The sequence below is a fragment of the Stenotrophomonas sp. YJH_SMC_64 genome (assembly GCF_059371375.1).
Map to the genome: position 1 here is coordinate 1 of NZ_JCAFUN010000010.1, position 57,671 is coordinate 57,671.

At 66.8% G+C, this 57,671-nt stretch carries 47 protein-coding genes (1 of these 47 running past the window's edge); 24 read left to right on the top strand and 23 right to left on the bottom strand.

Going from position 1 to position 57,671, the window contains the following annotated elements; all coding sequences use genetic code 11:
* The 6 genes from AC5P9L_RS11945 to AC5P9L_RS11970 form a co-directional block, all read left to right on the top strand.
* On the top strand, nucleotides 1-472 hold a 472-nt coding region (locus AC5P9L_RS11945), incomplete at its 5' end, for a methyl-accepting chemotaxis protein (RefSeq protein WP_495201458.1).
* Between the two features lie 37 nt (nucleotides 473-509).
* Nucleotides 510-1,379 (top strand): CheR family methyltransferase, encoded by an 870-nt coding sequence (locus AC5P9L_RS11950; protein WP_005409512.1) that lies wholly within the window; start codon nucleotides 510-512, stop codon nucleotides 1,377-1,379.
* Complete coding sequence (gene cheD / locus AC5P9L_RS11955) at nucleotides 1,376-1,972, top strand: chemoreceptor glutamine deamidase CheD (RefSeq protein ID WP_005409511.1); 597 nt, start codon at nucleotides 1,376-1,378, stop codon at nucleotides 1,970-1,972. Before AC5P9L_RS11950 ends, cheD begins: the two co-directional genes overlap by 4 nt.
* Nucleotides 1,969-3,042, top strand: coding sequence for a protein-glutamate methylesterase/protein-glutamine glutaminase (locus tag AC5P9L_RS11960; RefSeq protein ID WP_005409510.1), 1,074 nt, complete (start codon nucleotides 1,969-1,971; stop codon nucleotides 3,040-3,042). The genes cheD and AC5P9L_RS11960 overlap by 4 nt, the downstream gene beginning before the upstream one ends.
* A 92-nt stretch (nucleotides 3,043-3,134) precedes the next feature.
* Entirely contained in the window at nucleotides 3,135-4,721 is a 1,587-nt protein-coding gene (locus AC5P9L_RS11965; RefSeq protein WP_495230626.1) for a hypothetical protein, read from the top strand.
* 90 nt (nucleotides 4,722-4,811) lie between these two features.
* Nucleotides 4,812-5,756: a hypothetical protein gene (locus AC5P9L_RS11970; RefSeq protein WP_323162952.1), complete on the top strand. Its 945-nt coding sequence runs from the start codon at nucleotides 4,812-4,814 to the stop codon at nucleotides 5,754-5,756.
* Nucleotides 5,757-5,847: 91 nt separating this feature from the next.
* Here AC5P9L_RS11970 and acnB read toward each other — a convergent pair whose 3' ends face one another.
* From acnB to AC5P9L_RS11985, 3 genes are read right to left on the bottom strand one after another with little or no spacing between them, the layout of a single operon-like run.
* Nucleotides 5,848-8,439, bottom strand: coding sequence for a bifunctional aconitate hydratase 2/2-methylisocitrate dehydratase (acnB, locus tag AC5P9L_RS11975; protein WP_005409507.1), 2,592 nt, complete (start codon nucleotides 8,437-8,439; stop codon nucleotides 5,848-5,850).
* A 43-nt stretch (nucleotides 8,440-8,482) separates the two neighbouring features.
* Nucleotides 8,483-8,881: a type II toxin-antitoxin system VapC family toxin gene (locus tag AC5P9L_RS11980; RefSeq protein ID WP_005409506.1), complete on the bottom strand. Its 399-nt coding sequence runs from the start codon at nucleotides 8,879-8,881 to the stop codon at nucleotides 8,483-8,485.
* Between the two features lie 6 nt (nucleotides 8,882-8,887).
* Nucleotides 8,888-9,112 carry an AbrB/MazE/SpoVT family DNA-binding domain-containing protein gene (locus tag AC5P9L_RS11985; protein ID WP_005409505.1) on the bottom strand — a complete coding sequence of 75 codons (225 nt, stop codon included), beginning with the start codon at nucleotides 9,110-9,112 and terminating at the stop codon, nucleotides 8,888-8,890.
* Between the two features lie 192 nt (nucleotides 9,113-9,304).
* On the opposite strand from AC5P9L_RS11985, the gene bamE reads away from it, so the two are divergent.
* Nucleotides 9,305-9,676, top strand: coding sequence for an outer membrane protein assembly factor BamE domain-containing protein (gene bamE / locus AC5P9L_RS11990; RefSeq protein WP_005409504.1), 372 nt, complete (start codon nucleotides 9,305-9,307; stop codon nucleotides 9,674-9,676).
* A 260-nt stretch (nucleotides 9,677-9,936) separates the two neighbouring features.
* Entirely contained in the window at nucleotides 9,937-12,690 is a 2,754-nt protein-coding gene (acnA, locus tag AC5P9L_RS11995) for an aconitate hydratase AcnA (RefSeq protein ID WP_099490397.1), read from the top strand.
* A gap of 151 nt (nucleotides 12,691-12,841) precedes the next feature.
* Here the strand turns inward: acnA and AC5P9L_RS12000 are convergent, their stop codons facing one another.
* Nucleotides 12,842-14,392 carry a BCCT family transporter gene (locus tag AC5P9L_RS12000; RefSeq protein WP_099473078.1) on the bottom strand — a complete coding sequence of 517 codons (1,551 nt, stop codon included), beginning with the start codon at nucleotides 14,390-14,392 and terminating at the stop codon, nucleotides 12,842-12,844.
* Between the two features lie 170 nt (nucleotides 14,393-14,562).
* Between AC5P9L_RS12000 and betI the strand changes: the two genes are divergently transcribed.
* The 5 genes from betI to rpfF all read left to right on the top strand — a co-directional run bounded on the left by betI (nucleotide 14,563) and on the right by rpfF (nucleotide 21,414).
* The gene (gene betI / locus AC5P9L_RS12005; protein ID WP_005409501.1) at nucleotides 14,563-15,153 is read left to right on the top strand and encodes a transcriptional regulator BetI; all 591 of its coding nucleotides are present in this window, start codon (nucleotides 14,563-14,565) and stop codon (nucleotides 15,151-15,153) included.
* 38 nt (nucleotides 15,154-15,191) lie between these two features.
* Nucleotides 15,192-16,664, top strand: coding sequence for a betaine-aldehyde dehydrogenase (betB, locus tag AC5P9L_RS12010; protein WP_005409500.1), 1,473 nt, complete (start codon nucleotides 15,192-15,194; stop codon nucleotides 16,662-16,664).
* Nucleotides 16,665-16,765: 101 nt separating this feature from the next.
* On the top strand, nucleotides 16,766-18,448 hold the full coding sequence (gene betA, locus AC5P9L_RS12015; RefSeq protein WP_005409499.1) for a choline dehydrogenase: 1,683 nt from the start codon (nucleotides 16,766-16,768) through the stop codon (nucleotides 18,446-18,448).
* A gap of 219 nt (nucleotides 18,449-18,667) precedes the next feature.
* Nucleotides 18,668-20,344 carry a long-chain fatty acid--CoA ligase gene (locus AC5P9L_RS12020; RefSeq protein ID WP_012480081.1) on the top strand — a complete coding sequence of 559 codons (1,677 nt, stop codon included), beginning with the start codon at nucleotides 18,668-18,670 and terminating at the stop codon, nucleotides 20,342-20,344.
* 200 nt (nucleotides 20,345-20,544) lie between these two features.
* Nucleotides 20,545-21,414, top strand: a complete 870-nt coding sequence (gene rpfF / locus AC5P9L_RS12025) for a diffusible signal factor synthase RpfF (protein WP_032966706.1) — start codon at nucleotides 20,545-20,547, stop codon at nucleotides 21,412-21,414.
* A 12-nt stretch (nucleotides 21,415-21,426) separates the two neighbouring features.
* Here rpfF and AC5P9L_RS12030 read toward each other — a convergent pair whose 3' ends face one another.
* From AC5P9L_RS12030 to AC5P9L_RS12065, 8 genes are all read right to left on the bottom strand, one after another.
* Entirely contained in the window at nucleotides 21,427-24,150 is a 2,724-nt protein-coding gene (locus AC5P9L_RS12030) for a response regulator (RefSeq protein ID WP_227415201.1), read from the bottom strand.
* A 1-nt stretch (nucleotide 24,151) separates the two neighbouring features.
* Nucleotides 24,152-25,291 carry a cyclic di-GMP phosphodiesterase response regulator RpfG gene (gene rpfG, locus AC5P9L_RS12035; protein ID WP_005409495.1) on the bottom strand — a complete coding sequence of 380 codons (1,140 nt, stop codon included), beginning with the start codon at nucleotides 25,289-25,291 and terminating at the stop codon, nucleotides 24,152-24,154.
* A gap of 205 nt (nucleotides 25,292-25,496) precedes the next feature.
* A complete protein-coding gene (lysS, locus tag AC5P9L_RS12040) occupies nucleotides 25,497-27,008 on the bottom strand; it encodes a lysine--tRNA ligase (RefSeq protein WP_062605872.1) in 1,512 nt (503 codons plus the stop codon).
* A 230-nt stretch (nucleotides 27,009-27,238) separates the two neighbouring features.
* Nucleotides 27,239-28,879 (bottom strand): acetolactate synthase large subunit, encoded by a 1,641-nt coding sequence (locus tag AC5P9L_RS12045; RefSeq protein WP_138970258.1) that lies wholly within the window; start codon nucleotides 28,877-28,879, stop codon nucleotides 27,239-27,241.
* A gap of 63 nt (nucleotides 28,880-28,942) precedes the next feature.
* On the bottom strand, nucleotides 28,943-30,328 hold the full coding sequence (locus AC5P9L_RS12050; RefSeq protein ID WP_279915597.1) for an NAD-dependent succinate-semialdehyde dehydrogenase: 1,386 nt from the start codon (nucleotides 30,326-30,328) through the stop codon (nucleotides 28,943-28,945).
* A gap of 707 nt (nucleotides 30,329-31,035) precedes the next feature.
* A complete protein-coding gene (locus tag AC5P9L_RS12055; protein WP_032966703.1) occupies nucleotides 31,036-31,818 on the bottom strand; it encodes a helix-turn-helix transcriptional regulator in 783 nt (260 codons plus the stop codon).
* A 154-nt stretch (nucleotides 31,819-31,972) separates the two neighbouring features.
* Nucleotides 31,973-33,098, bottom strand: a protein-coding gene (gene prfB / locus AC5P9L_RS12060) for a peptide chain release factor 2 (RefSeq protein ID WP_014037064.1) whose coding sequence is annotated in 2 segments (ribosomal slippage) — nucleotides 31,973-33,022 and nucleotides 33,024-33,098 — 1,125 coding nt in all. Because the reading frame shifts where the segments join, the coding sequence is not laid out codon by codon here.
* A 144-nt stretch (nucleotides 33,099-33,242) separates the two neighbouring features.
* The gene (locus tag AC5P9L_RS12065; RefSeq protein ID WP_279915598.1) at nucleotides 33,243-34,163 is read right to left on the bottom strand and encodes a LytTR family DNA-binding domain-containing protein; all 921 of its coding nucleotides are present in this window, start codon (nucleotides 34,161-34,163) and stop codon (nucleotides 33,243-33,245) included.
* 175 nt (nucleotides 34,164-34,338) lie between these two features.
* Between AC5P9L_RS12065 and AC5P9L_RS12070 the strand changes: the two genes are divergently transcribed.
* The gene (locus tag AC5P9L_RS12070; protein ID WP_279915600.1) at nucleotides 34,339-35,538 is read left to right on the top strand and encodes an acyltransferase family protein; all 1,200 of its coding nucleotides are present in this window, start codon (nucleotides 34,339-34,341) and stop codon (nucleotides 35,536-35,538) included.
* Nucleotides 35,539-35,640: 102 nt separating this feature from the next.
* Here AC5P9L_RS12070 and AC5P9L_RS12075 read toward each other — a convergent pair whose 3' ends face one another.
* Nucleotides 35,641-38,553: a DUF2135 domain-containing protein gene (locus tag AC5P9L_RS12075; RefSeq protein WP_279915601.1), complete on the bottom strand. Its 2,913-nt coding sequence runs from the start codon at nucleotides 38,551-38,553 to the stop codon at nucleotides 35,641-35,643.
* Nucleotides 38,554-38,697: 144 nt separating this feature from the next.
* Nucleotides 38,698-40,455, bottom strand: coding sequence for a single-stranded-DNA-specific exonuclease RecJ (recJ, locus tag AC5P9L_RS12080; protein WP_279915602.1), 1,758 nt, complete (start codon nucleotides 40,453-40,455; stop codon nucleotides 38,698-38,700).
* A gap of 145 nt (nucleotides 40,456-40,600) precedes the next feature.
* Between recJ and AC5P9L_RS12085 the strand changes: the two genes are divergently transcribed.
* On the top strand, nucleotides 40,601-41,641 hold the full coding sequence (locus AC5P9L_RS12085; RefSeq protein ID WP_043035391.1) for a DUF1176 domain-containing protein: 1,041 nt from the start codon (nucleotides 40,601-40,603) through the stop codon (nucleotides 41,639-41,641).
* A gap of 310 nt (nucleotides 41,642-41,951) precedes the next feature.
* Here AC5P9L_RS12085 and AC5P9L_RS12090 read toward each other — a convergent pair whose 3' ends face one another.
* The 5 genes from AC5P9L_RS12090 to dapB form a co-directional block, all read right to left on the bottom strand.
* Entirely contained in the window at nucleotides 41,952-42,869 is a 918-nt protein-coding gene (locus AC5P9L_RS12090; protein ID WP_012480070.1) for a hypothetical protein, read from the bottom strand.
* A gap of 4 nt (nucleotides 42,870-42,873) precedes the next feature.
* Entirely contained in the window at nucleotides 42,874-43,338 is a 465-nt protein-coding gene (gene greA, locus AC5P9L_RS12095) for a transcription elongation factor GreA (RefSeq protein WP_181453298.1), read from the bottom strand.
* Nucleotides 43,339-43,346: 8 nt separating this feature from the next.
* Nucleotides 43,347-46,589: a carbamoyl-phosphate synthase large subunit gene (gene carB, locus AC5P9L_RS12100; RefSeq protein ID WP_279915852.1), complete on the bottom strand. Its 3,243-nt coding sequence runs from the start codon at nucleotides 46,587-46,589 to the stop codon at nucleotides 43,347-43,349.
* A 148-nt stretch (nucleotides 46,590-46,737) separates the two neighbouring features.
* Nucleotides 46,738-47,865 carry a glutamine-hydrolyzing carbamoyl-phosphate synthase small subunit gene (gene carA, locus AC5P9L_RS12105; RefSeq protein WP_005413213.1) on the bottom strand — a complete coding sequence of 376 codons (1,128 nt, stop codon included), beginning with the start codon at nucleotides 47,863-47,865 and terminating at the stop codon, nucleotides 46,738-46,740.
* Between the two features lie 309 nt (nucleotides 47,866-48,174).
* Nucleotides 48,175-48,894, bottom strand: a complete 720-nt coding sequence (gene dapB, locus AC5P9L_RS12110) for a 4-hydroxy-tetrahydrodipicolinate reductase (RefSeq protein ID WP_099523820.1) — start codon at nucleotides 48,892-48,894, stop codon at nucleotides 48,175-48,177.
* Nucleotides 48,895-48,984: 90 nt separating this feature from the next.
* Between dapB and AC5P9L_RS12115 the strand changes: the two genes are divergently transcribed.
* The 4 genes from AC5P9L_RS12115 to AC5P9L_RS12130 all read left to right on the top strand — a co-directional run bounded on the left by AC5P9L_RS12115 (nucleotide 48,985) and on the right by AC5P9L_RS12130 (nucleotide 51,392).
* Nucleotides 48,985-49,746, top strand: a complete 762-nt coding sequence (locus AC5P9L_RS12115) for a 3-oxoacyl-ACP reductase (protein ID WP_423160106.1) — start codon at nucleotides 48,985-48,987, stop codon at nucleotides 49,744-49,746.
* A gap of 4 nt (nucleotides 49,747-49,750) precedes the next feature.
* A complete protein-coding gene (locus AC5P9L_RS12120) occupies nucleotides 49,751-50,146 on the top strand; it encodes a MerR family transcriptional regulator (protein WP_227415205.1) in 396 nt (131 codons plus the stop codon).
* A 55-nt stretch (nucleotides 50,147-50,201) separates the two neighbouring features.
* Nucleotides 50,202-50,783 (top strand): NAD(P)H-dependent oxidoreductase, encoded by a 582-nt coding sequence (locus AC5P9L_RS12125; protein ID WP_109337580.1) that lies wholly within the window; start codon nucleotides 50,202-50,204, stop codon nucleotides 50,781-50,783.
* A gap of 147 nt (nucleotides 50,784-50,930) precedes the next feature.
* A complete protein-coding gene (locus tag AC5P9L_RS12130; protein ID WP_012480065.1) occupies nucleotides 50,931-51,392 on the top strand; it encodes a DUF4304 domain-containing protein in 462 nt (153 codons plus the stop codon).
* Nucleotides 51,393-51,446: 54 nt separating this feature from the next.
* Here AC5P9L_RS12130 and AC5P9L_RS12135 read toward each other — a convergent pair whose 3' ends face one another.
* The 3 genes from AC5P9L_RS12135 to AC5P9L_RS12145 are packed head-to-tail and all read right to left on the bottom strand — an operon-like array spanning nucleotide 51,447 to nucleotide 53,817.
* A complete protein-coding gene (locus AC5P9L_RS12135; protein WP_005409475.1) occupies nucleotides 51,447-51,701 on the bottom strand; it encodes a DUF6587 family protein in 255 nt (84 codons plus the stop codon).
* Entirely contained in the window at nucleotides 51,701-53,566 is a 1,866-nt protein-coding gene (gene feoB / locus AC5P9L_RS12140) for a ferrous iron transport protein B (RefSeq protein ID WP_088430887.1), read from the bottom strand. The genes AC5P9L_RS12135 and feoB overlap by 1 nt, the downstream gene beginning before the upstream one ends.
* Nucleotides 53,563-53,817, bottom strand: a complete 255-nt coding sequence (locus tag AC5P9L_RS12145) for a FeoA family protein (RefSeq protein WP_005409473.1) — start codon at nucleotides 53,815-53,817, stop codon at nucleotides 53,563-53,565. The genes feoB and AC5P9L_RS12145 overlap by 4 nt, the downstream gene beginning before the upstream one ends.
* 119 nt (nucleotides 53,818-53,936) lie before the next feature.
* Here AC5P9L_RS12145 and AC5P9L_RS12150 point away from each other — a divergent pair, with 119 nt between their 5' ends.
* From AC5P9L_RS12150 to yeiP, 5 genes are all read left to right on the top strand, one after another.
* Nucleotides 53,937-54,725 carry an enoyl-CoA hydratase/isomerase family protein gene (locus AC5P9L_RS12150; RefSeq protein ID WP_087803362.1) on the top strand — a complete coding sequence of 263 codons (789 nt, stop codon included), beginning with the start codon at nucleotides 53,937-53,939 and terminating at the stop codon, nucleotides 54,723-54,725.
* 2 nt (nucleotides 54,726-54,727) lie between these two features.
* Nucleotides 54,728-55,129, top strand: a complete 402-nt coding sequence (locus AC5P9L_RS12155; protein ID WP_005409471.1) for a VOC family protein — start codon at nucleotides 54,728-54,730, stop codon at nucleotides 55,127-55,129.
* Nucleotides 55,126-56,022: a hydroxymethylglutaryl-CoA lyase gene (locus tag AC5P9L_RS12160; RefSeq protein ID WP_088430885.1), complete on the top strand. Its 897-nt coding sequence runs from the start codon at nucleotides 55,126-55,128 to the stop codon at nucleotides 56,020-56,022. The genes AC5P9L_RS12155 and AC5P9L_RS12160 overlap by 4 nt, the downstream gene beginning before the upstream one ends.
* A gap of 100 nt (nucleotides 56,023-56,122) precedes the next feature.
* Entirely contained in the window at nucleotides 56,123-56,893 is a 771-nt protein-coding gene (locus tag AC5P9L_RS12165) for an SDR family oxidoreductase (RefSeq protein WP_005409469.1), read from the top strand.
* Nucleotides 56,894-56,942: 49 nt separating this feature from the next.
* Nucleotides 56,943-57,509: an elongation factor P-like protein YeiP gene (gene yeiP / locus AC5P9L_RS12170; protein ID WP_005409468.1), complete on the top strand. Its 567-nt coding sequence runs from the start codon at nucleotides 56,943-56,945 to the stop codon at nucleotides 57,507-57,509.
* A 154-nt stretch (nucleotides 57,510-57,663) separates the two neighbouring features.
* On the opposite strand, the gene AC5P9L_RS12175 is transcribed toward yeiP, so the two are convergent.
* A protein-coding gene (locus tag AC5P9L_RS12175) for a COG3650 family protein (RefSeq protein ID WP_227415206.1) crosses the window boundary here: on the bottom strand, nucleotides 57,664-57,671 show its 3' end. The gene runs 685 nt beyond the window's last position; the window shows 8 of its 693 coding nt (coding positions 686-693); its start codon lies off the right edge, out of view — the gene reads right to left on this strand; it ends in the stop codon at nucleotides 57,664-57,666.

A 57,671-nucleotide genomic window follows, 5' to 3' on the forward strand; every position in this document is an offset into this window, starting at 1 on the left:
GGAGATCAAGGGCCTGATCGATGATTCGGTCGGCAAGGTCGCCGAAGGCTCCAGCCTGGTGCACCAGGCCGGCAGCACCATGGGCGAGATCGTCGCCTCGGTGCAGCGCGTGACCGACATCATGGCCGAGATCTCCGCCGCCTCGCAGGAACAGTCGGCCGGCATCGAGCAGGTCAACCAGACCGTGGTGCAGATGGACGAGACCACCCAGCAGAATGCTGCACTGGTGGAAGAAGCCACCGCCGCCGCACGTGCGATGGAAGACCAGGCCGCGCAGCTGGCCGACGCCGTGGCGATCTTCCGCCTCGACAACCAGGTCTCGGCCGCGGTGAAGGCTGTCGCCGAACGCGTGGAACCGGCGCGCATCACCACCGTGGCACGTCCGCAGCCGACCAGCACGCCCACGCCGGTACGTCGCAGCAGCAACGCCAGCACCTTCGCCGCCAGCGACAGCGACTGGCAGGAATTCTGAGACCCACCCGTGGCGGCTTCGGCCGCCGCCTCTGCCGATGGACACGTCCCCCGTGCAAAGTCCTACTCCCATCGTCACCGGCCCGCGCGAGTTCGAGTTCGCCGACCGTGATTTCCGCCGCGTCTGCGACCTGATCTACCAGCGCGTGGGCATCGCCCTCGCACCGGCCAAGCGCGACATGGTCTATGGCCGCCTGTCGCGCCGCCTGCGCACGCTGGGCATGCGCAGCTTCCAGCAGTACCTGGACCATCTTGAGCAGGAAGACGGTGACGAGTGGCAGGCCTTCACCAACGCACTGACCACCAACCTGACCTCGTTCTTCCGCGAGCCGCACCACTTCGACAAGCTGCGCGAAGAGCTGCAGCAGCGTTCCAGCCGTTCGCCGCTGCTGCTGTGGTCGTGCGCGGCGTCCACCGGTGAGGAACCCTATTCGATGGCGATCACCGCCTGCGAAGCCTTCGGTACGCTGAAGCCGCCGGTGCGCATCGTCGCTACCGACGTCGATACCCAGGTACTGGCCACCGCCGGCCGCGGCGTCTACAACATTGACCGTGTCGCCAATCTCGACCCGGACCTGCGCCGCCGCTACTTCCAGCGTGGCAGCGGTCCCAACGAGGGCCAGTGCCGCGTGCTGCCGGCGCTGCGCGAGCTGATCGAGTTCCGTCCACTGAACCTGCTCGCCCCGCGCTACGACGTCGGCGGCCCGTTCGACGCGCTGTTCTGCCGCAATGTGATGATCTACTTCGACAAGCCGACCCAGCGCGCCATCCTCGGCCGCCTGGTGCAGCACCTGGCCGACGATGGCCTGCTCTACACCGGACACTCGGAGAACTACCTGCACGCCGCCGACCTGATCCAGCCCTGCGGGCGCACCCTGTACCGCCGCGCGGCAAAGGCCGGCGCATGAACGCCTCACTGCGTACCGACGACGTGATGCGCTACCAGGATGCACGCTTCCAGACCCTTGCCGCCAAGCTGCTGCCCACCCAGTACCTGGTGGTCGATGACACCACCGCGCTGACCACCACCCTGGGTTCGTGCGTGGCCGCCTGCCTGCGCGACCCGGTGCTGAAGATCGGCGGCATGAACCACTTTCTGCTGCCCGAGGGCAACGCCGGCGACGGCGCGCCCGCGCGTTACGGCAGCTATGCGATGGAACTGCTGATCAACGACATGCTCAAGCGCGGCGCGCACCGCAAGCGCATCGAGGCCAAGGTGTTCGGCGGCGCCAACGTACTGAAGGGCTTCACCAGCAATCCGGTCGGTACCCGTAACGCCGAGTTCGTGCGCCAGTACCTGCAGGCCGAGCATATTCCGATCATCGCCGAGGACCTGTGCGGCATCCATCCGCGCAAGATCTGGTTCTTCGCCGACACCGGCCGGGTGGTGGTGCAGCGCCTGCCGCATGCCCACGAAGCCGAAGTGGCTGCCACCGAATCGGCAGTGCGTGCACGCCTGTCCAAGGCCCCGGTCACCGGTGGCGTGGAGTTGTTCGAATGACCCTGACCGGCAACGCCCCCTGCCGGGTCCTGATCGTCGACGACTCCGCCGTCGTGCGCCAGATGCTCACGGAAATCCTGTCCAGCGATCCGGCCATCGACGTGGTCGGCACCGCTGCCGACCCGCTGCTGGCGCGCGAGAAGATCAAGCGTCTGGCCCCGGACGTGATCACGCTGGACGTGGAAATGCCACGCATGGACGGCCTCGCCTTCCTGGAAAACCTGATGCGGCTGCACCCACTGCCTGTGGTGATGATTTCCTCGTTGACCGAGCGCGGCGCCGATACCACGCTGCAGGCACTGGCACTGGGCGCCGTGGACTTCGTCTCCAAGCCCAAGCTGGACGTCGCACGCGGCCTGCAGGGCTACGCCGACGAGATCATCGCCAAGGTGAAGATGGCGGCGCGCTCGCGGGTGCGCCCGCTGGTGCGTGCTGCCGCTCCGAAACTCCTGCTGGAAGCAGCTCCTGCAATGCGCCCGGCTGCACCGCAGTTCCGCACCACCGACCGCCTGATAGCGATTGGTTCTTCGGCCGGCGGCACCGAGGCGCTGCGCGTGGTGCTGGAAGGCATGCCGGCCGATGCGCCTGCCGTGGTGATGACCCAGCACCTGCCTGCCAGCTTCAGCAGCGCCTTCGCCGAACGCCTGGACCGGCATTCCGCGATGGCCGTGCGTGAGGCCAGCGACGGCGAGGCAGTGCTGCCTGGCCATGCCTACCTGCCACCGGGCGGCAAGCACCTGCGGATCATCCGCGACGGTGCGCGCTGGCGCTGCCGCGTCGACGATGGCCCTGCGGTGAACCGTCACAAGCCCGCGGTAGACGTGCTGTTCCGTTCGGTCGCGCAGAGCGCGGGCGGCAACGCCATCGGCGCCATCCTCACCGGCATGGGTGACGATGGCGCGCGCGGCCTGCTGGAAATGCGCCAGGCCGGCGCGCCGACGCTGGTCCAGGATGAAGCCACCAGCGTGGTCTGGGGCATGCCCGGCGCTGCCTTCAAACTGGGAGCGGCCGAAGAACAGGTGCCATTGGAACGGATCGCCGAACGACTCTTGGCGCTCGCCCGCGGCTGATCGTCCGCGGCATCGCACCGCCTGATTTCCTCTTTCAGATGCCGGCCCCGGAAGGGCCGGCACGGCTGTCGTGTTTTCCAAGGAGTTTGACCATGGCCCTGCGTCTCTTCCGTTACCAACCGTCACTGCTGGCGGCCGCTCTGCTGGCTCCGCTGGCAGCCACCGCTGCCGGCGTGCCAGCACCGCCGCAGGCCACCCCGGGCCTTCCCCCCGCCCCCGTCGCGAAGGGCACCGCCTGGACCGATCGCGTCCACATCCAGAGTGGTCCGGATACCGCATCGAAGCGCCTCCACGCACCAGACGTGGCGTTGCGCATCGTCACCCCCGATGACAGCGAGTCGCTCACGCCAAAGGGCCTCGCACTGCTCTTCAGCGGCAATGAGCCGGACTACTTCCGGCGCAACACCCTGCCCGGCAGCATCGTTGAGAGCCAGGCCAGCCCCGCCACCACGCTGATGCCCAACGTAGCCAGGGCGCTGGTGGGTGGCTACTTCAGCTATGCGCCCGACGCGCTGCCCAACCAGAGCAGCACCCTGCGTTTCAGTGCAGACACCTGGGCGCTGGTGCACCAGGGCAACACGCGGAAGGATCCCCTTTACCGCCTCAACCACGTCAGCACCATCGAGCAACGCCGTGCCGATGGCACCCTGGCTGAAATCATCAGATGCAGTGACAGCGACGACCGGGCGACCCTGGGCGAGTGGCAGGCCAATGACTACGCCAGGCTCAAGATTGCCGCCCAGGTGATCACGATGAAGTGCACCGAGCAGCTCATCAAGCGAATACCGGCGATGTACCCTCGCCCGCTTGCTGCTGAAGATCTCACGGCCTACGCAGGCGGTGCCGTGCCGCCGGCACGGGTGCGCATCTATGCCAGCCTGGGGCGGACCACCACCCTGTACACCGACGCCGCCTGCCGCGAGGACTACCGCGACAGGATCGACGTCAAGTACAACAACGCCGGTGACAAGGGCGTGCTCGGCATCCCCGCCACGGAAACCCTGCGCAGCAAGGAGAACGAGCGGTTCTCCATGCTCAGCTACCAGGAGTACGAAGTCGCCGGCGGCAAGCCGCTGATCGTCGAAGCGCGCTTCGACGCATCAAGCCGCATGTACTGCGACGGGCAGTTGTCGGGTCAGTTCGTGGCCAGGCCCGGACAGGACTACGAAGTGGAAATGGAAGTGGCCGACAAGATGTGCCGCCTGCATCTGGGCCAGGTACACGCCGATGGCAGCACGACGCCACAGGTCGCACGCAAGACCCCCAGCACCTGTGAGGGCACGCGTGCGCCAGTCCGCATTGAACCGCGGCAGGACATGCAGGTCCTGCTGTTCAGCCCAGGCCAGCTGCAGATCCAGGATGCCCGCCAGGGCAGCGCACTGGAACGGTTGACCGACGACGCGGGCAGCACCGAGGCACTGCGGAAGATGCTGCAGCAGGCCAGCAGCAATCCCGGCACACGCCTGTGCGTGGTGGTACCGGCTACCGATTACAGCAGCGCCCTTCACGATGCCGTGCGCGAACGCGTACTGGACGCACCGCAGGTATTGCCCAGCCTGTGGGAAGAGGCGGCCACGGTGAACAGGCGCCGCAGTGCCGCCGCCGATGCTCCGGTCGACATCGCCGCTGCGATCGCCCATTGCAATGCGTTCCCGATCAGGGAGTTCGCGCCGCGCTGAGCAATCGCTCCCCTGCCTTCGGCCTTCGCCGGGCATCAGCCACCGGAGCGCACACAGCGCCTCATTTTCGTTTCCCCAAGGAGTACTACCGTGGCATTACGCCCAACCTGCCTCACCGCCGCGATCGCGGCCGCCCTGCTGCTGGCGCCGTCGGCCTACGCCGACGACGAAGCACCCACCCCCACGCCTGCCGTGGATTCCGCAGTCACCAGCGGGTCAACGCTCGATCCAGCAGCGGGTGCGGCGACCGCGCCAGACGCGGCGCACGCCCACACCGCGGCCGATCCGGCCATCGGGAATGTCACAGCCGCCGTGGCACCTCCTGTCGACTACAGCAGCCTGCAGCACATCAAGGTCACCTCCGGACTGGGTGCAGGCCCCAACGGCAATCGCGTGGGCGATCACGTGCTGCGCCTGGTGATGCGTGCCGACACCGCTGCCGTCACCGCGGCCAAGGTCGGCCTGTCTGCTCTGGCGTTCGTCACTGGCGTGGGTGACATCGGCACCAGCAACAGCTTCAGCAAGAACAACGTCCGTGGCGAGGACATCAACTCTGTGCCCAGCCCGGCCTTCGGCGCATTGCCCGGCATGATCCGCGAGCAGCTGGCACTCTATTTCGCGGCCCATCCCGGCGCCATTCCCAGCGACGAGCGCACCGTGGAAGCCAGCGCCGGCCAGTGGTCGCTGGTGTACCAGAAGCTCAGCGATGCAGAGACCCCCTACGAGCTGCGCCACGATGTAACCATCGGCTTCCCGGTGGTGCGCAAGCTGTTCCGCAGCGCCAGTGGCGGCCAGGGCGTGCACTGCCGGGACGAAGCACGGGTTGCCCCGCTGCAGGAATGGCAGGCAGACGACTATGCGAAGGCCAAGGCGGCGTCGCGTGAGTTCGCCGAGGCCTGCATCGCGCGTTTCGTGGCTGAGCTGCCCCGCCTGTTCCCCGACCATGGCGCTCTGCCGCAGCCTGCGGTGGAAGCCGAGCTTCCGGCGGAAACGCCGGCCGTGACCGAGGAAGCGGCGGCCGTTACCCAGGCCTGAACCTGGGTACGCCCCCAAACGAAGAACCCCCGGCTCTCACCGGGGGTTCTTCGTTTCAACGGCGTGCCGGCCAGCGGCCGGCACTACCGCATCAGGCAGCGACCGTGTTGGCCACGTCCTGGTATTCCTCGATCTGGTCGAAGTTCATGTAGCGGTAGATCTCCGCACCATTGGCGTTGATTACGCCGATGTCCGCCATGTACTCCTCCTTGGTCGGGATGCGGCCCAGACGCGAGCAGATCGCGGCCAGTTCGGCCGAACCCAGGTACACGTTGGTGTTGCGGCCCAGGCGGTTCGGGAAGTTGCGGGTCGAGGTCGACATCGCGGTGGAGCCTTCGCGGATCTGCGCCTGGTTGCCCATGCACAGCGAGCAGCCCGGCATTTCCATGCGGGCGCCGGTGGCGCCGAAGGTGCCGTACACGCCTTCCTTGGTCAGCTCCGAAGCATCCATCTTGGTCGGCGGGGCCACCCACAGGCGGGTCGGCAGGTCACGCTTGCCTTCCAGCAGCTTGGCAGCGGCACGGAAGTGACCGATGTTGGTCATGCACGAACCGATGAACACTTCGTCGATCTTGGCGCCAGCGACTTCGGACAGGGTCTTCACGTCGTCCGGATCGTTCGGGCAGGCCACGATCGGCTCGTGGATGTCGGCCAGGTCGATCTCGATGACGGCGGCGTACTCGGCGTCGGCATCCGGCTCCAGCAGCTGCGGGTTGGCCAGCCACGCCTCCATCTTCTCGATGCGACGCTGCAGCGAACGCGGATCCTGGTAGCCCTCGGCAATCATCCACTTCAGCAGCGTGATGTTGCTGGTCAGGTACTCGATGATCGGTTCCTTGTTCAGGCGCACCGAGCAACCGGCCGCCGAACGCTCGGCCGAGGCGTCGGACAGTTCGAACGCCTGTTCGACCTTCAGCTCCGGCAGGCCTTCGATTTCCAGGATGCGGCCGGAGAAGATGTTCTTCTTGCCAGCCTTGGCCACGGTCAGCAGGCCCGACTTGATCGCGTACAGCGGGATCGCGTTGACCAGGTCACGCAGGGTCACGCCCGGCTGCATCTTGCCCTTGAAGCGCACCAGCACCGACTCCGGCATGTCCAGCGGCATCACGCCGGTGGCCGCAGCGAAGGCGACCAGGCCCGAACCGGCCGGGAACGAAATGCCCACCGGGAAGCGGGTGTGCGAGTCACCACCGGTACCCACGGTGTCCGGCAGCAGCATGCGGTTGAGCCAGCTGTGGATCACGCCGTCGCCCGGGCGCAGCGAAACGCCGCCACGGGTGGAGATGAACTCCGGCAGGGTGTGGTGGGTCTTCACGTCCACCGGCTTCGGGTAGGCGGCGGTGTGGCAGAACGACTGCATCACCAGATCGGCCGAGAAGCCCAGGCAGGCCAGGTCCTTCAGCTCGTCACGGGTCATCGGGCCGGTGGTGTCCTGCGAGCCGACCGAGGTCATCTTCGGTTCGCAGTAGGTGCCCGGGCGCATGCCCTGGCCTTCCGGCAGGCCACAGGCGCGGCCGACCATCTTCTGTGCCAGCGAGAAGCCCTTGCCGGTGTCGGCCGGCTGCACCGGCAGGCGGAACAGGTTGGTCGGGGCCAGGCCCAGCGCTTCGCGCGCCTTGCCGGTCAGGCCACGGCCGATGATCAGCGGAATGCGGCCACCGGCACGCACTTCGTCGAACAGCACTTCGGACTTGACCTGGAACTCGGCGATCACTTCACCGTTCTTCAGCGCCTTGCCTTCGTACGGACGCAGCTCGACCACATCGCCGTGCTCCATCTTCGACACGTCCAGCTCGATCGGCAGTGCGCCGGCATCTTCCATGGTGTTGTAGAAGATCGGGGCGATCTTCGAACCCAGGCAGACGCCACCGGCGCGCTTGTTCGGGATGAACGGAATGTCATCACCGGTCCACCACAGCACGCTGTTGGTGGCCGACTTGCGCGAGGAGCCGGTACCGACCACGTCGCCGACATAGGCAACCAGGTGGCCCTTGTCCTTCAGGTCGAGGATCTGCTGGATCGGGCCGCGCTTGCCGTCTTCTTCCGGGGTGAACGGCGCGTCGTCGCGCTTGTTCTTCAGCATCGCCAGGGCGTGCATCGGGATGTCCGGGCGGGTGGTCGCATCCGGTGCCGGCGACAGGTCGTCGGTGTTGGTCTCGCCAGGCACCTTGAACACGGTGACGGTCAGGCTCTGCGGCACTTCCGGGTTGCTGGTGAACCACTCGGCATCGGCCCAGCTCTGCAGCACGGCCTGGGCGTTGGCGTTGCCGGCCTTGGCCTTTTCCTGCACGTCGTGGAACGCGTCGAACACCAGCAGGGTCTTCTTCAGGCCGTTGGCGGCAATGGTGCCGACGCTGGTGTCGTCAAGCAGCTGCACCAGCGGCGCAACGTTGTAACCGCCGAGCATGGTGCCCAGCAGTTCGGTGGCGCGCTCGCGGCTGATCAGCGGGTTCTGCTCGCTGCCCAGCGCGATCGCGGCCAGGTACGAGGCCTTGACCTTGGCTGCGTCATCGACGCCGGCCGGCACGCGGTGGGTCAGCAGGTCGAGCAGGAACTCGGCCTCGCCCTGCGGCGGGTTCTTCAGCAGTTCGATGACATCGGCCGTCTGCTGCGCGCTCAGCGGCAGCGGCGGGATGCCAAGCGCAGCGCGCTCGGCGACGTGGTGGCGGTAGGCTTCCAACATGACAACTCCCGGGTAATGCGTAGGTTGAAATAACAAAGTGGGCTCAGGCTTGCGGCACGATCAGCTTCAGGCCCTTGAAGTAGTCGCGGTAAAACGTGTCGTTCCAGGTGATCAGGCCGTCGCACTGCAGCAGTGCGTGGGCGCCGACCATGAATTCGTCCAGGCTGCGGCGGCTGCCGCCGCGCTGGCGATGACGGCGGTGCATCTCGCCGGCGCGCAGTGCCGACTTGGCTTCCATCGGGTTGAAATGCACGCCCATCTCTTCCAGCGCTTCGAGCACTTCGGCACCGCCGCGCAGCGATGCGCAGACTTCGGCCAACGTTGCGCCACAGACCACCACGCGGCCGCCGACCAGGCTCTGCCGCAGGATGGCTTCCACCGCATCGGCCTGCGGACCATTGCTGAGCAGCTCGACCAGAACTGGTGAATCGACGGCGATCATCACCGCTTACTCCTCGTCACGCACCGCGCGCACCGCCGCGTCGGACGATTCGAAGCCGTCCAGCGCGAACTTGCCGCGCGCCCGTGAGATGGCATCGTCAACACTCTTGCGCAGGATGATGCGGCTGCCGTCCAGCTCGACCTTCAGCAGCGTGCCCTTGGTCAGGCCGAGGGCATCACGCACCGCCTTGGGCAGGGTGATCTGTCCGCGTTCAGCGACGGTGGCTTCCATGGGGGGTACGCCTCAAAAAGTATGCATGAATTATACATACTCGCGGCATCTGGAACAAACCCGCCCAATCCGTGACCGCGATCCTGCGCTGGTCGCATCCGGGGGTTAGACTGGCTCCGCAGCGACCTGCTGCGGCCCCGGGCTGGACGCACCGCGTGCCGCCCGCACCTACCCGCCATAAAAGGATGTTCCATGCGCGCCTTGACCCTTGCCCTGATGCTGGCTGCCCCGCTGGCCCTTTCGACGACGGCAGCCCACGCCAATCCGTTCGGCGCCTACACCACCGGCGTCGAGATCACCCAACAGCAGATGGACACCCTGGAAGTCGGCAAGACCAGCCAGGACCAGGTCCGTGAGAAGTTCGGCGCACCCGGCCGCCGCGAACAGCTGGGCGACACGCAGGTCTGGTACTACGACTACGTGAAGATCAAGACCTTCGGCAAGAACATCCAGGAAGCGACCGTCCTGGAATTCAACAAGCAGGGTGTGCTGACGGCCAAGTCCAAGAGCAACGCTGTTGGCAAGACCGGCAATCCGCTGCTGGATGCCGCCAACGGCAAGTAAGTCCTGCTCGACACGCACTTCCGGACGGGGCGCCCATGGGCGTCCCGTCTGCGTTCGGGCCAGCGGGCGACGACCGCACGCGCTGACACGAAGGCTACACACACCGCTGTAACCTTGCGTTCCAAGCCAGCCGGGTCATTGCCGGGCGCTGGATCGCCGATACTGGGCAGGATCCGGGGCCGGAATGCCACCGGCGACCGCAAGCAGGCCCCTGCACGCATGGGCCAGAGCAAGCCATCCGCAAGAAGGAGTTACCCCGCATGAGCGATTCGTTCTCCACCCGCAGCCAGCTGAACGTCGGCGGCAAGACCTACGACTACTTCAGCCTGCCCACGCTGGGCCAGCGCTTCGATATCTCCCACCTGCCCTACTCGATGAAGATCCTGCTGGAGAACCTGCTCCGGCACGAGGACGGCGGCATCACCGTCGGCAAGGACCACATCGAAGCCGTGGCCCGCTGGAATCCGGCGGCCGAACCGGATACCGAGATCGCCTTCATGCCGGCGCGCGTGGTCCTGCAGGACTTCACCGGCGTGCCCTGCGTGGTCGACCTGGCCGCGATGCGCGATGCGGTGGTCAAGCTCGGCGGCTCGCCGGAGCAGATCAACCCGCAGATTCCTTCCGAGCTGGTCATCGACCACTCGGTGCAGGTCGATGTGTTCGGCAAGCCGGACGCACTGGACCTCAACGGCAAGATCGAATTCCAGCGCAACCAGGAACGCTACGGCTTCCTGCGCTGGGGCCAGAAGGCCTTCGACAACTTCAAGGTGGTGCCGCCGAACACCGGCATCGTCCACCAGGTGAACCTGGAGAACCTCGCCCGCGTGGTGATGACCGCGGACAAGGATGGCAAGGCCGTGGCCTACCCCGATACCGTGTTCGGTACCGACAGCCACACCACGATGATCAACGGCATCGGCGTGCTGGGCTGGGGCGTTGGCGGCATCGAAGCGGAGGCCGCCATGCTCGGCCAGCCATCGTCGATGCTGATCCCGCAGGTGGTCGGCTTCAAGCTGACCGGCAAGCTGCCCGAGGGTGCCACCGCCACCGACCTGGTGCTGACCGTCACCCAGATGCTGCGCAAGCTGGGCGTCGTCGGCAAGTTCGTCGAGTTCTACGGTGACGGCCTGCAGCACCTGCCGCTGGCCGACCGCGCCACCATCGGCAACATGGCCCCGGAATACGGCGCCACCTGTGGCATCTTCCCGATCGACGCCGAGTCGCTGAACTACCTGCGCCTGTCCGGCCGCAGCGAAGAGCAGATCAACCTGGTCGAGGCCTACGCCAAGGCGCAGGGCCTGTGGCACGAGCCGGGCAGCCCGCACGCCCAGTACAGCACCACGCTGGAACTGGACATGGGCACGGTGAAGCCGTCGCTGGCCGGCCCGAAGCGCCCGCAGGACCGCGTGCTTCTGGAAGACGTGCAGAAGAACTACCGTGAAGCCCTGGTCGGCATGACCGCCAACCGTGACAAGCGCAGCGACGACGTCTCCTCGTTCGTCAACGAAGGCGGCGGCGCCGCGGTCGGCAACGAGCAGCTGGCCAAGGGCTTCGCCGACATCGAGATCGAAGGCCGCAAGGTCCGCCTGAAGGACGGCGCGGTGGTCATCGCTGCCATCACTTCGTGTACCAATACCTCCAACCCGGCGGTGATGATCGGCGCCGGCCTGCTGGCCCGCAATGCGGCCGCCAAGGGCCTGAACCGCCAGCCGTGGGTGAAGACCTCGCTCGGGCCGGGCTCGCGTGTCGTCACCGACTACCTGGAAAAGGCCGGTGTGCTGAAGGAGCTGGAAAAGATCGGCTTCTACGTGGTCGGCTACGGCTGCACCACCTGCATCGGCAACTCCGGCCCGCTGCCGACCGAAGTCAGCGCCGGCATCGCCACCGGCGACCTGGTGGTCACCTCGGTGCTGTCGGGCAATCGCAACTTCGAGGGCCGCGTGCACCCCGAAGTGAAGATGAACTACCTGGCCAGCCCGCCGCTGGTGGTGGCCTACGCCATCGCCGGCACCACCGACATCGACCTGACCACCCAGCCGCTGGGTACCGGCAGCGATGGCCAGCCGGTGTTCCTGCGCGACATCTGGCCGAGCAACAAGGAAATCGGCGACGTCATCGCCGCCACCATCGGGCCGGAGATGTTCAAGCAGAACTACGCCGACGTGTTCAAGGGTGATACCCGCTGGAACACCATCGCCTCGCCGGACGGCAACCTGTACGCGTGGAGCGATGCCTCCACCTACATCAAGAACCCGCCCTACTTCGATGGCATGACCATGCAGACCGGCAGCATCAACGACGTGCACGGCGCGCGCGTGATGGGCCTGTTCGGCGATTCGATCACCACCGACCACATCTCCCCGGCCGGCAACATCAAGAAGGACTCGCCGGCAGGCCGCTTCCTGCAGGAGCGCGGCGTGCAGCCGGCCGACTTCAACAGCTACGGCAGCCGCCGCGGCAACGATGACGTGATGGTCCGCGGCACCTTCGCCAACATCCGCATCAAGAACCTGATGTTCGGTGGCGAGGAAGGCGGCAACACCCTGTACTACCCGGCCGGGGGCGGCCAGCCGGAAAAGCTGGCGATCTACGATGCGGCCATGAAGTACAAGGCCGACAAGGTGCCGCTGGTGGTGCTGGCCGGCAAGGAATACGGTACCGGTTCGTCGCGTGACTGGGCTGCCAAGGGCACCCTGCTGCTGGGGGTGAAGGCAGTCATCGCCGAAAGCTTCGAGCGCATCCACCGCTCCAACCTGGTCGGCATGGGCGTGCTGCCGCTGCAGTTCCGCAACGGCGAGAACGCGCAGAGCCTGGGCCTGGACGGCTCGGAAGTGATCGACATCACCGGCCTGCAGGACGGTGCCAGCAAGCGCGCCACGGTCACCGCGACCAAGGCCGATGGCACGAAGAAGACCTTCGAGGTGTCGGTGATGCTGCTGACCCCGAAGGAAGTCGAGTACTTCCGTCATGGTGGCCTGCTGCAGTACGTGCTGCGCCAGTTGGCCAGCAAGTAACGTTCCGCTCTCGGTAGAGTCGACTGCTGGTCGACTACCCAACAAAAGGGCCGGATCCTCGCGGATCCGGCCCTTCCTGTTTCTCTGCAGCCAGGCATGGCCTGGCTCTACCGCATCTCCGGCGGCACCGGGATGGGCGCCAGATGCGCGGTCACCGGCGCGGCGCGTCCGGGTCGGCGCGCAGCGCCTTCAGCAGGCCCCACATGTAGAACGCCAGGGTGAACGAGAACGGCAGGCCGCACAGCACCACCGCCGTCTGCATTGCGCTGAAATTGCCGGCCAGCAGCAGCCCGACGCTGGCTACGGTGATGCCGACGGCCCAGAACACGCGCAGCCAGATCGGCGCGTCATGGCCATCTTCCACCCCATCGTCAACGCGACGGGTACACAGGTTGGCGATCATCAGCGTGCCCGAATCGACCGGGGTCAGGAACAGCACGAAGCCGATCACCACTGCGGCACCGGCCACGTACGGCGCGGCGGGCAGGTATTCCAGCAGCTTGAACAGCGTCATCGCCGCATCGTGCTGGGCCACGTCACCCAGGATCGCCTGGCCATGGTTGAGCACCAGGTCGATGGCGGTGTTGCCGAAGATCGACAGCCACGCCAGGGTGAAGCCGAGCGGGATCAGCAGCACGCCCATGATCACTTCGCGGATGGTGCGGCCCCGCGAGATGCGCGCCACGAAAAGGCCGACGAACGGCGCCCAGGCGATCCACCAGGCCCAGTAGAACAGCGTCCACGAGCCCATCCACTCACGACCCTTCGGGTCGTTGAGGTACATGTCGAAACTCTTGCGCACGAACGCACCGAGGTAATCGCCGGTGTTCTGGATCAGGCCATCGAACAGGTGCAGGGTCGGGCCGGTGACCAGCACGAACAGCAGCAGGCCGCACAGCAGGCGCACGTTGAGGTTGGACAACCAGGCAATGCCCTTCTCCACACCGGCGACCACGCCGATGGTGGCCACCACCATCATCACCAGCACGATCGCCACCAGCACCTGCGGCGTATCCGGGATGTGGAACAGGTAGACCAGGCCGGACTGCACCACCAGCGCGCCGATGCCGAGGTTGGTGACCATCGAGATCAGCGTGGCGAGGATGCCGAAGCCATCGACCATGTCGCCGATGCGGCCATGGATGCGCTCACCGAAGATCGGGTACAGCGCCGAGCGCAGCGCCAGCGGCAGGTCACGGCGGTAGGCGAAATAGCCCAGTGCCACGCCGACCAGCGCATACAGCGCCCAGCCGTGCAGGCCCCAGTGCAGGAAGGTCAGCACCATCGCCTCGCGGCCGGCGGCCACGGTGCCGCCGGGTTGCCCGGGCGGATGCAGGAAGTGGTCCAGCGGCTCGTAGGCGCCGTAGTACAGCAGCGCGATGCCGATGCCGGCCGAGAACAGCATCGAGACCCAGGCGACGTAGCCGAAGGCCGGCGATTCCTCGTTGTGACCCAGGCGGATGCGGCCATACGGCGAGAACGCCAGCCACAGCACGAAGCCCAGGCACAGCACGATCAGCAGCATGTACCACCAGCCGAACGCGGCCGACACCTCGGCCTGCGCCCATTGCAGCCAGTGCTCGCTGCCTTCGGGATAGAGAACGGTGAGCAGCCCGAGGATGCCGATCGACACCGAGGAGCTGAAGAAGACAAAACGGTTCAAGCGCAGGGGCGAACGCTTGGGATGAGCCAGGGAAGACATGGGGTCGTCTCATCAAGTCCGAGGGAGCACATGGGCGGGGCCGGACCGGTAAACCGGGCCCATGGCGTGGGGCGCGAGCGCATCCTAGGGTTTATTGATTGAACGTTCAATCAATAAAAAGCATAATGGCGGGCAGCCCGATCCTTCGGGTCGCAATCCGTGGAGAGACAATGCCGAAGAAAGGCGTGGAACCGGTACGACGCGAGCAGCTGATCCGGGCCACTTTCCAGACCATCGACGAGATCGGCATGGCCGATGCGACCGTCGCCACCATCGCGAAGAAGGCAGGGCTGTCCAGCGGCATCGTCGCCCACTACTTCGGCGACAAGGACGGCCTGCTCAATGCCGCAATGCGGCAGATCCTGCGCGAGCTGAAGGACGCGGTCGCCCGCTACCGCGCCGACGCCAGCGACGACCCGCGCGAGCAGCTGCGCGCCATCGTCGACGGCAACTTCGACGACAGCCAGATCAACGGCACCGCGATGCGCGTCTGGCTCACCTTCTGGGCCGCGAGCATGCACCAGCCGGAACTGGCCCGGCTGCAGCGCGCCAACGACCAGCGCCTGTTCTCCAACCTGTGCCACCAGTTCAACCGCCTGCTGCCCCACCCGCAGGCCCGCCTGGCCGCTCGCGGGCTGGCCGCGATGATCGATGGCCTGTGGCTGCGCGGCAGCCTGGTCGGCGGCCAGTTCAACGCCGAGAAGTCCCGGCGCATCGCTTACGGCTACATCGACTTCCAGTTGCAGGCTGTCGCGCTATAAGCGCTTCAGCACCCGCCCCCTTCCAAGGAGTACGCCCCATGACCACCCTGCCCGTCCAACAGCTCTACATCCACGGCCAGCGCGTCGATGCCACCAGCGGCAAGACCTTCAAGACCGTCAACCCGGCCACCGGTGAGGTGATCGCCGAAGTGCAGGTTGCCAGCCAGGCCGACGTCGAGCGTGCCGTGCAGAGCGCGTCCGAAGGCCAGAAGGTGTGGGCCGCGATGACCGCCATGGAGCGCTCGCGCATCCTGCGCCGCGCCGTCGAGATCCTGCGTGAGCGCAACGACGAGCTGGCCCACCTGGAAACCCTGGACACCGGCAAGGCGCTGGCCGAAACCACCACCGTGGACATCGTCACCGGCGCCGACGTGGTCGAGTACTACGCCGGCCTGGCCACCGCCATCGAAGGCATCCAGCTGCCGCTGCGCGAATCGAGCTTCTTCTACACCCGCCGCGAGCCGCTGGGCGTGGTCGCCGGCATCGGCGCCTGGAACTACCCGATCCAGATCGCCATGTGGAAGTCGGCCCCGGCGCTGGCCGCCGGCAACGCGATGGTGTTCAAGCCTTCGGAAGTGACCCCGCTGACCGCGATCCGGCTGGCCGAGATCTACACCGAAGCCGGCGTGCCGGCCGGCGTGTTCAACGTCGTGCAGGGCCCGGGCCGCGAGATCGGCCAGTGGCTGACCGAGCACCCGGTTATCGAGAAGATTTCCTTCACCGGCGGCGTCGCCACCGGCAAGAAGGTCATGGCCAGCGCCGCGTCCTCCTCGCTGAAGGAAGTGACCATGGAGCTGGGCGGCAAGTCGCCGCTGGTGATCTGCGATGACGCCGACCTGGACCGCGCCGCCGACATCGCGGTGATGGCCAACTTCTTCAGCTCCGGCCAGGTCTGCACCAACGGCACCCGCGTGTTCGTGCCGCGCAGCATGCTCGCCGCGTTCGAGGCCGCCGTTGTCGAGCGCGTCAAGCGCATCCGCATCGGCGACCCGATGGCCGCCGAAACCAACTTCGGCCCGCTGACCAGCTTCCCGCACATGGAAAACGTGCTGCGCTACATCGAAAGCGGCAAGGCCGAAGGCGCCCGCCTGCTGACCGGCGGTGGCCGTGCCACCGAAGGCGCGCTGGCCAATGGCGCCTACGTTCTGCCGACCGTGTTCTCCGACTGCCGCGATGACATGACCATCGTCAAGGAAGAGATCTTCGGGCCGGTCATGAGCATCCTCGCCTACGACGACGAAGACGAAGTGGTGCGTCGCGCCAACGACACCACCTTCGGTCTGGCCGCCGGCGTGGTCAGCAAGGACATCAGCCGCGCCCACCGCATCATCCACCGCCTGGAAGCCGGCATCTGCTGGATCAATACGTGGGGTGAGTCTCCGGCCGAAATGCCGGTCGGTGGCTACAAGGAATCCGGCGTCGGCCGCGAGAACGGCATCTCCACCCTCGGCCACTACACCCGCATCAAGTCGGTGCAGGTGGAACTGGGCGACTACGCCAGCGTGTTCTGACCGGCGCGCCCCGAGCGCGCACCCTCGTCCGGCCACCGCGCCGATCCGACATTCCGCCGGGACGCCTGCATGCAGCGCGCCCCGGCCTGCAGGAGACACCCATGAGCACCCACAACGAGTACGACTACATCATCATCGGCGCTGGTTCGGCCGGCAACGTGTTGGCTACCCGCCTCACCGAAGATGCCGATGTCAGCGTGCTGCTGCTGGAAGCCGGTGGCCCGGACTACCGGCTCGACTTCCGTACCCAGATGCCGGCGGCACTGGCCTTCCCGCTGCAGGGCAAGCGCTACAACTGGGCGTACAAGACCGATCCCGAGCCCTTCATGAACAACCGCCGCATGGACTGCGGCCGCGGCAAGGGGCTGGGCGGCTCGTCGCTGATCAACGGCATGTGCTACATCCGCGGCAACGCGATGGATTACGACAACTGGGCCAGCATGCCGGGCCTGGAAGACTGGACCTACCTGGACTGCCTGCCGTACTTCCGCAAGGCGGAAACCCGCGACATCGGCCCCAATGACTACCACGGTGGCGACGGCCCGCTGCGCGTGACCACGCCGAAGGCCGGTAACAACGAGCTGTTCGCTGCGATGGTCGAAGCCGGCGTGCAGGCCGGCTACCCCCGCACCGACGACCTCAACGGCTACCAGCAGGAAGGCTTCGGCCCGATGGACCGCACGGTGACCCCGAAGGGCCGTCGCTCCAGCACCGCCCGTGGTTACCTGGACCTGGCCAAGCCGCGCCCGAACCTGACCATCGTCACCCACGCGCTTACCGACCGCATCCTGTTCTCGGGCAAGCGTGCGGTGGGCGTGCAGTGGCTGCACAACGACCAGCCGCAGCGTGCCACCGCGCGCCGCGAAGTACTGCTGTGTGGCGGCGCCATCGCCTCGCCGCAGATCCTGCAGCGTTCGGGCGTCGGCCCGGCCGACCTGCTGCGCAGCCTGGACATCGACCTGGTGCACCACCTGCCGGGCGTCGGCGCCAACCTGCAGGACCACCTGGAGATGTACCTGCAGTACGAGTGCAAGAAGCCGGTCTCGCTGGCACCGGCACTGAAGCTGTACAACCAGCCGGCCATCGGCGCCGAGTGGCTGTTCCTGGGCACCGGCATCGGCGCCAGCAACCAGTTCGAGGCCGGCGGCTTCATCCGCAGCGACGCCGAATTCGACTGGCCGAACCTGCAGTACCACTTCCTGCCGGTGGCGATCAATTACAACGGCTCCAACCCGATCAAGGCGCACAGCTTCCAGATGCACGTCGGTTCGATGCGCTCGCCCAGCCGCGGCCGCATCCACGTGCGTTCGAAGGATCCGCGCGAACATCCGAGCATCCTCTTCAACTACATGTCGCATGAGCAGGACTGGCGCGAGTTCCGCGCGGCGATCCGCATCACCCGCGAGATCTTCGCGCAGCCGGCGCTGGCACCGTACAGCGGCCGCGAGATTTCCCCGGGCAGCGCGCTGCAGACCGATGCGCAGATCGATGCGTTCGTCCGCGAACATGCCGAGACCGCCTACCACCCGTCGTGCTCGAACAAGATGGGCCACGCCGATGACCCGATGGCGGTGGTCGACGGCCAGGGCCGCGTGCACGGGCTGGAAGGCCTGCGCATCGTCGATGCCTCGATCATGCCGCAGGTGGTGACCGGCAACCTCAACGCGCCGACCATCATGATGGCCGAGAAGCTGGCCGACGTGATCCGCGGCCGCACCCCGCTGGCCCGCAGCACCGCGCCGTACTACAAGGCCAACGGTGCACCGGTGCGCAAGCAGGACTGACGCAAGCGCCCCGCTTGGCGACACGGTCGTGCCGGCCGCTGGCCGGCATCCACCGGAATCCCGATCGAGCGCAGATGCCGGCCAGCCGGCAGTACCAAGCAAAGAGGCCCTTCGGGGCCTCTTCGCGTTTTCCCTACGGCGGGGTATGCTGCATTGAACGGCCATTGTCGCTACGCTCAGGGCCGGAACCTAATACATCACGATTCCTGGAGGGGGAATATGAGTCTGGATCGTCCCTGGCTGCAGAGCTATCCGAAAGGCGTTCCCGCCGAAATCGACGTCAACGAGTTCCATTCGGTAGCTTCGGTCTTCGACGCTTCCGTCGCGAAATTCCGCGACCGTCCAGCCTACTCCAGCTTCGGCAAAGTGCTCACCTACGGTGAGACCGATGCGCTGGTCACCCAGTTCGCCGCCTACCTGCTGGGTGAGCTCAAGCTCAAGAAGGGTGACCGCGTCGCCCTGATGATGCCCAACTGCCTGCAGTACCCGGTGGCCACCTTCGGCGTGCTGCGCGCCGGACTGACCGTGGTCAACGTCAACCCGCTGTACACCGCGCGCGAACTCAAGCACCAGCTGGTCGATGCAGGCGTCAGTGCGCTGGTGGTGGTCGACAACTTCGGCGACACCGTCGAACAGGTCATCGCCGATACGCCGGTCAAGCACGTGGTCACCACCGGCCTGGGCGACCTGCTCGGCGCCAAGGGCGCGATCGTCAACTTCGTGCTGAAGTACGTCAAGAAGATGGTGCCCAACTACCACATCAAGGGCGCCGTCCGCTTCAGGCAGGCGCTCAAGCTGGGCAGCCGCCACGCGCTTCCGAAGGTCGAGATCGACCACGACGACATCGCTTTCCTGCAGTACACCGGCGGTACCACCGGCGTGGCCAAGGGCGCGATGCTGACCAACCGCAACCTGATCGCCAACATGCAGCAGGCGTCGGCGTGGCTGTCCACCTCGGGCATCGAGCCGGGCAAGGAAGTGATCATCACTGCCCTGCCGCTGTACCACATCTTCGCGTTGACCGCGAACGGCCTGGTCTTCATGAAGTTCGGTGGCTGCAACCACCTGATCACCAACCCGCGCGACATGAAGGGTTTCGTCAAGGAGCTCAAGGGCACCCGCTTCACCGCCATCACCGGCGTCAACACGCTGTTCAACGGCCTGCTCAACACGCCCGGCTTCGACGAGATCGACTTTTCTTCGGTCAAGTTCACCCTCGGCGGCGGCATGGCGGTACAACGTGCCGTGGCCGAACGCTGGAAGAAGGTCACCGGGGTGACCCTGGTCGAAGCCTATGGCCTGACCGAGACCTCGCCGGCAGCCTGCATCAACCCGCTCACCCTGCCCGAGTACAACGGCGCCATCGGCCTGCCGATCCCGTCCACCGATGCGTGCATCAAGGACGACAACGGCAACATCCTGGCGCTGGGCGAAGTGGGCGAGCTGTGCATCAAGGGCCCGCAGGTGATGAAGGGCTACTGGCAGCGCCCGGAGGAAACCGCCACCGCCATCGACGCCGACGGCTGGCTGCACACCGGCGACATGGCGAAGATGGACGAACAGGGCTTCTTCTACATCGTCGACCGCAAGAAGGACATGATCCTGGTGTCCGGCTTCAACGTGTACCCGAACGAAGTCGAGGACGTCATCGCGATGATGCCCGGCGTGTTGGAGGTGGCTGCGGTCGGTGTCCCGGACGAGAAGTCCGGCGAGGTCGTGAAGGTCGTGATCGTGAAGAAGGACCCGAACCTGACCGCGGAAATGGTCAAGGAACATGCCCGGGCCAACCTGACCGGTTACAAGCACCCCAGAATCGTAGAATTCCGAAAGGAGCTGCCGAAGACCAACGTCGGCAAGATTCTCCGTCGCGAGCTGCGTGATACGCCCGCCCAGTAAGGGTTTCCGGGCAACACGACAGTACAGGGGACCCCGCCGGAGACGGCGGGGTCTTTTTATTGCCGGAACATGGCCGGCCCGGCGCTTGCGGGCGGTTCACGACGGGTGCATAGAATCAGTCGCCGCCGCATGTTCAGCTCGCCCCCTCACTCCTCTCCGTCCGCTCTGCGGTTGGCCGGACGGTCACACGGAGAACTCCCATGTCTGCAGTACGCCCCATCATTACCCGTCCCGAGCAGCACCCTACCCTGCGTATCACCGAAGAACCCGAGCGGGATGTTTACTGGATCCATATGCACGCCAACCTGGTCAACCAGCCAGGCCGGCCGTGCTTCGCCTCGCGCCTGGTCGATGACATCGTCGACTACCAGCGCGAACTGGGCGATCGCCTCAGCGCCTCGCACGCTCTGTCACCCCATGTCGTACTTGCCTCGGACAGCGACGTGTTCAACCTGGGCGGCGATCTCGAACTGTTCTGCCGCCTGATCCGCGAGGGCGACCGCGCCCGCCTGCTCGACTATGCCCAGCGCTGCGTGCGCGGCGTGCATGCCTTCCATGCTGGCCTGGGCACCCGTGCCCACAGCATCGCCCTGGTCCAGGGCAATGCACTGGGGGGCGGCTTCGAGGCCGCACTGAGCTGCCACACCATCGTCGCCGAGGAAGGCGTGTTGATGGGCCTGCCGGAGGTGCTGTTCGACCTGTTCCCCGGCATGGGCGCCTACTCCTTCCTGTGCCAGCGGATCAGTCCGCGGCTGGCGGAGAAGATCATGCTGGAAGGCAACCTCTACACCGCCAGCCAGCTGAAGGAAATGGGCCTGGTCGACATCGTGGTGCCGGTGGGCGAAGGTGTTGCCGCAGTCGAACAGGTGATCAAGGAAAGCCGACGCATCCCACACGCCTGGGCGGCGATGCGTGAGGTCAACGAGATCGCCACCATGGTGCCGCTGCATGAAATGATGCGGATCACCGAGATCTGGGTAGACACTGCGATGCAGCTCGGCGAGAAGTCCCTGCGCACCATGGATCGGCTGGTACGGGCGCAGGCCCGACGCAATGGCGACCCGGCCTGATCGTCTGGCGGGTCAGGACGGGCTGCGCTCGCTGTCGTCGCGGTGCGGTGCCCCCGCACTACGGGCAGCCAACGCATTCCTGCCGTTGCGCAGAGCGGTCGCCAGGTTGCTGAGGCGGGAGCTCCATTCACCCTTCAGCTGCCAGTCCGCCATGCGCATGATTTCGCCACTGGAGGCGGCAACCTGGACAAGCCCCAGGTTGCTTGCCACGCCGCGCAGCGCGTGGGCGTGCTCGCGGAAATCCTCCCAGGCCTGGCGCTCGCCGCAGCCCTGCAGCTGGCCCATGCTCGCGTCGACGTCCGCCAGGCACTGGTCGATGAACTTGCGTTCGAAGCCATCGCCCATGCCCAGCGACGCCAGCTCGTCCAGCACCGCGGTATCGAGCACGCCATCGCCGACCGGCAATGCAGGCACCGACTGGATGCCGGGCTCGGCGCGGGTGTTGGCGGCGACATCGGCCAGCACTTCCAGCAGGCGGGTGGCCACCACGGGCTTGGCAAGGAAGGCGCGGGCGCCGGCCTGCTCGCAACGCAGGATGGACTCGGGGGTGACGTCTGCGCTCAGCACCATGACCGGAACGTAAGGCATGCCGCTGGCCTGCATCACCCGCAACTGCTTGAGCAGATCCAGTCCGCTCATGCCGGGCATGTGCAGGTCGACGATCGCTGCGTCGTAACTGGCCTGCTCCAGCGCATCGAGCACTTCAGCGCCGCCGTTGACGCAGGTGACCTTGTGGCCGGCCTTCTCCAGCAGCCGCTGCAGCACCATGCGGTTGGCCTCGTGGTCGTCGGCGACCAGAACCCGCAGGCTCCGCACCCGTGCACGATGGCGCAGGAAGGGGTTGGAAAACGCGATGACATTGCCGGCTTCAGCCACCTCGGACGGAACCGCCGGGGCTGATGAGGTGTCTGCGACGTCCAGCGTGATCTCGACCCAGAACACGCTGCCGCGCGGGCTGTTCGGAGCATAGCCGACCTGCCCGCCCATCGACTCGACCAGGCCCTTGGCAATGGCGGTGCCCAGACCGGTGCCTTCATGGCGACGGGCCAGGCCGACATCGCCCTGCTCGAACGCATTGAACAGGCGTCCGCGCAACGCCACCGGCACGCCGATGCCGGTATCGACGATCTCGAATCGCAGGCGCATCCGCTCGCTGCCCAGCGCATCGGGGCTGGACACGCGCAGATGCACGTAGCCACTGTCGGTGAACTTGACCGCGTTGCCCATCAGGTTCAGCAGGATCTGCTGCAGATGCCCGGCATCCCCGAGCAGGCGCGGCGGCACGTTGTCGTCCACCTGCACGCGATAATCCAGCGATTTTGAGCGGGTCTGCGGGGTCAGGATCAGGTTGATCGCCTGCAGCACGTCGGCCAGCGCGAACTCGTGCCACTCCACGCGCACCTTGCCGGCTTCGATCGCGGAGATGTCCAGCACCTCTTCCACCAGCGCCAGCAGGCTGCGGGTCGAGGCCTGGATGGTGTTCAGGCACTCGCGCTGTTCGTCGTCCAGGCGGGTGGTGGCCAGCACTTCGGTCATGCCGGCCAGCCCGTTCAACGGCGTGCGGAACTCATGGCTCATGTTGGCCAGGAAGCGGCTCTTGGCTTCGTTGGCCTGCCGCGCCTCGGCCACCGCCCGGGTCAAGGCATGCAGCAGCGAATCGAAGTACAGCGGAATCGCGCCCAGGCCCAGCAGCAGGCCCCAGCCCAGATAATCGTGGCCGCGCCAGTACGGCGACAGCATCACCGTGCACAGGAAGGCCAGGCAGCCCATGGCCGTGGCCACGCGCAGGTAGGTGCTGCCGTAGCGCATGCCGTTGCCGATCGTCACCCACAGCATCACCGCATACAGCGGTGCGGCCGGCTCGCCCTGGATGGTCATGATCCAGGCCATGCAGGTGTAATCGGTCAGCATGCCGATCACGCGGCGCACATGCGACACGCCCGGATTGACCAGGATCGCGGTCAGCAGGCCGGCGGAAATGGTCAGCTCGAAGGCGAGGATCAGCCACGTCGCCGTCAGCGCCTCACCGCCGCCGCTCAGCGAGCGCCAGCCGAGATAGCTGATGAACAGTGCCGTGATGATGATGCGGATCAGGTTCTGCGCGTGCTCGCTGTCCTCGCGCCCGGACAGGCGCTGCTTGAAGCGGGCCAACAGCGAGCGCTTGTCGGATCCAGCGGCGGGCGTCGTATCCATGGTCGGATGTCGCATCCTTCGGCGCAGCAGGGAGGAGCAGCACAACGGTACTGCCAGCAACCCCAACCACAGGGAAATGGCCAGCCCCAGGTTGGCCTGCCAATAGGGAGTCAACAGCACGGTAGTGCCGAAACTGACCATCGCCAGCACAATGGCAGCGGTCAGGTAACGCGGCCCGAAGCGCAGGCCGTTGCCCACCGTGACCCACATCACCACCGCATACACCCACGCCAGCGGCTCACCCATCTGGATCATGCCGATCGCGATCAGGCCGTAATCGGCCAGCATCCCGGCCACCCGCCGCAGGTCCGAGCGCTGCGGCTTCCACAGCAGCCAGCCGAACAACAGCAGCGACAGGCCCAGCCCGGTCAACGCCGTTGCCAGCGCGCCCTGGTACTGATCCAGCCGGTGCAGGCGGGCGCCGGACAACAGAACATAGACCAGGATCAGCGAGATCAGCACCACCCGCACGATCGCCTGGCCATGTTCCGAATCCGGACGCTGCGCCAGCCGACGCCTCACGCGTGCGAACAGGTCCTGCATGTCACCCACCCGGTCGCGTCGATGCCGTCGAGTGCTGGGCGCAGATATCCATCAACTGCTGGTGGCCGCGCATCAGCGCATCCACGCAACGCGGATCGAACAGTCGCCCACGCTGGGCGTACAGATAAGCCAGAGTGGCTTCCATGGTCCATGCTTCCTTGTACGGACGGGGCGAGATCAGCGCATCGAAGACGTCGGCGACAGCAACGATCCGCGCTTCCAGCGGAATCGCTTCGCCGACCAGGCCGTCGGGATAGCCGCTGCCGTCATAGCGCTCGTGATGGCGCAGCGCGATGAGCGCGCCCACCTGGATGAAACGGTTCTGGCTGCCACTGAGCAGCTCGTGGCCGATGCGTGGGTGCCGGCGCATGATCGCCAGCTCCTCGTCATTGAGCTTGCCCTGCTTGAGCAGCACCGCGTCGGGAATGGCGATCTTGCCCATGTCATGCAGCGGTGCCGCCATCTCGATCAGGCGCACGTCGTCTTCGGGCAGGCCAAGCTGCTCGGCGATCAGCCCCGCAACGCGCGCCATGCGTTCGAGATAGGCACTGGTGCCGGCATCACGGAACTCGATCGCCCGGGCCAATCGCGACAGGGTCTCGCGTTCGCGTTCCTCGACCTCGTGCATGCTGGCCAGCAGGCGCTGCTCCAGCGACAACGCACGTTGCTTCACGTTCTCGGTCTGCTGGCGCAGTTGCAGCAGGTTGTAGCAGCGCGCGCGCAGTTCGCGCGGGCGGATCGGCTTGACCAGGAAGTCGATGACCCCCGCTTCCAGCGCCGCCTGGCGGATCGGCTCGTCGCCGACCACGGTGATCAGGATCACCGGGATATCGCGGTGCTTGGGCAGGCGACGGAATCGACGGGCGAACTCCAGCCCATCCATCTCCGGCATGCGGTAATCGAGCAGCAGCAGGTCGACCGGGTGCGCCTCGCACCAGGCCAATGCGGTCAGCGGATCACCGAAGTCATACACGCTCAGTTCCGGCGCGATGTCTTCGATGACGTGACGCAGCATCGTCCGCGCGGACGTCTGGTCGTCAACAATGACGATGTTCAACGCGTACTCCGCCTGGTTTCTCGACCATGCTGGATCATCAGCAGGCGAGGATACCCTGCTGCTGCGAACGCTCGCACCCTGCATCGGCCCGACTCCCGTGTCATGCGTCCCGGTTCATGATCGTCATCACATTGTGAAGCGGACTCTCCACAATGCGCACTCCCCCTGGCGCCGATCAAGCCATAACAGACGTCAAGGTAGTGCATTAACGATACGCCGAGCGCGGGAGGCGTCAATCGCGCCGTCTCATTTCGCGACGGCGCGCACAAACGGGAGTCAAAAAGACGACTTACTGCTCCGGACGCATGTACGGGAACAGCAGCACGTCACGGATCGAGCTGCTGCCGGTCAGCAGCATCACCAGGCGATCAACGCCGATGCCGAGGCCGCCGGTCGGGGCCATGCCGTACTCCAGCGCACGGATGTAGTCGGCGTCGTAATGCATCGCCTCGTCGTCGCCGCCTTCCTTCGCGGCCACCTGGGCCTGGAAACGCTGGGCCTGGTCTTCCGGGTCGTTCAGTTCGGAGAAGCCGTTGGCCAGCTCCTTGCCGTTGACGAACAGCTCGAAGCGATCCGTGTAGCCCGGGTCGTTGTCATTGGCACGGGCCAGCGGCGAGACCTCGACCGGATGGTCGGTGATGAAGGTCGGCTGGATCAGGGTGTGCTCGACCGTGGCCTCGAAGATTTCCAGCAACAGCTTGCCCCAGCCGTAGGACGGCTTGACGCGGATGTTCAAGCGCTCGCAATGGCGCAGCAGCGCATCGCGGTCAGTGCAATCAGCGGCCGAGATTTCCGGGTTGTGGTGGCGCACTGCCTCATCCATGCGCCAGCGACGGAACGCCGGGCCCAGGTCGATCTTCGCGCCGTCCCACTCGACCTCGGTGCCACCGTTCACGGCCTTGGCCACATCACGGATCACACCCTCGGTCAGGTCCATGATTTCGTTGTACGTGGCATAGGCCTCGTACAGTTCCATCATGGTGAATTCCGGATTGTGGCGGGTGCTGACGCCTTCATTGCGGAAGTTGCGGTTGATCTCATACACACGCTCCAGGCCACCCACGGTCAGGCGCTTGAGGTACAGCTCCGGCGCCACGCGCAGGTACAGGTCCAGGTCCAGCGCGTTGTGATGAGTGGTGAACGGCTTGGCCGCCGCGCCGCCGGGGATGTAATGCATCATCGGCGTCTCGACTTCCAGGAAGTCGCGGTTGTCCAGCCACGCGCGCATGGCGCGGATGATCTTCGAGCGCTTGATGAACACCGCGCGCGACTCCGGGGTCACGATCAGATCGACGTAACGCTGGCGGTAGCGCTGCTCGACGTCGGCCAGGCCGTGCCACTTGTCCGGCAGCGGGCGCAGCGACTTGGTCAGCAGGCGGATCGACTCTGCCTTGACCGACAGTTCGCCGGTCTTGGTACGGGTCAGGCCGCCTTCGACGGCGATGATGTCGCCCACGTCCCAGCCCTTGAAGGCCGTGTAGGCATCGCCCAGCACCGCGCCCTGCAGGAACAGCTGGATGCGGCCGGACTCGTCCTGGATCTGCGCGAAGCTGGCCTTGCCCATGATGCGCTTGGCCATCAGGCGGCCGGCCATCTTCACCTGGCGGCCGCTGCCTTCCAGCGCCTCGGCGGTCCAGGTCTCGGCATCGGCGAATTCTTCCTGCAGGCGGCCGGCGAAGTCCTCGCGACGGAAGTCGTTCGGGTACGCGATGCCCTGCCCACGCAGCGTTTTGAGTTTCTCGCGGCGCTCGGCGATCAACTTGTTTTCGTCAACGGGGGGGGTATCGGTAGCTTCGCTCATGGATCTGCGGGAATCGTGTAGTGAGGGGGGATGTTGCACCCGGCACAGCCGGTTGCCCAGCATACCAAAACCGCCCTGCCCCGGCCGGGAGAGGGGTCAGATCCCTTTGCGCAGCAAAGGGATCTGACCCCGTTTGGCGATGCCCCCGGTAGCCGACAACCTGGGTTGGCGTCCTGCGTGCCGACCAAGGTCGACACCTACCGGGCGGATCGGCCGACCCTGCTTCGCCGTTACCTGTTCCCGGGGAACGCCTGCCGCAGCTCGTCCACCAGCACCCGCTGGTTCTCCGAATAGTCCACCGGCACCGACACCAGGTGCACCCCGCCCTCGTTGAAGGCCGCCTCCAGCGTCGGGATGAACTGCTCGATGGCGGTCACCTCGTGGCCCTTGCAGCCGTAGGCTTCAGCGTACTTCACGAAATCCGGGTTGCTGAAGGTCATGCCGTAGTCGGTGAAGCCATCTACCGCCTGCTTCCAGCGGATCATGCCGTAGGCGCCGTCGTTGAGGATCAGCACCACCAGGTTCAGGCCCAGCCGACGCGCGGTCTCCAGCTCCTGGCTGTTCATCATGAACCCGCCATCGCCACACACCGCCAGCACCCGCCGCTGCGGGTACAGGATCGAAGCCATGATCGCCGACGGCAGGCCCGCGCCCATGGTCGCCAGCGCATTGTCCAGCAGCAGCGTATTGGCCACCTGGGTGCGGTAATTGCGCGCGAACCAGATCTTGTACATGCCGTTGTCCAGCGCCACGATGCCGTCCGGCGGCATCACCTGGCGCACGTCGTGCACCAGCCGCTGAGGCGTGAATCCAGCCTCCTCGGCTCGGTCAGCCAGGTGTTCCAGAATGGTCGCGCGCAGCGGCAGCAGCGCGTCAGCATCCGGCACCGCGCCTTCGATACGATCGGCCAACTGGGTCAGCGAACGACCGATGTCACCGATCACTTCCACCTGCGGGAAGTACACCTGCTCCACCGCCGCCTGCGAGTAGCCGATATGGATCACGGTCGGCCCACCCGGGCGCATCACGAACGGCGGCTTCTCGGTGACCTCGTGGCCGATGGTGACGATCACGTCGGCCTGGTCGATCGCCATGTGCACGTAATCGCGCTCGGTCAGCGCCGCGGTGCCCATGTACAGGCCCGAACCACCGGCCACCGCGCCCTTGCCCATCTGCGTGGTGAAGAACGGAATGCCGGCGCGCAACACGAACGCCGACAGCGCTTCGCTGGACTGCGGCCGCGACGCCGCCGAGGCGATCATCAGCAGGGGGCGCTTGGCGTTGCGGATGATCTCCGCCGCCCGATCCAGCGCCTCCGGACTGGCAATGGGACGATCCACCGCGTGCGGCGGAATCAGCGCCACGCCCTCGACCTCATCGGCCGCGATATCTTCGGGCAGCTCCAGCAGCACCGGGCCCGGGCGCTCTTCCTGGGCGACACGGAACGCCTCGCGGACGATGGTCGGGATGGTGCGCGCCGAGACGATCTGACGCGCCAGCTTGGTCAGCGGCTTCATCGTGCTGACGATGTCGACGATCTGGAAGCGCGCCTGCTTGCTGGCGACGATGCCCTTCTGCCCGGTGATCATGATGACCGGCCATGCGCCAAGCAGCGCATACGCGGCGCCAGTGGTGAAATTCAGCGCGCCGGGGCCGAGCGTGGCCAGGCACACGCCCGGCTTGCCGGTCAGGCGGCCATAGGTGGCCGCCATGAACACGGCCGCCTGCTCGTGGCGGGTGATGACCAGCTCGATGCTGGAATGGCGCAGCGACTCGACCACGTCGAGATTTTCTTCGCCGGGAATGCCGAAAATGCGCTCGACGCCTTCGTTCTCAAGTGCGGCGACAAGCAGATCTGAACCCTTGGACATTGGAATGCCGTCCTTTTCGCTGGACTGATGGTGGATCGTTGCAGGAAGGATGGAAGCTGCGCGTCAACGCTTGTCGAACCACACGGTCTGCGCGTTGACGAATTCGCGGATGCCGAAGTGCGAGAGCTCACGGCCGAAGCCGCTCTTCTTCACGCCGCCGATCGGCACGCGCGGATCGGACGCAGAGAAGCCGTTGACGAATACACCGCCGGTCTGCAGCCGGCGCGCCAGCTGCATCGCACGGGCGCGGTCGCCGCTCCACAGGTTGCCGCTGAGGCCGAACTCGCTCTGGTTGGCCAGTTCCACCGCATGGTCGGCGTCGCGGGCGCGGCTGATCGAGGCCACCGGCCCGAACGTTTCGGTGTCGAAGGCCTGCATGCCCGGCTCAACCCCGGCCAGCACAGTGGGTGCATAGAACGCACCCGGACGATCCAGCTGGTGACCGCCGACCAGCAGCTGCGCACCGGCGTCGACCGAAGCACGTACCTGCGCGTCGAGCTGCTCCAGCAGATCCTGGCGCGCCATCGGGCCGATGCGGTTCGCCGGGTCGCGGCCGTCGCCAATGGTCAGTGCCTGCACCTTCTGGCAGAACTGCGCCACGAAACGATCGTAGACCGCGTCTTCGACGATGATGCGCTTGCCGGCGATGCAGACCTGCCCGGTGTTCTGGAAGCGCGAGGCCACCGCCGCATCGACGGCCGCATCAAGATCGGCATCGGCCAGGACGATGAACGGATCGGAACCGCCCAGTTCCAGCACCACCTTCTTCAGCGCCTGCCCGGCCTGGGCAGCAATGCTGCGACCGGCGGCCACACTGCCGGTCAGGGTCACCGCCGCGATGCGGTCATCGGCGATCGCGCGGCTGGTGCCCTCGCGGCTGATGTTGGCAGCGATGAAGGTGCCCTCCGGCAAGCCGGCATCGCGCCATGCGGCGTCGAGCAGCTGCGCGGTACCGACGATGTTCTCGGCCGGCTTCAGCAGGAAGCCGTTGCCGCCCATCAGGATAGGCACCGCCGCGCGCATCACCTGCCAGTACGGGAAGTTCCACGGCATGATGCCCAGCACCACGCCCAGCGGCAGGTAGGACACGTAAGCCTTGTCGTCGGGCACCTGGGTCGGTTCGTCGCGCAGGAACTGCGCACCGTTGTCGGCGTACCAGTCGCACAGCACAGCACACTTCTCGATTTCGGCCAGCGCTTCGGCCTGGACCTTGCCCATTTCGGCGGTAGCCAGCGCGGCCAGCTTTTCACGGTCACGGCGTAGCACCGCGGCCATCGCACGCAGTACGTCTGCGCGCTGTTCGAGGCTCTTGACGCTCCAGGCCGCAAAGCCGAGCTGGCCGCGATCCAGGATTGTTTCCAGCTCGGCGTCGGTGGCGAAGGGATGGCTGGCGATCTGCTGGCCAGTGGCCGGATCGCGGGAAATGGCGGTGGTGGGGGCAGCGGACATGCAGGGCTCCTGTTGTCTCGACAACGGGCGGTGGCCCGTCTCCTGCACAGGAATGTGGACCCGAATGGCGGAGGCAACAAGGCGTCTGCTTATCCTGTGACCTGCACTTACCTGCCTGAATGGGGTTTTCGGCAGGGCTGCGCCCTGCACCCGCTACGATCCAGAGCAACAGCAACAGCAACAGCAGAAGCTGGTTTCCTGAGGGATGGCGGGGTGGGTCCGGTTGCGGGAGACGCTATAAACCCTTCCATGGGGGCTTGGCCGCGGCATCCATGCCGCGGACACTCCCGCAACCGGACCCATCCCGCCTTCGACAGAGTTCTGCGATCTGTCGGGACGGCGCTCTGCGTTGCTGTTGGTGGGTGTCGACCTTGGTCGACACAGTAGACCCACGCCATGCGTGGATGACTCATTCGATATCTGAGAGAAAAATCGTGTCGACCAAGGTCGACACCTACCAACAGCCGCGCGGAACAAAGCCGCAGTTGCCAACAACCGCGCGAAATCTGTCTGAGGTGGGGTGGTGTGGGTTGGCAGGACCGTTGGCGCCATGGATGGCGCCATCGAGCCCCCATGGACGGGTTTACGGCGTGTCCTGTCAACCCACACCACCCCGCCATCCCTCGGATAGTCCGCTGTTGCTGTTGCTGTTGCCGTTGCTGTCGCTTCGGCCTCTGCGGGTGCAGGGCGCAGCCCTGCCGAACAACCTACTTCCGCGGCAGGTAGGTCACCAGGGAAAGGTCATGCCGGCTCTCCGGCACCAGCGCCACGTACTGCAGGTCCAGCAACCCGCGCGTGGGATGGTTCAACTTCTTCGCCCCTTCATCGAACCGGCGCACATCGTGCTCCGGCCACCACTGGCGGAACTCCTCGCTGTGCGCCGAGATGTCCTCGACCAGCGCCAGGAACGGAGCCTTGTCCGGCGCCTGCGCCATCGCCGCGCGGAAGCCTGCCAGCAGGCCGCGGGTCATTTCTTCCCAGTTGAGGATCAGCGTGCGGTACGGCGGGTACAGGAACATCAGCCGCAGCGTATTGCGCTCGTGCGGCGCCAGCTGGCTGTAGTCCACGAACAGCTCGGCGATGGCCGGATTCCAGGCCAGGATGTCGAAGCGGGTGTTGCGCACGTACGCCGGGATCGGCTGCATCGCCTCCACCAGCTGGCGCAGGCCGTCGGTCACACTCTCGTCCGGTGATTCCAGCGGCACGCCGTAGCCGGACAGTGCGAAGGCATAGGCGCGTTCGTCGTCGCTCATGCGCAGCACCTGTGCCAGGCGCTCGAGCACCTCGGGCGAGGCACGCACTTCGCGGCCCTGCTCGATCCAGGTGTACCAGCTCACGCTGACCCCGATCGCCAGCGCCACTTCCTCGCGCTTCAGGCCCGGGGTGCGCCGCCGCCCGGCCGGCAGGCCGAGCGTGGCGGGGTCGACACGGGCGCGGCAGGCCTTGAGAAAGCCGCCGAGTTCCTTGCGTTCACTTTCGCTGCGCATCATCGCTACCGCCGTACCCGTTGTAGCGTCGAGCCATGCTCGACGCATCTGCTACTGCGCCAACAGCAGCCGAGCATGGGCTCGGCTCTACCGGAAGCGTGATCAGCCACCCTCGGCGTTGCGCACGAGGGTGACGACATCCGCGCAGGCGCGCCGATCAGGCATCGACGCGCTTGGAGCCCACGGCCAGACCGGCCTTCAGGCTGGCCTCGACGAACTCGTCCAGATCGCCGTCCAGCACCTTCTGCGTATCCGAACGTTCGATGCCGGTGCGCAGGTCCTTGATGCGGCTCTGGTCGAGCACGTAATTGCGGATCTGGCTGCCCCAGCCGATGTCGGACTTGGTCGCTTCCACGGCATCCTTTTCGGCGTTGCGCTTCTGGATCTCCAGCTCGTACAGCTTGGCGGCCAGCATCTTCATCGCGTTGTCGCGGTTCTGGTGCTGGCTGCGGCCGGTCTGGCAGGCCACCACGATGTTGGTCGGGATGTGGGTGATGCGCACCGCCGACTCGGTCTTGTTGACGTGCTGGCCACCGGCACCCGACGAACGGTACACGTCGGTACGCAGGTCGGCCGGATTGATGGTGATGTCGATGTTGTCATCGATTTCCGGCGACACGAACACCGAGGTGAAGCTGGTGTGGCGGCGGTTGTCCGAGTCGAACGGCGACTTGCGCACCAGGCGGTGCACACCGGTCTCGGTCTTCAGCCAGCCATAGGCATAGTCGCCTTCCACGCGCAGCGTGGCCGACTTGATGCCGGCGACGTCGCCGCCGGAGACTTCCATCAGCTCGGTCTTCCAGCCGCGCGATTCACACCAGCGCAAGTACATGCGCAGCAGGATCTCGGCCCAGTCCTGGGCTTCGGTGCCACCGGCACCGGCCTGGATGTCGACGAACGCAGCGGCATTGTCCATCTCGCCGGAGAACATGCGCTGGAACTCCAGCTTCTCCACGTGCGCCTGGTGCTTGTCCAGGTCGGCCACCACCGCCAGTGCGGTGTCCTCGTCCTGCTCGGACTCGGCCAGCTCGAGCAGTTCGGTGGCGTCGTTCAGGCCATCCAGCACCGAGGCGATGCCGCCCACGGTCTTTTCCAGGCTGGAACGTTCGCGGCCCAGGTTCTGGGCGTACTCGGCGTTGTTCCAGACGTCGGGGCTTTCCAGCTCCCGCGTTACTTCTTCAAGACGCTCCTTCTTGGCGTCGTAGTCAAAGATACCCCCGAAGCGACAGCACGCGATCGGTCAGATCGGTGATGCGCTGGCGGACAGGATTCAGTTCGATCATGTCGGCGGTTATGCATTCAAAAGATGACTGCCAATGATACCGCAGGCCGGGGGCGCCCGGAATGAGGGACCAGGCCTGCCGCTGGGAGCCAACCACTGGTAGACCCGCCTCTGTAGAGTCGACTGTCAGTCGACTGCTTTTCATTCAGGTTGCGGTGGAGCCCGCGCTGCGCGCGATAGTCGACGAACAGTCGACTCTACCCGCGCCCGCGCCGCCCAGCGCCTGCCGCAGGACCGGCAGCTGGCGCCGGCTGCAGGGCACTTTGGCTCCATCGGCCATGTGCAGCAGGGCCTCGCCTCCGTCCAGCGGCTCGATCGAGCGCAACTGGCCGCGATTGATCAGCCAGCTGCGATGCGGGCGCAGGAACTCGCCCGGGTCCAGCCGCTGCTCCAGCACCGCCATGGTGATCCGCAGCGGGTAGTCGTGCCCGCGCACCCGCAGGTTCACGTAGTTGCCCGCCGACTGCGCGTACTCCACATCTGCGGTGGCAACCAGGAATTCCTTGCCCAGCTTGCGCACGAGGAAGTGCTGGGGGCGCTCGACCGGCTCCACCGGCGGGCCGACGTCGGGCTCGGCCAGCAGGCTCGCTTCGCCCTGCCTGCGCCTGCCGAACCAGCTGGCAAAGTGCTCGAGGGCCACGAACATCGCGAACGTGCGCACATCCTTCAGGTATTCGTAGGCAAAACGCTCCAGCCAGCCGGCATCGTCCTGGTAGCGGTAGCCCAGCGACGCGTAGGCCAGATGCCGCAGCAGCATCATCCCCACCACGTGCAGCAGCGACCAGCCGACGCTGGCCAGCAGATACAGCGGCAACCGCCGCCTCCAGGTATCAGCATGCAGCGGCCAGCGCTCGCAGCCCCACCACAGCAACGGCAGGGTCAACAGGATCAGACCGAGGCTGCTGAACTCCCAGATCATCGGCTCCCACAGCCCGAGATCGGCGCCGCGGCGACTGGCGTCCATCACTTCCACCAGCGCATTGGTCACTGCCGAGGCCGACAGGATCGCCGCCCACACCAGCAGGCGGGTTGAAGTACGCCAGCGCGATGGTCGGCCCTGGGTCATTGCTGCATCCATGTCGTTGCGGTGCTCCAGCCTGCCTCAAGGGACCAAGGGTAGCGGCTCCATTGGTCCCACCACCCCCGCCATTGGTCACTGCGTCGGTTCCAGCGGCCCCTTGCCGGTCGCCGCACGGACCGGACGGCGTCACCTTGGCTCGACTCTCCGGCACACCACCACCATGACCCGACGCCATGACATCGACGCCCTGCGCGTGTTCGCCTTCGCTCTGCTGATCCTCTACCACACCGCCATGGCCTACGTGGACGACTGGGGCTTTCACCTCAAGAGCGTGCATACCGCCGAATGGCTGCAGTGGCCGATGCTGTTCGTCAACCGCTGGCGGATGTCGCTGCTGTTCCTGATCTCGGGTATCGCCATCGCGCTGATGCGGCCGGAAGGCAGGTTGCTGCGCTTCGCCGGCCTGCGCACCTGGCGGCTGCTGCTGCCGCTGCTGTTCGGCATGTTCGTGATCGTGCCGATCCAGCCCTACTGCGAAGGCGTAGCCAACGGCCACGTGGCACCCGGCTTCGGCCACTTCCTGCTGCGCTATTGGCAGGTGCGGCCATGGCCGGAAGGGAGTTTCGCCGGTTGGCAGTACGGCATCACCTGGAACCATCTGTGGTACCTGGCGTATCTCTGGGACTACACGCTGGCACTGGCCCTGTTGATGCCGTTGCTGGGAACGGCGGTGGTGCGCCGCGCGGTGGCGTTCTGCGCAGCATCGCCGATGCTGCTGATCGGCCTTCCGTCCGCCCTGCTGCTGGCCTGGGTGATCTGGCTGGAGCCGATCTACCCGTCCACCAATGCCCTGCTCAGCGACTGGTACCAGCACGCGAAGTACGCAACGGTCTTCCTGGCCGGCTACCTGCTGGGTCGTGAGCCGGTGTTCTGGCAGCGCGTGGTCGCCCTGCGCCGCACCACGCTGTGGCTGGCGCTTGCTGCCGTTGGCTGGTATCTGGGGTTGCGCATCCTCGGCCAGGTGCTGCCCGCCGACTCACCGCTGCGGCAATGGCCCGAACCGTTCTGGGACCTGCAGGGCCGGGCCAGCCAGTCGCTTTACGTATGGACCGCGCTGCTGGCCATCCTCGGCTGGGGAAAGGTCTTCCTCGATCGCCCGTTCCGCTGGCTGCCGTACTGCACCGAGGCGATCTATCCGTGGTACATGCTGCACCAGAGCCTGATCATCGCCCTGCTGTTCTGGCTCAGGCCGCTTCGGTTGGGACCGTGGATGGAACCGGCCCTGCTGCTGGGCGGCACTGTCGGCGGCTGCCTGCTGATCCATGAGTTGCTGATCCGTCGCGTGCGTTGGCTGCGGCCCCTGTTCGGCCTGCGTGCCGAACCGCCAGCGGCGTCAAAGGCGCGCACCGTGGCGTTGTAGAGCCGCGCCGAGGCTCGGCTGCCTGTGCCGTGAGCCGGGCATGGCCCCGGCTCTACAGCAAAGCAGTCGAGCAAGCTCGACGCTACGCGGACGTCCGAGCGATCAACGCACCTCAAACTCGCCCACCAGGACGGTTTCGGCGCGATCCTTCAGGCGCATCGTCACCATCTGGTCCTTCTGCTTGGCCGTGCCCCAGTGGGTGGTCAAGCGGAGCATCAGGGTCGTCGCGCCGGTCACCAGCTGCTGGCGGCTTCCGAAGTAGTTCGCTTCCACCTTGTACTTGCCTGGCTTGGCGTTGCGCAGGGAGAACTGCTCGGGGCCATAGCCGCCGGTGAAGTCCTGCGACATCTGCCCACCCTGGTACGTCAGGCGGTTGCCGTAGTACGCGCGCTCGCCGTTCGGGTCGGTCATCCACAGATCCATGTCGCTGTTGTCGGCATCCCACGACAGCACCACGCGCAGGTCCAGCGGCATCGCCTGCAGCAGGCGCGGGTCGATACTGGTGGTATCCAGCCGGGGCGTGCTGCGGGCCACCAGGTTGGTCAGTTCATCCAGTGCGATCAGGGCGATGCCATCGAAGCGGCTGTCCCACGGCCGCACCACCACCTGGTACAGCGGCGCCAGCGCCTGCTGCGGCTTGCCGGCCGCGGCCAGTGCCAGGCCCAGGTCGCGGAAGCTCTGCGGTTCTTCCTGGCCCATCGCCAGGACCTGCTCGAACACCGGCACCGCCAGTGCGGGGGCATCAGCCTGCATCAGCCGGTAACCGAGCACGCGCAGCAGGTGGCGGTTGTCCAGATCCATCTCGGCCAGGTTCGACAGCACACGCAGTGCCAGGTCGCGCTGACCCTGCTCCAGCAGCAGGTCGGCTACGTCGAGGAAGAACGCGCTGCTGTCGGCATGCGCATCGCGCTCGGCCAGGTAGCGGTCATACAGTTGCGACGCCGGGCCCTGGCGCAGGCGCCGGGCGATGGCCGAGTCCGGCTGCCAGGCCGCCAGCTGGATGCCGAGCTCGCCCTCGTTGGCGGCAGCGGGCGCAGCGACACGGCCACCAGTGACCGTGATTGAATCGAGGGCCATGTTCGATGCAGGCGCCGAGCGACGTGCACGCGCGCTGCTGGCTTCCATGCGCTGCTCGGCGGCGGCGGCCATCGGTGCCGGGGCGGGTGGTGCCGCAGGGGCCGGCGCGGCGAGCATCGCCACCGGCGCCGATTCCATCGCATGGTCCGCCGAGGCCACTTCCAGTGCCCCGCCCTTCGCCTGCGGCGACGCCCCCTTCGGCCAGCTGCGGTTCCACCACTGCTGGCGCTCCTTCCAGCGTGCCGCCACTTCATCCAGGCGCTGGCGATCAGCAGCGGCGCGATCTCTTACCTGCACTGCAAACCTGGCGTCGTACCCGGCGCGCAGCGTGCCCGAAGGGCGGATCGCATAGCGCAGGTAGTCCTCCAGCGTCTCCAGCACGATCAGCGAGGTATCCGGCCCGACCAGGCCGAACTGTTGCGACAGCCGCTGCATCGACTCGCGGTTGCCACGGCGGTCGGCGGCCAGCTGCTGCAGGCGCGCCTGCGCCCACAAGCCCGCCAGCAGTTCACCGTCGTTGCTCTTCTGCGTGGCGGGCAGCGCCTGCCATTCGCCGCCACCCACGCGCACCCGCATCGGCACTCCGTCGGCCGCCAGTCGTGCGTGCAGCCACAGCCAGCCCTGGGCTTCACTGCGACGATCGATCACCACGTCCTGCACGCCGCGCCCCGCATCGACCTGCACATCCAGCGGCGACGACAGCAGCTCGCGCGCCGCCGCATCGACATCCGTACCCAGCGCGACGAAGCGACCGCCATGCGCCTCGCTCCAACCACGCAGTCGCACGGCATCGGTGCGCGCACCGGCGCTGCTGACCGCAAACAGGCGTTGATCCGGCGCCATCGCCGGCAGCTGTTCCGGCCCGTAGGTCAACAGCCCATCGCTGACCAGCAGGTACTCCTTCACGCCCGGCTGCGACTGCCACTGCGCCAGCGCGCTGGCACCGTCCGGGCGCACCGCCTGCAGTGCTGCGCGCAGCTCGTTCCAGTTACCGGCGCGGATGCGGAAGCGACGCACCGGTTCAGCGCGATCACGCAGCACGGTCAAGGCCACGGTGCCGTCACCCAGCGCGGCGAAATAGCGATCCAGCAGGGCGAACTCACGCGTGCGATCGCGCTGCCCCGCCGAACCGGAGCCGTCCCACAGCAGGCCGATCTCGCTGGGCAACGTGCGGGGTGTACTGCTGGCCGCCACCGGCAGCTGTGCCAACAGGTAGTGCCCATCCTGCCAGGGCGCCACCTGCACCTGTGCGTGGCGGGCTGCCGGCAGGTTCCACTGGAGTTGCTTCGGCAGCTGCGCACCCTTGCCCTGCCACTGCAGCTGGCCCGCGCTGATGCGGAATGGCGCAGCACCTGCGGTGGCCGCGTCGGGAGCATGCACCTTCAGTTCAACCGAGGCTGCACCGGCGGCGAACTGCAGCGGCAGCGTCCACTGCCAGCTTTGGCCGGCGAAGGCCAGCGGTTCGCGGATCACCAGCTGCACACGCCGACTGCCACCGGCCGGCAGCGGGTAGACGCGCAGGCGGAACTGGTTGCCGGCGGTCTGTTCCAGCAGGCCCGGATCGACACCACGGCGGGCGATTTCCTCGAACACCTGGCGGCCGCGGTCCTTGGCCACCGGCACCGCGTCACGCATCTCGCCGTTGATATCCAGCGCGAAGCCGGTGATCTGCTGGCCATCAGCCAGCGGGAACTGCAGCTCACCCTCCAGCACACGACGGTTCGGGTTGTGGAATTCCAAGGTGATCCGGGTCTGGGCAACGCCGGCCTGGACCTCGCCTTCGATGCGGGCGTGTCGCAGTTGGACCGCCTGCTCGGCAGCCGGGGCAATCAGCAACGGCGTGCTGGCCTGCGGCCGGGAGATCGGCGGCGACTGCGCGCCAGCGGGCCAGGCCGCAAGGGCCAGCAACAACACAGTGCAGCAACGGGCGAAGACCATGACCGGACTCCAGTGGGATCGTGGATCGTTGAACGCACCAGCAACCGTAACGGGGTTGGCGGGCCCCCAAAAAGGGGACGGAGGGGATTAAGTCGCAATTGGCAAACAAGGCAAAAGCGGCTTAATCCCCTCCGTCCCCTTTTTCTAGGCGGGCAGGCAGTGTTCGATGATCAGCTGGATGGCGCTGCCGCCACGGTAGTCATCGCAGGCCAGGCGGTAGGCGAGGTGCACGTGGCGGCCCGGCGCATTGCCGTGCCAGCCGCCGAAATGGATGGCGTTGATGGTGCCGGGTACGCCCGGCAGGCGCAGTTCCAGCTTGAGGTGGCGTTCCTTCAGTACTCGCCAGTTGGCCACTTCGAAGTGGCCGTCGAACAGTGGCTCGGGGAAACCCTGCCCCCACGGCCCGGCCAGGCGCAGCGCATCGGCGTGGCGATGGTCCAGTTCGTCGGCGGCCAGTTCGCCGTCACTGAGCACCTGCTGCTGCAGTGCCGCCGGGTCGAGCATCTCCAGCACCACCGCGACGAAGGCGGCCTTGAAGTCATCGATGTGATCCAGCCGCAAGCTCAGCCCGGCCGCCATGGCATGCCCACCGAAGCGCTCGATCAGGCCCGGATGGCGCGCATCGACCAACGCCAGCGCGTCACGGATGTGCAGGCCGGGAATGGAGCGCGCCGAGCCGCGCAGGGTGTCGGCGCCGGGTTCGGCCGGGGCGAAGGCGATCACCGGGCGATGCAGGCGATCCTTCATTTTCGATGCGACCAGGCCGACCACGCCTGGATGCCAGTCGGCATCGAACAGGCAGGCCGCCACCGGTCGCTGACCGGCCATGTCCAGCACCACGCGGGTCAACGCCTGCTCGGCGTCATCGGTCATCGCCTGCTGCACCGCGCGGCGTTCCGAGTTGATCTGCTCCAGCGTCTGCGCGATCTCCCGCGCCTGGCGCGGGTCTTCGGTCAGCAACAGCGCGATGCCCAGCGCCATGTCTTCCAGCCGGCCCGCGGCATTCAGGCGCGGGCCGAGCGCGAAGCCGATGTCGGTGGCGGTCAGCCGCGCCGCATCACGGCCGCTGGCTTCGATCAGCGCTCGCAGGCCGACGCAGCCCTGCCCCGCGCGCAGACGGCGCAGGCCCGCGCTGACCAGTGCCCGGTTGTTCGGATCCAGCGCCACCAGGTCGGCGACGGTGCCGACCGCCACCAGGTCCAGCAGCGTGGTCAGGTCCGGCCCCTTGCCATCGGCGAAGACGCCGGCCTCGCGCATGTGCCGGCGCAGCGCCATCAGCACGTAGAAGATCACACCGACACCGGCCAGCGACTTGCTGGGGAACGCATCACCGTCGAGATTGGGATCGACGATGACATCGGCCGGCGGCAGCTGCGGCCCGGGAAGGTGATGGTCGGTGACCAGCACCTGCCAGCCCCGCGCTTTCGCCGCGATCACGCCCGCATGGCAGGCGATGCCGTGGTCGACCGTAACCAGCAGGTCCGGCTGCAGCGCGGCCAGCTCCTCCACCAGAGAAGGTGACAGGCCGTAGCCGTGCACCATGCGGTTCGGCACCGCGTGGAAGACGTGTTGCGCGCCGAGCATGCGCAGGCCACGCACGCCGACCGCACAGGCGGTGGCGCCATCGCAATCGAAATCGCCGACCACCAGGATGCGCTTGTCGTTGGCGATGGCCTCGATCAGCAGACCCACCGCATCATCGATGCCGGTCAGCAGCTCCGGCGCGTGGAGGCTGCCCAGCTTCGGCAGTGCCAGCTCTGGCGTACCGGCGCCGCGGCTGGCATAGAGTCGCGCCAGCAGTGGCAGCGTGCCGTCTGGCCAGCTGCCGGGTACGACCGCATCGCGGCGGCGGATCATCGGCGTATCAGAGGACGGCTGCGCAGCATCGGCGGCAAGGGACATCGGCATCGCCGGGTTGCGGAAGACATCCCCATGATAGCGCGGGGTCGGATCTCTCTGCCCGCAGGAGGCTCCACCCCGATCGCTGGCATTTGGAATCTGCCAGCCTATCTTCCATGCTTGTCGGCCCGGAAATGGACTTCAACGCATGCATCGTACGCTCCTTCCCGCGCTGCTGGGCCTCGCCCTGGCCCCGGCCACCCACGCCGCCACGCCCGAACCGAAGGCCGGCGTGCAGTTCCAACACAACGACTGGTCGCTGGCCTGTGACAACACCGGCACCTGCCGCGCCGCCGGCTACAGTCCGGAACAACCCGGCAATCTGCTCAGCCTGATGCTGGAACGCGTGGGCGGCCCGGGTACGAAGGTGCTCGCGCGGCTGCGCAACGGCGAGGATGGCGAAAGCGCGACGCCGACCGGGGCGCTGCGCCTGCGCCTGAACGGCAAGGACCTGGGCCCGGTGCGCGACACCGGCGACGGAGATCAAGTACTGCTGCAGCAGGGACAGACCGATGCGCTGGTCGCCGCGCTGCCGCGCCACGCACGCATCGACATCATCGACGGCAAGGGCAAGGCGTGGCCGATCTCCGACAGCGGTGCAGCGGCCGTACTGCTGAAGATGGACGAGGCCCAGGGCCGGCTGGGCACACCCGGTGCGCTGGTGCGGCGTGGCGACAAGCCCGAAGCGAGCGTGCCTGCGGCGTTGCCGGTGCCAGTGATCATGCGCGGCACGCTGATGGCACCGCGCGCCTCGGACGCGGCACTGGCGAACGCACCGGGCCTGCGCAAGGCACTGATCGCCAGCCTGCCGAAGCCGGATGAGTGCGGCCGCCTGAGCGAGGGCGGGACAGACGAGATCGAGATCCAGCGACTGGACGCCCAGCATGTACTGGCAAGCACCAGCTGCTTCATGGGTGCCTACAACTTCAGCAGCGGCTACTGGGTAGTGCAGGACAAGGCGCCGTACCAGGCGAAGTTCGTGACCTCCAACGCGGAGGACTTTGATCGCGATGACGCGACGCTGCGCGGGCGCTTCCGTGGACGCGGCATCGGTGACTGCTTCTCCGGCCACGACTGGGCCTGGGATGGCGCGCGATTCGTGAAGAGCGGCGAGTTCACCACCGGGCAGTGCCGCGGCGTGGCGGGAGGGCATTGGCAGCTGCCGACCGTGGTCAGCACGGTGAGGTGATTGTTTGCAGGGCTGCGCCCTGCACCTGCCGAAGCAACATCCGAAGCAACAGCAACAGCGGGGAGTCCGTGGGTTGGCGGGGCGGTGTCGGATTGCGGGGACGCCGCAAGTACGTCCCTGTAGGCTTGGCAGCCGCATCCATGCGGCTGACACGCCCGCAATCCGACACCGCCCCACCTTCGACAGGTTCACGCCGCTGCTGGTAGGTGTCGACCTTGGTCGACACATCTTTCAGATATCGATAGACAAAATGGGGTCAGAGCCGTTTTCCCTAGGAAAACGGATCCGACCCCGCTCGGCCGAGCCCCGATCAGTCGTGAAGCTGGCGCGGCTTCTTCCAGAACTGCCAGCGCTGTCCGCGATCCAGCTGGAACTGCAGGCCGTCCTCGAAATCCAGCACCAGCCGCTGCAGCTCGCCGCGCTTCAGCGCGGCCAGCAGCGGACGGATCGCATCGTTGCCGAGTTGCTGCAGCGAGCGCAGCTGGCGCAGATCAACCAGTGCATCCACCGCCTGCTCGCCATCCACGGCTACGCCAGCCGCAAGAGCCAGGCCCTGCAGCAGCGCATCGCGGCTGCGCACCTGCGCATGCGGCGTGCTGACCGATACCGGCATCACGCCACCACCCCAGAACCACAGCGAATTGATCGGCTGTTGTCCCTGCGCGGCGCGCTGCTGGTTCCAGGAATGGTTGTGCAGCAGTACCTGCGCTTCGGTCATCAGCGCCCGCCAACGGCGGCCGACCTCGCCTTCCGGCAGGTGCGAGAACAGGTCATCGCCCAGCACCTCGTCCGGACTGTCGAAGTCCGGCAGGGCCAGGTCGATCGGCAGGCGCAGGTACCAGCGCGAAGGGTCCGGTGCGTCGAGCACGAATCCGGCATCGGCGAACAACGGCTGCAGCACCGGCAGCAGGGCCAGGCAGTCGGCCAGGGTCGGTCGCAGCGTTTCGCCGTAGGCCATCATCCGCGCGCCATGCATGTCCGGCACCATGCAGGCCGGATCGGCACGCAGCCAGCTGGCGCCAGCGGCATCGCCGACGTCGCGCTGGCGGGTCAACGCGGCCACCGGCCATTGCGGCGCGGCGACCGTGAAATGGCGCGTCAGCTGCGCGCGTTCACCCGGTGCGACCTGCACCGTCGTGGCGCGGCCAAGCGCGCGCGCCACATCGTCCGGCAGCGCAGCCGCGGCAAAGCGGCTGCGTGCCGGCAACAGCAGGGTCGCCGTTGCCACCGGGTCAGTCCACGTAGCTGACGCTGACGATCTCGTACTCGCGCTGGCCGGCCGGGGCGTCGATCACGATCGAATCACCTTCCAGCTTGCCGATCATCGCGCGCGCCACCGGCGAGGAAATCGCGATCAGGCCCTGCTTGATGTCCGCCTCCAGGTCACCGACGATCTGGTACTTCTTCTCTTCGTCGGTTTCCACGTCGGCCAGCGTCACGCTGGCGCCGAACACCACCTTGGAGCCGGCATTGAGCTTGCTCACGTCGATGATCTCGGCGTGCGACAGCTCGCCTTCGAGCTGCTTGATGCGGCCTTCGATGAAGCCCTGTTCCTCGCGCGCGGCGTGGTACTCGGCATTCTCCTTCAGGTCGCCATGCTCACGTGCTTCGGCGATGGCGGCGATCACCTTCGGGCGCTTGACCGACTTCAGGTGATCCAGTTCGTCGCGCAGCTTCTGCGCGCCCTTCATCGTGATGGGGGCTCTCATGCATTCAACTCCTTGTGCAGCTCCTGCAGCGACCAGACGGGGCCGGTGCCGCGGAATTCCAGTGAATCCACCAGCGCCTTGGCGCCGGCAATGGTGGTCGAGTAGGTGACGCGATGCTGCAGCGCCTCGCGACGGATCGAGAACGAGTCGTTGATCGCCGAACGACCTTCGGTCGTGTTGACGATGTAGACGATCTCGCCGTTCTTGATCGAGTCGACGATGTGCGGACGGCCTTCGACCACCTTGTTGATGATCTCGCAGTCCATGCCGTGCTGCTGCAGCCACGCGGCGGTGCCACGGGTCGCGACCAGGCTGTAGCCACGCGCCAGCAGCGCCTTGGCCACCGGCAGCACGCGCTTCTTGTCCGGATCGCGGACCGAAACGAAGGCCTTGCCGACCGGCGGAGCCTTGATGCCACCGGCTTCCTGCGCACGCGCGAAGGCGGCGTTGAAGCTGCGGCCCACGCCCATCACCTCACCGGTGGAGCGCATCTCCGGCCCGAGGATCGGGTCGACGCCCTGGAACTTGGCGAACGGGAAGATCGCCTCCTTCACCGAGTAATAGTCCGGCACGATTTCCTTGGTCGCGCCCTGCTCGGCCAGGCTCTTGCCCGCCATGCAACGGGCGGCGATCTTCGCCAGCGCCATGCCGGTGGCCTTGGACACGAACGGCACGGTGCGCGAGGCACGCGGGTTCACTTCCAGCAGGTAGATGGTGTCGGCACCTTCGTCGCTGGTCTGGATCGCGAACTGGGTGTTCATCAGGCCGACCACGTTCAGGGCCTTGGCCAGCTCCACCACCTGGCGGCGCAGTTCGGCCTGGGTTTCAGCCGACAGCGAGTACGGCGGCAGCGAGCACGAGGAATCGCCCGAGTGCACGCCAGCTTCTTCGATGTGCTCCATCACGCCACCGATCAGGACGTTGCCATCCTTGTCGGCGATGATGTCGACGTCGCACTCGACAGCATTGTCGAGGAAGCGGTCCAGCAGCACCGGCGAATCGTTGGACACCTTCACAGCGTCGCGCACGTAACGGGCCAAGTCGGCTTCGCCGTAGACGATTTCCATGGCACGGCCGCCCAGCACGTAGCTCGGGCGCACCACCAGCGGGTAGCCGATCTCGCGGGCCAGCAGCAGGGCTTCCTGATCATTGCGGGCGATGCGGTTCGGCGGCTGCTTCAGGCCCAGCTTGTCCACCAGCTGCTGGAAGCGCTCGCGGTCTTCGGCCAGGTCGATCGAGTCCGGGCTGGTGCCGATCACCGGCACGCCGTTGGCTTCCAGCGCGCGCGCCAGCTTCAGCGGGGTCTGGCCGCCGTACTGCACGATCACGCCCTTCGGCAGTTCCAGTTCGACGATTTCCAGCACGTCTTCCAGGGTCAGCGGCTCGAAGTACAGGCGGTCGGAGGTGTCGTAGTCGGTCGACACGGTTTCCGGGTTGCAGTTGACCATGATGGTTTCATAGCCATCCTCGCGCAGCGCCAGTGCCGCGTGCACGCAGCAGTAGTCGAACTCGATGCCCTGGCCGATGCGGTTCGGGCCACCGCCCAGGATCATGATCTTGTCGCGGTTGCTCGGCGCGGCCTCGCACTCGTCCTCGTAGGTCGAGTACAGGTAGGCGGTACCGGTGGAGAACTCACCGGCACAGGAGTCCACGCGCTTGTAGACCGGGCGCACCTTGTGCGCACGACGCAGCGCGCGGATGGCGGCTTCGTTGGTGCCGGTCAGCTGCGCCAGGCGCGCGTCGGAGAAGCCAGCGCGCTTCAGCTTGCGCAGGCGTGCGGCATCCAGCGCATCGATGCCGCCGGCAGCGACTTCGGCTTCGGCCGCGATGATTTCCTCGATCTGGTCCAGGAACCAGTGATCGATGAACGACAGTGCGTAGATCTCTTCCACGCTCATGCCGGCGCGGAACGCATCGGCGACGAAGAACAGGCGCTCCGGGCCCGGCGCCTTCAGCTCGCGACGCAGGGTCTGCAGGTCGTCTTCGTTGCCCAGGTCCAGGCCGGTCGGGTCGAAGCCGACCTTGCCGGTTTCCAGGCCACGCAGGGCCTTCTGCACCGACTCCTGGAAGGTGCGGCCCATCGCCATCACCTCGCCCACCGACTTCATCTGGGTGGTCAGGCGGGCATCGGCGGCCGGGAACTTCTCGAAGGCGAAGCGCGGGATCTTGGTGACGACGTAGTCGATGGACGGCTCGAACGAGGCCGGGGTCAGGCCGCCGGTGATTTCGTTCTTCAGTTCGTCCAGGGTGTAGCCCACGGCCAGCTTGGCAGCGACCTTGGCGATCGGGAAGCCGGTGGCCTTGGAAGCCAGCGCCGAGGAACGCGACACGCGCGGGTTCATCTCGATGACGACCACGCGGCCGGTCTTCGGGTTGATGCCGAACTGCACGTTCGAGCCACCGGTATCGACGCCGATCTTGCGCAGCACGGCGATGGAGGCATCGCGCAGGCGCTGGTATTCCTTGTCGGTCAAGGTCTGGGCCGGGGCCACGGTGATCGAGTCACCGGTGTGCACGCCCATCGGGTCCAGGTTTTCGATCGAGCAGACGATGATGCAGTTGTCCGCGGTATCGCGGACCACTTCCATCTCGAATTCCTTCCAGCCCAGCACCGACTCTTCCACCAGCACTTCGGTGGTCGGCGACAGTTCCAGGCCGCGGCTGACGATCTCGACCAGCTCTTCGCGGTTGTAGGCAATGCCGCCACCGCTGCCGCCCAGGGTGAAGCTGGGGCGGATGATGGTCGGATAGCCGACGCGGGTCTGGATTTCCAGCGCTTCGTCCAGGGTGTGGGCGACGGCGGCAGTCGGGCACTCCAGGCCGATCTCACCCATGGCCACGCGGAACAGCTCGCGGTCTTCGGCCATGCGGATCGCTTCGCGCTTGGCGCCGATCAGTTCGACGTTGTACTTCTCCAGCACGCCGTTGTCGGCCAGGTCCAGCGCGCAGTTCAGCGCGGTCTGGCCACCCATGGTCGGCAGCAGCGCATCGGGCTTTTCCTTGGCGATGATCTTCTCGACCGTCTGCCAGTTGATCGGCTCGATGTAGACGGCGTCGGCCATCTCCGGGTCGGTCATGATCGTGGCCGGGTTGCTGTTGACCAGCACCACGCGGTAACCCTCGTCACGCAGGGCCTTGCAGGCCTGGGCGCCGGAGTAGTCGAACTCGCAGGCCTGGCCGATGACGATCGGGCCAGCACCGATGATGAGGATGGTCTTGAGGTCAGTGCGCTTGGGCATTTTCTTCTCTAAGTCAGTACAGCGTGACAAGGGGGAGTGATCGCACGCTGTCGATCAGGAATCTTGAACCGCAGCGCCGCGCCAGGGGCAGCAGCGATGCGGGGTTTACGGTCCATCGCGACGCCACCGGGGGCCGGCGGCGTACTGATCACGCCTTGGCCTGCTCCATCAGCACCACGAAGCGGTCGAACAGCGGGCCGACATCGGTCGGGCCCGGCGACGCTTCCGGATGGCCCTGGAACGAGAACGCCGGCACGTCGGTGCGGGCCACGCCCTGGTTGGTGCCATCGAACAGCGAGCGGTGGGTCACGCGCAGGGTCGGCGGCAGGGTCGCTTCATCGATCGCGAAGCCGTGGTTCTGCGAGGTGATCATCACCCGGCCGCTGTCCAGGTCCTGCACCGGGTGGTTGGCCCCGTGGTGGCCGTGGCCCATCTTCATGGTCTGCGCGCCCGAGGCCAGGCCCAGCAGCTGGTGGCCCAGGCAGATGCCGAAGGTCGGGATCTTCACGTCGATGAAGGTCTTGATCGCTTCGATGGCGTAGTCGCACGGCTCCGGGTCACCCGGACCGTTGGACAGGAACACGCCATCCGGCTTCAGCGCCAGCACTTCGGCGGCCGGGGTCTGCGCCGGCACCACGGTCACTTCGCAGCCGCGCTCGGCCAGCATGCGCAGGATGTTGGTCTTCACGCCGAAATCGTAGGCCACGACCTTGTACTTGGCCGGCACGCTGACGAAGGCATTGGCATCCAGGTCCAGCTGGCCCTCGGTCCAGGTGTAGGTCTTCTCGGTAGTGACGACCTTGGCCAGATCCATGCCCTTCAGCCCCGGGAACTTGCGGGCGGCTTCCAGTGCCTTTTCCACGTCGATGTCGCCGGCCATCAGCGCACCGTTCTGCGCGCCCTTCTCGCGCAGGATGCGGGTCAGCTTGCGGGTGTCGATGCCGGCGATGGCAACCACGCCACGCTGGATCAGCCAGTCCTGCAGCGACACCTGGCTGCGCCAGTTGCTGGGGCGACGCGGAACATCGCGCACGATCAGGCCGGCCGACCACACCTTGGACGCTTCATTGTCCTGGTCGGTCATGCCGGTGTTGCCGATATGCGGATAGGTCAGCGTGACCATCTGCCGGGCGTAGGACGGGTCGGTCAGAACTTCCTGATAGCCGGTCATGGCGGTGTTGAACACCACCTCACCGACGGACAGGCCGGGCGCGCCTACGGATTCGCCCTCGAATACGGTGCCGTCTTCGAGGACGAGGATTGCGGCTTGGGTCACGGGAATCTCACTTTGGCTACCGAGGGGGCTGCCGAAGTCACGCCTGCGCTTCACGGAAATCCGGTTGCAAAAAAGCGCGGACGTGCGGTCTGGGACCGGTCCGGCTTTCGTGATTCGGCGAGTGCGAATTGTAGCGCTGCCGGGGCGCTCGCGCCAGCGGTTATCGCGCTTCATGAACGGGCGATTGCGCATTCATTTCAATCCGGCGGCGTATGCGCGGTCCGCCGCCTGGTAGTGCCGGCCGCTGGCCGGCTATCCCCACGCCTTCGGGCGCCCGGAAGCTGCCGGCCAGCGACCGGCACTACCGCCCTACTGCAGCAGGTCCCGTACCCGGTAGCTGCCCGGGGCGCGGCCCTGCAGCTGGCGGGCGGCGAACAGGGCGCCGCGGGCGAAAATGTCGCGGTTGGTGGCCCGGTGCACCAGCTCGATGCGCTCGCCCAGCCCGGTGAACTGCACCAGATGCTCGCCGACGATGTCACCAGCGCGCAGGCTGGCATAGTGCGGCTCCGCCCCGCCCCGCTGCGCGGCCGCGCCCAGGGTCAGTGCAGTGCCCGACGGCGCGTCCTTCTTCTGGGTGTGGTGAGACTCGACGATGTCGCAGTCCCAGCCGGCCAGCGCCTGCGCCGCGCGCTCGACCAGCTCGTCCAGCACCGCCACGCCCAGGCTGAAGTTCGAGGCCCAGACCAGCGGGATCCTCGCCGCCGCCGCCTCCAGCGCCTGGCGCTGCGTGCTGAAGATGCCGGTAGTGCCCGAGACCAGCCCCGCACCACGTTCCACGCACAGTGCCAGCATCGGGTCGAAACCCTCCGGCAGGCTGAAGTCGATCGCCACGTCGAATGCCGGCGCACCGGGCAGCTCGCTGGCCGCGAAGAACGGTACGCCATCGACCACGCGCTGGGCCGGCGCACGACCCGTCACCGCAGCGGCGATCTGCAGGGTTTCGGGATGTTCGGCGGCCAGCCGCAGCAGGGCCTGGCCCATGCGCCCGGAGGCACCGTGGATGAGCAATCGCAGGGGAGTCTGGTTCATGCCTGCAGGCTAGCGGCAGCACGCCCGCTCCGGCAAGCGCCATCGCTGCTACGCTGCATGCCCTTTCATGCAATGGATGGCAGCTCCCTCATGCAGATCAGCGAACAGCTGGTGCTGGTCACCGGTGCCGGCCGCGGCCTTGGCCAGCACATCGCCCGCGCCTTCGCCGCCCAGGGCGCGCGCGTCATCATCAACTACCACCGCAGCGAAGGCGCCGCACGTGCTCTGGCTGCCGAGCTGGGCGGACAGGCGATCGCGCTGCCGGCCGATGTCACTGAGCGCGCCGAGGTCGATGCAATGCTGCAGCACGCCCTGGCCCACTTCGGCCAGGGCGTCACCACCGTAGTCAACAACGCACTGGCAGCGTTCTCGTTCAATGGTGATGCCCGCGACGGCGCCGCCGACATCGGCTGGCCGGCGTTCCAGGCGCAGTTCGAGGGCAGCGTGCGCGGCGCGCTGAACACCGTGCAGGCCGCCCTGCCCGGCATGCAGGTCCGTCGCTTCGGTCGGGTGATCAACATCGGCACCAACCTGTTCCAGAATCCGGTGGTGCCCTATCACGACTACACCGCCGCCAAGGCCGCACTGCTGTCGCTGACCCGCACCCTGGCCGGCGACCTCGGCCCGCATGGCATCACCGTGAACATGTTGTCGGGCGGCCTGCTGCGCACCACCGATGCCAGCGCCGCCACGCCGGAAGCAGTGTTCGACTACATCGCCGCCAACACTCCGTTGCGCAGCGTCACCACGCCGGCCGAGTTCGCCGATGCCGCGCTGTTCTTCGCCAGCCCCTGGTCGCGCGCGGTGACCGGTCAGAACCTGGTGGTCGATGGCGGCCTGGTGCGGGACTGAGTCGATGCGCATCTCCGAAGTCAGCCGCCTGCCCGGCGCCAGTGCCAAGGCCATCCGCCTGTACGAGGCGCGCGGACTGCTGCCGCCGGTGCCACGCCTGAACCGCTATCGCGACTACAGCGAACAGGACGTGGCCTGGGTGCAGCTGATCCGCCAGGCGCTGGGGCTGGGCATCACCCTGGCCGCGATCTCACGCCTGCAGGGCCGCGATGGACGGCTCGACTGGCCAGCGGTACTGGCCTTGCTGGAGCAGCAGCGCGGCCGCATCGCCGACGAGCGGATGCGGCTGGCACAGGTCGAGCGCGACCTGCAGCTGGTCAGCGACGAACTGCAGCAGTGGCTGCACTCCGGCAGCGGCGACTGCATCCTGGAACCCAGCGGCTGCACCACCCCGGTTTGACTCTGCCCCTGGGGCAGACCCCAACCTCGCGCACTTTCCATTGCCCGAGGTTGCCGTGTCCCGTTCCATCCTGATCCTGCTCGGCCATCCCGACCGCGACAGCCTGTGCGGCGCCCTCGCCCAGCGCTACGCCACCGCCGCCGAGAACGCCGGTCACCAGGTACGCCTGATCGCACTGGGCGACCTTGAATTCGATCCGGTACTGCGCCACGGCTACCGTCAGATCCAGCCGCTGGAAGCCGACCTGCAGGACGCCGCGGAAGCGATCGAGGCCTGCGATCACCTGGTGCTGGTCTACCCCACCTGGTGGGGCGCGATGCCGGCACTGCTGAAGGGCTTCTTCGATCGCGTGCTGCTGCCGGGGTACGCCTTCCGCTACCGGCGCGATTCGGTGTGGTGGGACCGGCTGCTGGCCGGGCGCAGCGCGCGGGTGATCACCACGCTGGATACGCCGCCCTGGTACTACCGCTGGATCTACCGCGACCCGGGCGTCGCCCAGATCCGCGCCACCATCCTGCAGTTCTGCGGCATCCGCCCGGTGCGTGTCAGCCGCGTGGGCGCGGTGCGCAACAGCTCGCCGGAGCAACGCAACCGGTGGCTGGCGCTGGCAGCGGAGCTGGGCTCACGCGCCAACTAGCCAGAAGAGCGTGCGAACCAAGGTTCGCACCCACCCGGGGCGTTCGCACGCACCTGGGGCGCTCGTTGCGGGTGTCGCGTTTGCCAATTGACCGCCAGGCACCGCGCCTCAAGGCTGTGGCCCCCTGTTCCGGCCCGGGCAAAGCCCATGAAATCCTCGACTGTCTTCAGCAAGTGCGCCAGGAAGACCGGCTTTGCCGGGACCACGACCACTCGCTACCGCCTGCTGGATGACGCCCTGCTTGTCGTGAATCACCAGCGTGCCAGCGAAAGCCGGGGTTTCTATGTGAATGCTGGACTCTACTTTCCAGAGCTGCTCGAGCATCCCCTCGCACCTGACGATCTTGAAACGGCTTTCAGGTACCGCTCCAGCATTCCCACGCCCCACGTCGACTGGCGGATCGAAGAGACACCAGGCCTGCGCCGGGCCTTCATCCAGCAGGATCTTGAAGACCTGCTGCAGGCTGGTAACCGCGACGGACTGAAAGGCCTGCTGCTCGATGCCCTTGCCGACGTGGCCGGCTTCGCGGCAACCCATGGGAACCGGGAATCGGTGCGGCGATTGAATCGGGATGGACGCTTCCGGGCGATCATCCGCAGAGAGGTCTGAACCCCGGAAGCGTGCGAACCAAGGTTCGCACCCACCAGCGCAGGAGAAGCAGCGTCAGTGCCGCTTCGGCGGAGTCGGCCCGCAGCTGTCGCAACCGCCACAGGCGCCACCACTCCCGCTCGCCGGCGGCGCGACCTTCCGCCCCAGCGCCTGCAGCCAGGCAGCACGGCCCGGCTTCAGCAGGGCCAGCGCCAACGCACCGCGCAGCTTGCGCACGGTACCGGGGAACTGCTTCTTCAGCACCACCCAGGCACTGACCAGCACGGCCACCGCGATGATCAGGTACTGGATCAGCAGGCCGGCATCCATCAGCCGCCTCCCAGCGCCCTGGTCACCTGGTAGGTGATCAGCGCGGCCACGTAGGCCGCCGCGAACAGGTAGAACGCAGCGAAGCCCATCTGCTTCCACGAGTTGGTCTCGCGCTTGATGGTGGCCAGCGTCGAGATGCACATCGGGGCGTAGATGTACCAGACCAGCAGCGACAGTGCGGTGGCCAGCGACCAGCCATCGCTGATCAGCGGGGTCAGTGCCTGGCTGGCGGCATCGTCATCGGCTGCCGACAACGCATACACGGTGGCCAGCGAAGACACCGCCACCTCACGCGCGGCCAGGCCCGGGATCAGCGCGATGCAGATCTGCCAGTTGAAGCCCAGCGGCGCGAAGAACACAGCCATTGCATGGCCGATCTGGCCGGCGTAGCTGTAATCGATCGCGGGCATGGTGGCCCCCGCCGGCGCTGCCGGGAACGACAGCAGCACCCACAGCAGGATGGTCAGCGCCAGGATGATGCCGCCAACGCGCTTGAGGAAGATCATGCCGCGCTCGTACAGGCCGACCGCCAGGTCACGCACGTGCGGCAGGCGGTACGACGGCAGTTCCAGCATCAGCGGATGCTCGCTCTTGTCGCGGCGCCACTTCTTCATGATCCACGACATCGCCAGCGCGCTGAGGATGCCGGCCGCGTACAGGCCGAACAGCACCAGGCCCTGCTGGTTGAACACGCCCCATACCGTCTTCTGCGGAATGAACGCACCGATCAGCAGCGCGTACACCGGCAGGCGTGCGGAACAGGTCATCAGCGGCGCCACCAGGATCGTGGCCAGGCGGTCACGCGGGTCCTGGATGCTGCGCGTGGACATGATGCCCGGCACTGCGCAGGCGAAGCTGGACAGCAGCGGGATGAACGAGCGGCCGGACAGGCCGGCAGCGGCCATCATGCGGTCGAGCAGGAACGCCGCACGCGGCAGGTAGCCGGATTCCTCCAGCACCAGGATGAAGAAGAACAGGATCAGGATCTGCGGCAGGAACACCACCACGCCACCGACACCGGCGATGATGCCGTCGGTCAGCAGGCTGGCCAGCGGGCCTTCCGGCAGCACGCTGCCGACGAAGGCGCCGAGCCAGGCGAAACCGGCCTCGATGGCGTCCATCAGCGGCGTCGCCCAGGCGTACACGGCCTGGAAGATCAGGAACATCACCACCGCCAGGCTGATCAGGCCGAACACCGGGTGCAGCAGCCAGCGGTCCAGCGCGTCGTCGATCTTCGCGGTCCGCGCCGGCATGCGCACGGCCACCGACAGGATCTCGCGCACCTTGGCGTGGTAATCGATGCCACCTTCCGGGCCCGGCACCGGTGCATCCAGGTGCGGGACCATCGCATCCAGGCGTTCGACCAGGGCCTTGGCGCCCTGCTTGCGCACCGCCACGGTCTCCACTACCGGCACGCCCAGCTCGCGCTCCAGCGCGGCCACGTCCACCTGGATGCCACGGCGCTGGGCCGCATCAACCATGTTCAGCGCCACCACCATCGGCTTGCCCAGCTCGCGCAGTTCCAGCGCGAAGCGCAGGTGCAGGCGCAGGTTGGTGGCGTCGATCACGCACAGCAGCACATCCGGCGCGGCTTCGCCCGGGTAGAAGCCCCGGCACAGGTCACGGGTGATCGCCTCGTCCAGGCTGGCCGGATGCAGGCTGTAGGCGCCCGGAAGGTCGAGTACCGCGAACTCGCGGCCGGACGGCGCACGCAGACGGCCTTCCTTGCGCTCGACGGTGACGCCAGTGTAGTTGGCAACCTTCTGCCGGCTGCCGGTCAGCTGGTTGAACAGTGCGGTCTTGCCGCTGTTGGGGTTACCAACCAGCGCAACGCGCAGGGGGGCGGTAGTGGCAGTAGCAGTCATGCGCGTCGTTCCTGGCTGGCGGCGTCGACCACGACCCGCTTGGCTTCACTGATCCGCAGCGCGAAACGGGTGAACCCGACCTGCACCAGCAGCGGCTCTCCCCCCACCGGACCCTTGGCCACCAGGCGCACTTCCTCGCCCTTCACGAAACCCAGCTCGCGCAGGCGACGGGCGATGGCATCGTTGGCATGCAGGTCCTGCACGGACTCGACCACGGCCGAGGTGTGCAGCGGCAGTTCGGACAGCGTCATCTAGCGTGTTCTCTGCTGGATGTAAATGGTTCTCGATTCTAACATTCCCGCGTCGCGTCATGGCCCATGACCAATGGCCCGCTATGATCCATACAGGTATGGAGTGACCCTGGAATCCCATGAACGATGCTTTGCAGATCGAGCGCAGCGGCGCCGTCCTCACTCTCTGGCTGAACCGGCCGGAGCTGCACAACGCCTTTGACGCCGGGCTGATCGCCCGGCTGACCGCCGGACTGGAGGCCGCCGGCCACGATGCTTCGGTGCGCGCGGTGGTGCTGGCCGGCCACGGCGCCTCCTTCTCGGCCGGTGCCGACATGCAGTGGATGCGCGGCATGGCGGCGGCCAGCGAAGCCGATAACCGCGAGGACTCGCTGGCCCTGGCCCGGCTGATGCGCACCCTGGACGAGCTGCCCAAGCCGACCCTGGCCCGGGTCCATGGCGCGGCCTTCGGCGGCGGCGTCGGCCTGGTCGCCTGCTGCGACATCGCCATCGCCAGCACCTCGGCCCGCTTCGGCTTGACCGAAAGCCGCCTCGGCCTGCTGCCGGCGGTGATCTCGCCCTATGTGATCGAAGCCATCGGCCCGCGCCAGGCCCGCCGCTGGTTCGCCACCGGCGAGCATTTCGACGCCGACACTGCGCTGCGCATCGGCCTGGTCCACCAGCTGGTCGAGCCCGAACGCCTGGACGAGGCCGTGCAACGCCAGCTGGCCCTGCTCGACAAGGCCGGCCCGATCGCCTCGTCCACCGCCAAGCAACTGGTCCGCCAGGTCCGCGACAGCCATGACCGCGACACCCTGGATCGCGATAATGCCGCCCTGATCGCGCGCCTGCGGGTGTCCGCCGAGGGCCAGGAAGGCCTCGGCGCCTTCCTCGACAAGCGCGCGCCCCACTGGGTCACGGAAGCCTGAACATGCTCGATCATCTTGGTTTGACCAGCGCCGACCTGGCGCGCAGCAAGGCCTTCTTCCTGCAGGCACTGGCGCCACTGCAGATCGGCGTGGTGATGGAAGTGACCGCCGAACAGACCGGCGCGCACGACCACATCGGCTTCGGCAGCGACGGCAAGCCGTTCTTCTGGCTTGGCAATGGTGGCACCGCCAGCCATGGCGTGCATGTGGCCTTCGCCTGCGCCAGCCGCGACCAGGTGGACGCCTTCCATGCCGCCGCCCTCGCCGCCGGTGGCCGCGACAACGGCGCCCCGGGCCTGCGCCCGTGGTATCACCCGGACTACTACGGCGCCTTCGTGCTGGACCCGGATGGCAACAACATCGAGGCGGTCTGCCACCGCCCTGCAAATGGGGCAACCGCATGAGCGACTACGTCCGCATCGTCGAGGTCGGGCCGCGTGACGGCCTGCAGAACGAAAAGCAGTCGGTCTCCACCGGCGACAAGATCGAACTGATCAACCGCCTGTCGACCACCGGCCTGCGCAGCATCGAGGCGACCAGCTTCGTCAGCCCGAAGTGGATCCCGCAGCTGGCCGATGCCGCCGAGGTCTACGCCGGCATCCAGCGCCGGCCCGGCATCCACTACCCGGTACTGGTGCCGAACGAACAGGGCTACGACCGCGCCCGTGCGGTGGGCGTCGAGGAAGTAGCGGTGTTCACCGCCGCGTCCGAGGCGTTCAACCGCACCAACACCAATGCCGGCATCGACGAGTCGCTGGCCCGCTTTGAGCCGATCCTGCGCCGTGCCGCCGCCGATGGCGTGCGCGTGCGCGGCTACGTCTCCACCGTGCTCGGCTGCCCCTACCAGGGCGAAGTACCGCTGGCTGATGTGGTGCGCGTTGCACGCGCCCTGCACCAGATGGGCTGTTACGAAATTTCGCTGGGCGACACCATCGGCGTCGGCACCCCACGCAAGGCACGGGCGATGCTGCAGGCGGTCGCTGCCGAGATTCCGATGGAAGCACTGGCCGTGCACTTCCACGACACCTACGGCCAGGCCATCGCCAACATCGCCACCTGCCTGGAAGCAGGCGTGCGCGTGGTCGACAGTGCGGTGTCGGGTGCCGGTGGCTGCCCGTATGCCAAGGGCGCCAGCGGCAATGTGGCCAGCGAAGACGTGGTCTACCTGCTGCAGGGCCTCGGCCTGGACAGCGGCGTGGACCTGCCGGCACTGGCTGAGACCGGCCGCTGGCTGGCCGGCCTGCTCGGCCGCGCCACCGCCAGCCGCACCGGGCAGGCGCTGGCCGCCGCCGGTTGACCGCCGCGCTGCGCCGCCCCGCAAAGGCGGCGCAGTGCACAACAGCGGCGGTCGCGGCTTCCGTTAGAATCGGCGGTTCTCGAACCTGCAGGACCGTTCAATGCAGCTGTCTTCCGTACGTGCCGTGATCACTGGCGGCGTCTCCGGCCTCGGCCTGGCCGTGGCCCAGCACCTCGTCGCCCAGGGCGGCAAGGTGGCCCTGTTCGACCTCAACGACGACAAGGGCGCTGCCGCCATTGCCGGGCTGGGTGCCGACAAGGCCCGCTATTTCAACGTCAACGTCAGCGATGAGGCGGCGGTGACCGCGGCCATCGACCAGGCCCACGATTTCCTCGGCGGCCTGAACGTGGCGATGAACTGCGCCGGCATCCTCGGCGCCGGCCGCGTGCTGGGCAAGGAAGGCCCGATGCCGCTGGCCGGCTTCCAGGGCACGGTGATGGTGAACCTGGTCGGCAGCTTCAACGTTGCAAAGGCCGCTGCCAACCGCATGCAGCACAACGAGGCCGGCACCGACGGCGAGCGCGGCGTGATCATCAACACCGCCAGCATCGCCGCCTATGAAGGCCAGATCGGCCAGGCCGCGTATGCCGCCAGCAAGGGCGGCGTGGTCTCGATGACGCTGCCCATGGCGCGCGAACTGTCGCGCTTCGGCATCCGCGTCAATACGATTGCTCCCGGCGTGTTCTGGACGCCGATGGTCGACGGCATGCCCGAAGCCGTGCAGCAGTCGCTGGCCGCCTCGATTCCGTTCCCGTCACGCCTGGGCAAGCCGGAAGACTTCGCCAGCCTGGTCGGCTTCATCCTCGGCAACACCTACCTCAACGGCGAGACCATCCGCCTGGACGGCGCTACCCGCCTCGCTCCGAAGTGATTCCCCACGGGCGCCGGGACGGCGCCCTCCCCCAACGACCTAGATCACCATGAAAGCCAACGACATCAAGAAGGGCAACGTCGTCGAGTACAACAACGGCGTGTACCAGATCCGCGACATCGAGCGCAGCTCGCCGCAGGGTCGCGGCGGCAACGTCCGCTTCCGCTTCATCATGTACAGCGTGCCGGGCGGCAACAAGCTCGACGCCAGCTTCGATGCCGACGACAACCTGGTCGAGGTCGAACTGCTGCGCCGCCAGTCCACCTATTCGTACAAGGACGGCGACGCCTTCGTGTTCCTCGATGACGAGGACTACACCCCCTACACCCTGGATGCGGACGTGATCGGCGACGACGCCGGCTACATCACCGACGGCCTGACCGGCATCTACGTGCAGGTCATCGACGAGCAGCCGGTGGCGATCCAGCTGCCGGCCTCGGTGGTGCTGGAAGTGATCGAGACGCCGCCGGAACTGAAGGGTGGCACCGCCACCAAGCGCCCGAAGCCGGCCAAGCTCAACACCGGCATCGAGATCATGGTGCCGGAGTACATCGTGAACGGCGAACGCGTGCTGGTGAACACCGCCACCGGCGAATTCGCGGGCCGTGCCGACTAAGCGCCTCGCGCTGATCGGCTGCCTGTCCCTGCCTGCGGCGTATTCCCCGCAGGCAGGCCATCGGATGTAGCAGTCGTGTAGCAACGAGCCCACGCACGGCTGCTGTGCGTTGGACAGGGACTGCAGCCGAGCGTGGCTCGGCTCTACAGGTAGCTTACGGCT

Coding starts and splice junctions, on each gene's coding strand:
- AC5P9L_RS11950 (WP_005409512.1), top strand. CDS start 510: ATGGACACGTCCCCCGTGCAAAGTCCTACTCCCATCGTCACCGGCCCG.
- cheD (WP_005409511.1), top strand. CDS start 1,376: ATGAACGCCTCACTGCGTACCGACGACGTGATGCGCTACCAGGATGCA.
- AC5P9L_RS11960 (WP_005409510.1), top strand. CDS start 1,969: ATGACCCTGACCGGCAACGCCCCCTGCCGGGTCCTGATCGTCGACGAC.
- AC5P9L_RS11965 (WP_495230626.1), top strand. CDS start 3,135: ATGGCCCTGCGTCTCTTCCGTTACCAACCGTCACTGCTGGCGGCCGCT.
- acnB (WP_005409507.1), bottom strand. CDS start 8,439: ATGTTGGAAGCCTACCGCCACCACGTCGCCGAGCGCGCTGCGCTTGGC.
- AC5P9L_RS11980 (WP_005409506.1), bottom strand. CDS start 8,881: ATGATCGCCGTCGATTCACCAGTTCTGGTCGAGCTGCTCAGCAATGGT.
- AC5P9L_RS11985 (WP_005409505.1), bottom strand. CDS start 9,112: ATGGAAGCCACCGTCGCTGAACGCGGACAGATCACCCTGCCCAAGGCG.
- bamE (WP_005409504.1), top strand. CDS start 9,305: ATGCGCGCCTTGACCCTTGCCCTGATGCTGGCTGCCCCGCTGGCCCTT.
- acnA (WP_099490397.1), top strand. CDS start 9,937: ATGAGCGATTCGTTCTCCACCCGCAGCCAGCTGAACGTCGGCGGCAAG.
- AC5P9L_RS12000 (WP_099473078.1), bottom strand. CDS start 14,392: ATGTCTTCCCTGGCTCATCCCAAGCGTTCGCCCCTGCGCTTGAACCGT.
- betI (WP_005409501.1), top strand. CDS start 14,563: ATGCCGAAGAAAGGCGTGGAACCGGTACGACGCGAGCAGCTGATCCGG.
- betB (WP_005409500.1), top strand. CDS start 15,192: ATGACCACCCTGCCCGTCCAACAGCTCTACATCCACGGCCAGCGCGTC.
- betA (WP_005409499.1), top strand. CDS start 16,766: ATGAGCACCCACAACGAGTACGACTACATCATCATCGGCGCTGGTTCG.
- AC5P9L_RS12020 (WP_012480081.1), top strand. CDS start 18,668: ATGAGTCTGGATCGTCCCTGGCTGCAGAGCTATCCGAAAGGCGTTCCC.
- rpfF (WP_032966706.1), top strand. CDS start 20,545: ATGTCTGCAGTACGCCCCATCATTACCCGTCCCGAGCAGCACCCTACC.
- AC5P9L_RS12030 (WP_227415201.1), bottom strand. CDS start 24,150: ATGCAGGACCTGTTCGCACGCGTGAGGCGTCGGCTGGCGCAGCGTCCG.
- rpfG (WP_005409495.1), bottom strand. CDS start 25,291: ATGCAGGGTGCGAGCGTTCGCAGCAGCAGGGTATCCTCGCCTGCTGAT.
- lysS (WP_062605872.1), bottom strand. CDS start 27,008: ATGAGCGAAGCTACCGATACCCCCCCCGTTGACGAAAACAAGTTGATC.
- AC5P9L_RS12045 (WP_138970258.1), bottom strand. CDS start 28,879: ATGTCCAAGGGTTCAGATCTGCTTGTCGCCGCACTTGAGAACGAAGGC.
- AC5P9L_RS12050 (WP_279915597.1), bottom strand. CDS start 30,328: ATGTCCGCTGCCCCCACCACCGCCATTTCCCGCGATCCGGCCACTGGC.
- AC5P9L_RS12055 (WP_032966703.1), bottom strand. CDS start 31,818: ATGATGCGCAGCGAAAGTGAACGCAAGGAACTCGGCGGCTTTCTCAAG.
- AC5P9L_RS12065 (WP_279915598.1), bottom strand. CDS start 34,163: ATGACCCAGGGCCGACCATCGCGCTGGCGTACTTCAACCCGCCTGCTG.
- AC5P9L_RS12070 (WP_279915600.1), top strand. CDS start 34,339: ATGACCCGACGCCATGACATCGACGCCCTGCGCGTGTTCGCCTTCGCT.
- AC5P9L_RS12075 (WP_279915601.1), bottom strand. CDS start 38,553: ATGGTCTTCGCCCGTTGCTGCACTGTGTTGTTGCTGGCCCTTGCGGCC.
- recJ (WP_279915602.1), bottom strand. CDS start 40,455: ATGTCCCTTGCCGCCGATGCTGCGCAGCCGTCCTCTGATACGCCGATG.
- AC5P9L_RS12085 (WP_043035391.1), top strand. CDS start 40,601: ATGCATCGTACGCTCCTTCCCGCGCTGCTGGGCCTCGCCCTGGCCCCG.
- carB (WP_279915852.1), bottom strand. CDS start 46,589: ATGCCCAAGCGCACTGACCTCAAGACCATCCTCATCATCGGTGCTGGC.
- dapB (WP_099523820.1), bottom strand. CDS start 48,894: ATGAACCAGACTCCCCTGCGATTGCTCATCCACGGTGCCTCCGGGCGC.
- AC5P9L_RS12115 (WP_423160106.1), top strand. CDS start 48,985: ATGCAGATCAGCGAACAGCTGGTGCTGGTCACCGGTGCCGGCCGCGGC.
- AC5P9L_RS12120 (WP_227415205.1), top strand. CDS start 49,751: ATGCGCATCTCCGAAGTCAGCCGCCTGCCCGGCGCCAGTGCCAAGGCC.
- AC5P9L_RS12130 (WP_012480065.1), top strand. CDS start 50,931: ATGAAATCCTCGACTGTCTTCAGCAAGTGCGCCAGGAAGACCGGCTTT.
- AC5P9L_RS12135 (WP_005409475.1), bottom strand. CDS start 51,701: ATGGATGCCGGCCTGCTGATCCAGTACCTGATCATCGCGGTGGCCGTG.
- feoB (WP_088430887.1), bottom strand. CDS start 53,566: ATGACTGCTACTGCCACTACCGCCCCCCTGCGCGTTGCGCTGGTTGGT.
- AC5P9L_RS12145 (WP_005409473.1), bottom strand. CDS start 53,817: ATGACGCTGTCCGAACTGCCGCTGCACACCTCGGCCGTGGTCGAGTCC.
- AC5P9L_RS12150 (WP_087803362.1), top strand. CDS start 53,937: ATGAACGATGCTTTGCAGATCGAGCGCAGCGGCGCCGTCCTCACTCTC.
- AC5P9L_RS12155 (WP_005409471.1), top strand. CDS start 54,728: ATGCTCGATCATCTTGGTTTGACCAGCGCCGACCTGGCGCGCAGCAAG.
- AC5P9L_RS12160 (WP_088430885.1), top strand. CDS start 55,126: ATGAGCGACTACGTCCGCATCGTCGAGGTCGGGCCGCGTGACGGCCTG.
- AC5P9L_RS12165 (WP_005409469.1), top strand. CDS start 56,123: ATGCAGCTGTCTTCCGTACGTGCCGTGATCACTGGCGGCGTCTCCGGC.
- yeiP (WP_005409468.1), top strand. CDS start 56,943: ATGAAAGCCAACGACATCAAGAAGGGCAACGTCGTCGAGTACAACAAC.